Origin of the sequence: Segatella copri, assembly GCF_003465495.1 — a bacterium.
Classification (GTDB): Bacteria; Bacteroidota; Bacteroidia; order Bacteroidales; family Bacteroidaceae; genus Prevotella; species Prevotella copri_G.
In genome coordinates this window covers 1-53757 of the sequence record NZ_QSAV01000026.1, presented here as the reverse complement: position 1 = coordinate 53757, position 53757 = coordinate 1, and the positions used below count along the sequence as shown (strand labels likewise).

Annotated in this window: 44 protein-coding genes, 1 pseudogene and 1 CRISPR repeat array; of the genes and pseudogenes, 35 read left to right on the top strand and 10 right to left on the bottom strand. The window is 43.0% G+C overall.

Translation table 11 applies throughout. The features are described 5' to 3' along the window. The 9 genes and pseudogenes from DWV53_RS16155 to DWV53_RS09165 all read left to right on the top strand — a co-directional run. Positions 1 to 129: pseudogene (locus tag DWV53_RS16155) on the top strand (dTDP-glucose 4,6-dehydratase); the annotation flags it as partial. Between the two features lie 339 nt (positions 130 to 468). After that, a complete protein-coding gene (locus DWV53_RS09200; protein WP_118153081.1) occupies positions 469 to 1644 on the top strand; it encodes a DUF262 domain-containing protein in 1176 nt (391 codons plus the stop codon). Continuing rightward, the gene (locus tag DWV53_RS09195; RefSeq protein ID WP_118153079.1) at positions 1619 to 2251 is read left to right on the top strand and encodes a HEPN domain-containing protein; all 633 of its coding nucleotides are present in this window, start codon (positions 1619 to 1621) and stop codon (positions 2249 to 2251) included. Before DWV53_RS09200 ends, DWV53_RS09195 begins: the two co-directional genes overlap by 26 nt. Before the next feature lie 121 nt (positions 2252 to 2372). Next, positions 2373 to 3293, top strand: a complete 921-nt coding sequence (locus DWV53_RS09190) for a DUF488 domain-containing protein (RefSeq protein ID WP_118153085.1) — start codon at positions 2373 to 2375, stop codon at positions 3291 to 3293. Between the two features lie 143 nt (positions 3294 to 3436). Further along, the gene (locus tag DWV53_RS09185; RefSeq protein WP_259318954.1) at positions 3437 to 4150 is read left to right on the top strand and encodes a hypothetical protein; all 714 of its coding nucleotides are present in this window, start codon (positions 3437 to 3439) and stop codon (positions 4148 to 4150) included. A 427-nt stretch (positions 4151 to 4577) separates the two neighbouring features. Then, the gene (locus DWV53_RS09180) at positions 4578 to 5555 is read left to right on the top strand and encodes a hypothetical protein (RefSeq protein WP_118153076.1); all 978 of its coding nucleotides are present in this window, start codon (positions 4578 to 4580) and stop codon (positions 5553 to 5555) included. Between the two features lie 101 nt (positions 5556 to 5656). Then, the gene (locus tag DWV53_RS09175; RefSeq protein ID WP_118153074.1) at positions 5657 to 6406 is read left to right on the top strand and encodes an RES family NAD+ phosphorylase; all 750 of its coding nucleotides are present in this window, start codon (positions 5657 to 5659) and stop codon (positions 6404 to 6406) included. A 26-nt stretch (positions 6407 to 6432) separates the two neighbouring features. Continuing rightward, positions 6433 to 6738 (top strand): hypothetical protein, encoded by a 306-nt coding sequence (locus DWV53_RS09170; RefSeq protein WP_147468759.1) that lies wholly within the window; start codon positions 6433 to 6435, stop codon positions 6736 to 6738. A 94-nt stretch (positions 6739 to 6832) separates the two neighbouring features. Then, entirely contained in the window at positions 6833 to 8134 is a 1302-nt protein-coding gene (locus DWV53_RS09165; RefSeq protein ID WP_181992461.1) for a nucleotidyltransferase family protein, read from the top strand. On the opposite strand, the gene DWV53_RS15765 is transcribed toward DWV53_RS09165, so the two are convergent. Continuing rightward, positions 8091 to 8324 carry a hypothetical protein gene (locus DWV53_RS15765; protein WP_181992460.1) on the bottom strand — a complete coding sequence of 78 codons (234 nt, stop codon included), beginning with the start codon at positions 8322 to 8324 and terminating at the stop codon, positions 8091 to 8093. The genes DWV53_RS09165 and DWV53_RS15765 overlap by 44 nt on opposite strands. A gap of 183 nt (positions 8325 to 8507) precedes the next feature. On the opposite strand from DWV53_RS15765, the gene DWV53_RS15760 reads away from it, so the two are divergent. The 3 genes from DWV53_RS15760 (at position 8508) to DWV53_RS09150 (ending at position 12465) form a co-directional block, all read left to right on the top strand. Beyond that, positions 8508 to 8663 (top strand): hypothetical protein, encoded by a 156-nt coding sequence (locus DWV53_RS15760; RefSeq protein ID WP_006849444.1) that lies wholly within the window; start codon positions 8508 to 8510, stop codon positions 8661 to 8663. 32 nt (positions 8664 to 8695) lie between these two features. Next, complete coding sequence (locus DWV53_RS09155; RefSeq protein ID WP_259318953.1) at positions 8696 to 9265, top strand: GNAT family N-acetyltransferase; 570 nt, start codon at positions 8696 to 8698, stop codon at positions 9263 to 9265. A 203-nt stretch (positions 9266 to 9468) separates the two neighbouring features. Further along, complete coding sequence (locus DWV53_RS09150) at positions 9469 to 12465, top strand: DEAD/DEAH box helicase family protein (protein WP_118153066.1); 2997 nt, start codon at positions 9469 to 9471, stop codon at positions 12463 to 12465. A 251-nt stretch (positions 12466 to 12716) separates the two neighbouring features. Here the strand turns inward: DWV53_RS09150 and DWV53_RS09145 are convergent, their stop codons facing one another. The 3 genes from DWV53_RS09145 to dapF all read right to left on the bottom strand — a co-directional run bounded on the left by DWV53_RS09145 (position 12717) and on the right by dapF (position 17218). Next, a complete protein-coding gene (locus DWV53_RS09145) occupies positions 12717 to 14906 on the bottom strand; it encodes a glutamine synthetase III family protein (protein ID WP_006849499.1) in 2190 nt (729 codons plus the stop codon). 56 nt (positions 14907 to 14962) lie between these two features. Then, a complete protein-coding gene (locus DWV53_RS09140) occupies positions 14963 to 16195 on the bottom strand; it encodes an LL-diaminopimelate aminotransferase (protein ID WP_022120371.1) in 1233 nt (410 codons plus the stop codon). Positions 16196 to 16372: 177 nt separating this feature from the next. Next, on the bottom strand, positions 16373 to 17218 hold the full coding sequence (gene dapF, locus DWV53_RS09135) for a diaminopimelate epimerase (RefSeq protein ID WP_118153064.1): 846 nt from the start codon (positions 17216 to 17218) through the stop codon (positions 16373 to 16375). Between the two features lie 454 nt (positions 17219 to 17672). Between dapF and DWV53_RS09125 the strand changes: the two genes are divergently transcribed. The 13 genes from DWV53_RS09125 (at position 17673) to cas2 (ending at position 28837) form a co-directional block, all read left to right on the top strand. Beyond that, a complete protein-coding gene (locus DWV53_RS09125; RefSeq protein WP_006849503.1) occupies positions 17673 to 18029 on the top strand; it encodes a P-II family nitrogen regulator in 357 nt (118 codons plus the stop codon). A 101-nt stretch (positions 18030 to 18130) separates the two neighbouring features. Continuing rightward, positions 18131 to 19399 carry an ammonium transporter gene (locus DWV53_RS09120; RefSeq protein WP_117728404.1) on the top strand — a complete coding sequence of 423 codons (1269 nt, stop codon included), beginning with the start codon at positions 18131 to 18133 and terminating at the stop codon, positions 19397 to 19399. Positions 19400 to 19610: 211 nt separating this feature from the next. Next, complete coding sequence (locus DWV53_RS09115) at positions 19611 to 20603, top strand: helix-turn-helix domain-containing protein (RefSeq protein WP_118153060.1); 993 nt, start codon at positions 19611 to 19613, stop codon at positions 20601 to 20603. Between the two features lie 3 nt (positions 20604 to 20606). Beyond that, the gene (locus DWV53_RS09110; protein ID WP_118153058.1) at positions 20607 to 20855 is read left to right on the top strand and encodes a hypothetical protein; all 249 of its coding nucleotides are present in this window, start codon (positions 20607 to 20609) and stop codon (positions 20853 to 20855) included. Then, entirely contained in the window at positions 20822 to 21043 is a 222-nt protein-coding gene (locus DWV53_RS16390) for an HTH domain-containing protein (RefSeq protein WP_118153056.1), read from the top strand. Before DWV53_RS09110 ends, DWV53_RS16390 begins: the two co-directional genes overlap by 34 nt. An 11-nt stretch (positions 21044 to 21054) precedes the next feature. Next, positions 21055 to 21228 (top strand): hypothetical protein, encoded by a 174-nt coding sequence (locus DWV53_RS15755; RefSeq protein ID WP_181992458.1) that lies wholly within the window; start codon positions 21055 to 21057, stop codon positions 21226 to 21228. Between the two features lie 23 nt (positions 21229 to 21251). Continuing rightward, positions 21252 to 23453: a CRISPR-associated helicase Cas3' gene (cas3, locus tag DWV53_RS09100; RefSeq protein ID WP_259318952.1), complete on the top strand. Its 2202-nt coding sequence runs from the start codon at positions 21252 to 21254 to the stop codon at positions 23451 to 23453. Then, entirely contained in the window at positions 23450 to 24223 is a 774-nt protein-coding gene (cas5c, locus tag DWV53_RS09095; protein ID WP_118153054.1) for a type I-C CRISPR-associated protein Cas5c, read from the top strand. The genes cas3 and cas5c overlap by 4 nt, the downstream gene beginning before the upstream one ends. Then, positions 24208 to 25920: a type I-C CRISPR-associated protein Cas8c/Csd1 gene (gene cas8c, locus DWV53_RS09090; protein ID WP_118153052.1), complete on the top strand. Its 1713-nt coding sequence runs from the start codon at positions 24208 to 24210 to the stop codon at positions 25918 to 25920. Before cas5c ends, cas8c begins: the two co-directional genes overlap by 16 nt. A gap of 5 nt (positions 25921 to 25925) precedes the next feature. Further along, the gene (gene cas7c / locus DWV53_RS09085) at positions 25926 to 26858 is read left to right on the top strand and encodes a type I-C CRISPR-associated protein Cas7/Csd2 (protein WP_118153050.1); all 933 of its coding nucleotides are present in this window, start codon (positions 25926 to 25928) and stop codon (positions 26856 to 26858) included. Between the two features lie 7 nt (positions 26859 to 26865). After that, on the top strand, positions 26866 to 27537 hold the full coding sequence (cas4, locus tag DWV53_RS09080) for a CRISPR-associated protein Cas4 (RefSeq protein WP_118153048.1): 672 nt from the start codon (positions 26866 to 26868) through the stop codon (positions 27535 to 27537). Continuing rightward, a complete protein-coding gene (gene cas1c / locus DWV53_RS09075; RefSeq protein ID WP_118153046.1) occupies positions 27521 to 28543 on the top strand; it encodes a type I-C CRISPR-associated endonuclease Cas1c in 1023 nt (340 codons plus the stop codon). Before cas4 ends, cas1c begins: the two co-directional genes overlap by 17 nt. A gap of 3 nt (positions 28544 to 28546) precedes the next feature. Then, positions 28547 to 28837 (top strand): CRISPR-associated endonuclease Cas2, encoded by a 291-nt coding sequence (gene cas2 / locus DWV53_RS09070; protein ID WP_118153044.1) that lies wholly within the window; start codon positions 28547 to 28549, stop codon positions 28835 to 28837. A gap of 175 nt (positions 28838 to 29012) precedes the next feature. Continuing rightward, positions 29013 to 30694: a CRISPR direct-repeat array (repeat unit 32 nt; unit sequence GTCACATCCTTCGTGGGTGTGTGGATTGAAAC). A gap of 759 nt (positions 30695 to 31453) precedes the next feature. On the opposite strand, the gene DWV53_RS09065 is transcribed toward cas2, so the two are convergent. Next, positions 31454 to 33535 carry a VapE domain-containing protein gene (locus DWV53_RS09065; protein WP_118153042.1) on the bottom strand — a complete coding sequence of 694 codons (2082 nt, stop codon included), beginning with the start codon at positions 33533 to 33535 and terminating at the stop codon, positions 31454 to 31456. A 366-nt stretch (positions 33536 to 33901) separates the two neighbouring features. Continuing rightward, positions 33902 to 34081, bottom strand: a complete 180-nt coding sequence (locus tag DWV53_RS09060) for a hypothetical protein (RefSeq protein ID WP_147468758.1) — start codon at positions 34079 to 34081, stop codon at positions 33902 to 33904. Between the two features lie 140 nt (positions 34082 to 34221). Between DWV53_RS09060 and DWV53_RS09055 the strand changes: the two genes are divergently transcribed. After that, positions 34222 to 34833 (top strand): HAD family hydrolase, encoded by a 612-nt coding sequence (locus DWV53_RS09055; protein ID WP_259318951.1) that lies wholly within the window; start codon positions 34222 to 34224, stop codon positions 34831 to 34833. 108 nt (positions 34834 to 34941) lie between these two features. After that, positions 34942 to 36081, top strand: coding sequence for a DUF418 domain-containing protein (locus DWV53_RS09050; RefSeq protein ID WP_118153036.1), 1140 nt, complete (start codon positions 34942 to 34944; stop codon positions 36079 to 36081). Between the two features lie 36 nt (positions 36082 to 36117). Here DWV53_RS09050 and DWV53_RS09045 read toward each other — a convergent pair whose 3' ends face one another. Genes DWV53_RS09045 through DWV53_RS09030 form a run of 4 tightly spaced genes read right to left on the bottom strand, consistent with a single transcriptional unit; the run spans position 36118 to position 38294 of the window. Then, positions 36118 to 37044 carry a LysR substrate-binding domain-containing protein gene (locus tag DWV53_RS09045; protein WP_118153034.1) on the bottom strand — a complete coding sequence of 309 codons (927 nt, stop codon included), beginning with the start codon at positions 37042 to 37044 and terminating at the stop codon, positions 36118 to 36120. Positions 37045 to 37085: 41 nt separating this feature from the next. Beyond that, positions 37086 to 37664 (bottom strand): 4Fe-4S binding protein, encoded by a 579-nt coding sequence (locus DWV53_RS09040; RefSeq protein ID WP_118086052.1) that lies wholly within the window; start codon positions 37662 to 37664, stop codon positions 37086 to 37088. Between the two features lie 19 nt (positions 37665 to 37683). Beyond that, the gene (locus tag DWV53_RS09035) at positions 37684 to 37884 is read right to left on the bottom strand and encodes a 4Fe-4S binding protein (RefSeq protein ID WP_117587763.1); all 201 of its coding nucleotides are present in this window, start codon (positions 37882 to 37884) and stop codon (positions 37684 to 37686) included. An 8-nt stretch (positions 37885 to 37892) separates the two neighbouring features. Continuing rightward, entirely contained in the window at positions 37893 to 38294 is a 402-nt protein-coding gene (locus tag DWV53_RS09030) for a C-GCAxxG-C-C family protein (RefSeq protein WP_117587762.1), read from the bottom strand. A gap of 513 nt (positions 38295 to 38807) precedes the next feature. Here DWV53_RS09030 and DWV53_RS09020 point away from each other — a divergent pair. The 8 genes from DWV53_RS09020 to DWV53_RS08980 all read left to right on the top strand — a co-directional run bounded on the left by DWV53_RS09020 (position 38808) and on the right by DWV53_RS08980 (position 53435). Beyond that, positions 38808 to 40799, top strand: coding sequence for a glucosamine-6-phosphate deaminase (locus DWV53_RS09020; RefSeq protein ID WP_118153032.1), 1992 nt, complete (start codon positions 38808 to 38810; stop codon positions 40797 to 40799). Positions 40800 to 41140: 341 nt separating this feature from the next. After that, positions 41141 to 41497 carry a P-II family nitrogen regulator gene (locus DWV53_RS09015; RefSeq protein ID WP_006848366.1) on the top strand — a complete coding sequence of 119 codons (357 nt, stop codon included), beginning with the start codon at positions 41141 to 41143 and terminating at the stop codon, positions 41495 to 41497. Positions 41498 to 41662: 165 nt separating this feature from the next. Beyond that, complete coding sequence (locus DWV53_RS09010; protein ID WP_118153030.1) at positions 41663 to 42925, top strand: ammonium transporter; 1263 nt, start codon at positions 41663 to 41665, stop codon at positions 42923 to 42925. Positions 42926 to 43127: 202 nt separating this feature from the next. Continuing rightward, entirely contained in the window at positions 43128 to 43847 is a 720-nt protein-coding gene (locus DWV53_RS09005) for a hypothetical protein (RefSeq protein WP_118153028.1), read from the top strand. Between the two features lie 490 nt (positions 43848 to 44337). Continuing rightward, positions 44338 to 46125 (top strand): asparagine synthase B, encoded by a 1788-nt coding sequence (gene asnB / locus DWV53_RS09000; protein ID WP_118153027.1) that lies wholly within the window; start codon positions 44338 to 44340, stop codon positions 46123 to 46125. Positions 46126 to 46206: 81 nt separating this feature from the next. Further along, positions 46207 to 50730, top strand: a complete 4524-nt coding sequence (gltB, locus tag DWV53_RS08995) for a glutamate synthase large subunit (protein WP_118153025.1) — start codon at positions 46207 to 46209, stop codon at positions 50728 to 50730. A gap of 19 nt (positions 50731 to 50749) precedes the next feature. After that, the gene (locus DWV53_RS08990) at positions 50750 to 52093 is read left to right on the top strand and encodes a glutamate synthase subunit beta (RefSeq protein ID WP_006848361.1); all 1344 of its coding nucleotides are present in this window, start codon (positions 50750 to 50752) and stop codon (positions 52091 to 52093) included. A gap of 283 nt (positions 52094 to 52376) precedes the next feature. Then, positions 52377 to 53435 carry a glycoside hydrolase family 43 protein gene (locus tag DWV53_RS08980; protein ID WP_118153023.1) on the top strand — a complete coding sequence of 353 codons (1059 nt, stop codon included), beginning with the start codon at positions 52377 to 52379 and terminating at the stop codon, positions 53433 to 53435. The last annotated feature ends 322 nt before the right edge of the window (positions 53436 to 53757 follow it).

Sequence of the window (53757 nt, the reverse complement as noted above, 5' to 3'; positions counted from 1 at the left end):
GAGCCATCTCTCCAGTTTGAGGAGGGTATCGAGGAGACCGTGAAGTGGTATCTGGAGAACCAGGAATGGATGGATCATGTTACTTCTGGGGAATATCAGAAGTATTATGAGGGGATGTATTGTAAATAGACCCTCCTGTCCCTCCCTTGAGGGAGGGTCCTTATCCTATACCCAAGCCCTAAATCCCTATGGTAGGGATTAGGGATGTAACCGCCCTCCGGTGCTCAGAACCGCTTCGCTCTAAGGTTGGCGGACCATCAAAGGTCTTAGCCATGGTTGTACGGGATGGGACCGCATGAAATAGGTAGTTCACAAAGTGTAATAGGAATGTTGATAATTGTTGAAATAAGAAAAGCTAGAGGAAAGTAGAATGAGTATTCTGCTTTTGGATGTTGTATATAATAAAAAGAGTCTCTTAAAAAAATGAGAGATTTGTTTTTACAAAAGGTCTTTTAAAAAAATGTAATTATGATGAATGAAGAAAATGAAGAGGTATATCAGGAATTAGATGATATCGGTCAAACAAATGAAAAAGCAAATTTGATAGTTTTCTCTAGAGATTGGACCGTTGCAACTATTCTAAACCAAATAGAACAAGGTAATATAGATTTGAATCCTGGATTTCAAAGAAGAAATGCATGGAATGATAAGAAAAGAAGTAAGTTGATAGAGTCTATAATGATAGGGTACCCGATTCCAGAGATAGTCCTTGCAGAAGATAAAAACAAGCGTAATTCTTTTATTGTTATAGATGGTAAACAACGTCTTCTTACAATTGCAGGATTCAAGAATCCTGAGGCTTATCAATATTGGACAAAGAAAAATCCAAAAACAACAGGGTTGACTAGTTCCTATAACCTTAAGTCTTACGAGGATATAAGTGCTAATCAAAATTACTTGAGAATTTTTGAAAACTCAGCTCTTAGATGTACTGTTATATCAAATTATCCAAGCGATGAGTCTCTTTATGATATATTCTATAGATTGAATTCTGGTTCTACTCCTTTAAGTTCGCAAGAGTTGAGACAAGCATTAAATAAAGGACCTTTTTCGGAGTATCTTATAATGGTAACAGATGAAGATAATGTCTTGAGACGAGTGATGAATCTTAAGGAGCCAGATAAAAGACTGAGGGATGTTGAAGTACTGTTGCGTTGTATGTCTTTTCTGAGGTATTCAATGGATTATAAGGGTAACCTTCTTCAGTTTTTAGATAAAACGACTAGGTTGTTTAATGAAAAATGGGAGACTGAAGAAAGCGATATTAGAGAACTAGAAGATAGGGTTATGATAATCATAGATAAGTTGATTCGTGTTTTTGGTTCTTGTCAAGCTGTTGCTAGAAAATATAAAAATGGAGAACAGAACACTCAATTTAATCGTGTTATTTTAGAAGTACTTGTTTATTATTTTGATCAGATTGATGATGCATGTTTGACAGATGAAAATAACAGGAAATTCGTAACTGCATATATCAGCTTATTTTCTCAGGATCTTGATTTTCAGGCGACTATAGATGGGTCTACAAAGAATATGGAAAACTATAAGATAAGATATTCTCGTATTCAAGATATTGTTAACGAGAATTATGGTTTAAATCTTGTGTCTCCTTTTGAATATGTCGAGCGAAGAATTAGAAAATAAGTTCCGTGCATTGGAGAATCATGTGCTAGAACTGTTAATTCGTTATATAGAGCCTCATAAAGATCCCCTTCAATCTCCGAATGATTATGATTTGGATGTGCATTCTTTTTGTATTCTTAGTCATGCTGCTTTTGAGGAATTTGTAGAGGATGTTACTTTGTATTCCGTTGATAAAATTGAAACTGAGTTTAATTCGATAAATAGAAAATTTTCCTATGCAACACTGTGCTTGTTGCATTTTGACGAGCATCAGAAAAAAATAGCGGAAGAAAATAATTGGCCTTCAGCTTTTAATGACTATTTATCACAAAGAATTGCTGCACGTAAAAGTGAATTAAGTAAATATGCAACTCAAGAGAATCATGGAATCGATATTAAGTATTTGCGTAAGTTGTTGCAACCAATAGGTATAGAAGTACCAAGAAATCCTCACGAATTATCAGCTTTATCTCGATTGAAAACGATTCGTGGTGCATATGCTCATTCGTATGCTAGGAGGAGAGACTCTATTTCTCCTGAGGATGCCGATAATATTGTATGTGATGTTTTGGAAATGGTAAGACGAATTAAGAACAAGGCTCTAAATATGTCTTATTATTTGTTGTAAAATCTCTCCGTTGATGTTTGGTACTGGAAGTCTATGTTTAATTTAATATAAAAATATTCGTATATTTCTGTAAACTTTAAAAAAATACTTATCTTTGCAAAAAATTATTGATAAGATAATTATGGTAGCAGGAAAAAGGAAAAAGATAATATTGGCAATATTGGAGAAAATAGGAAGAGGTATTACTGCTAAATGTATGCAAAAATACCTTTTCCTATTTTCTCGTAGCCAAATGAATGAACGAATCTATGATTTCGTTCCATATCGTTATGGATGTTTTTCTTTTCAAGCTAACCAAGACTTGGTTTCTTTGGAGAAAAATGGCTATATTGCAATTAATGAAGTTGATAAATCTGATAAAGAATATACTCTGTTGCATCAGTATCATGCTTTTCAAGATTTAGATATGTTTGAGAGAAAAATAATTGAAGAAATTTGCCAGTTGTATGGAAAAATGTCACAAAACGAATTGATTGCTTATACATATCGAAAGTGGCCTTATACTGCTATTAATAGTGTTATAAAGCAACATATATTAAGCTTGGATGAATTAGATGTAGTAAATAAACAAAAAGCGAAACTGATTCAAACAGAGCCAATGCTATTTACGATTGGTTATGAAGGGTTTTCTTTGGAAAAATTTCTTAATAGGTTGATTCGTCTAAATGTTCACACGCTAGTTGATGTGCGTAAAAATGCGTTTAGTATGAAATATGGCTTTTCGAAAGGTATTCTTGAGAAGGCTTGTAATGGAGTAAATGTTAAGTATGTACATATTCCGGAACTTGGTATAGAGTCTTCAAAAAGACAAACATTGGTGAATCAAAATGATTATGATGAGTTGTTTGATGAGTATGAGTGTACAACATTGCGTAAATATTGGAATTATCTTTTGCAGTTACATGATATTGTTGAAACAGATAATCGTGTGTGTCTCATGTGTTTTGAAAAAGACCCGAGACAATGTCATCGTACAAGAGTTGCTAAAGCGCTCATGTCTTTGCCACAACATAAGTACAAATTAAATGAGATTTTTTTATGATTACGCGTGTCTTAGTTACTGTTATGACGTACCCAACTCTGTCTAAAAATCATTTTGAGACAGTGTGTACTGCAGGATTTCGAGAAGATGGGAGCTGGATAAGAATATATCCAGTTCCACATAGACTATTGTATCTTCAAGATATGCCTAAATATAAGAAGTGGCAATGGATAGAAGTAGATTTAAAAAAGAATCCTAATGATAATAGGCCGGAGAGTTATCATATAGAAAATATCGACACTCTTAGAATTCTAGAAAAACTTGATGGCGTTAAAATAGATTGGGATAACCGTTATCGTTGGATTACAAAAAACAAGATAGTCTATGATGATATGACAGCCTTATTGAAAGAAACAAAGAATAATTTGGTATCATTAGCAGTTTTGAGACCTACTGAATTCGTTGATTTTACTTGGGAAGAAGTTGATATGACTGGATATAATGAGATGTTGGCTAAATATCAAAAGAGATATGATGCTGAACGAAGACAATTATCGTTGTTTGACGATAAGAAGTCTATTAACGATTCTTTTGTTTTTGCGAAGAAAATACCATTTCGTTTTAAGTATGTGTTTAAGACAAGAGATGGTAAGGAAAGGCGTTTGATGATTGAAGATTGGGAAATAGGTATGTTATTTTTGAATAGTTATAAGAACTCTAAGGGCAATACGCAGGAGGAAAAATACAAAGAGGCTATAAGTAAGGTTAGGGATAAATATTGGGGATTTGTACAGAAAGAAGAAGTTCTTCTTTTGATAGGAACTCAGTATAAGTGGCATAATTTAAATGCACCTAACCCTTATGTTATTATTGGGGTTTTTCATTGCCCCAAGAATCGGCAATTGAGTTTGTTTTAGATTATATTATTGCTTGTTTTACTATTAATTGATCATAGCGCTCCAATGATACCACCTTGTTTGCGTGGTTACTGGTATCGCTTTTCACTTGGTTGGCGATACCTGTTAAAGGAGTGATAGGCACGTGGTCATAAAATGACATAAGCCGTGACGACGACATCGGATTTTACGTTGTCAAGCCATATCCAAATGTATCCGACTATCGCTTTCTTCTCTGACGTATAGACGGTCCGTAAGTATCGGTGAAAGCCGTATCGTGCGCCTAGATAAAGTTTTGTACCTTTGTACCGTTATTTTAAATTTTAAAATTATGGTACAAGGCAAGAAACATTTAAACTGCAAGCCAATGTTCGCAGAGGTTGCAATTGGCGACAATGAGGCGAAGGACATGCACAAGTCTTAATTCTATGATTACTGTTTAATTATTATGGTTATGGATATTTCGGAATTTTCATATAAGGACTTTGCTTCAACGTTGAACAAGGCTCGTTTTGTTTCACAAAAGTACAAGTATACATGTTGTATTCCTGGTTGTAATGAGATTACTTTGAAACATTCTCATATTGTGCCACAATGTGTATTGAAAAAGTACATTTGTAATGATAAGCATGAATTGATACAATGTCAGATAGATGAGGTGCATCCTATGAGTTTTATAGATTCTGGTGAACTTCCATTAGAAAAATTTCAAACGTTTGGTATAGAGAAAGCTATGTCTATGCCAATCTTTTGCAAGAAACACGATAATGGGTTATTTGATGAGTATGAGAAAAATGCAGATGGGATAATACCAACAGATATTAGATTTCAAGTGCTTCAATCTCTACGCGCTGTAGGTGCTTTACGATATCATAATTTGAGGTTATTGGTAGAAAATGAAGCTAAGAGGGAGAAAAATCCCTTTTATCAGGGTGGAATATATGATGAAGAAAAGAAAGCGTGGGAGTTCATGCAAAGACGATATGATTCAAGCATCGTTTTGCTTTATGATGCAATTGAAAATAATGAGTTTAACTCTTATGTATTTTGCTGTATAGAACTGGCTCCTTTAAAACTAGCAATTTGTGATGCTATAGTTGATGATAGTGATTTTGAAGAGTTATGCTTTGATGAAACTTGCTCTGCTCCCCTAGATATGTTGTTTGTTCACCTGCTACCGAAAGGAGAGCATTCGTACTTAATGCTAGGATACGATAAACGACATGTTTCTCGTAGGCTAATGATGTTGCTTAAAAAATGGAAGAAAGTTTTAGTACATGATACAGACTTTAGAACACTATATGACATTTTATGTCATTGTAGCAATAATTGGTGTATCTCTCCAGATTGTGATGAGAGACTTTTATCTGCGCTCATAAGTAGATATAGTGAGGATAGAATGACCGTTGTGTTTAATGAAAAATGACCTAAAGAAAGATTATATGAAGAAACCTTTTAAAATGACAGCTAGGGTCTTGGCGCATTTGGGGGAAGATCTTATAAAAAATCCTAATATTAAAAAGTGATATGACGAAAGATGAACTCTATTCTAAGATAGCTGAAATGCTCCCTGTAGAGAATACGGATAGTAAGCCATTTCGTATACTTTTATCTGATAGTCTGAAGACTTATCTATCTTATATAAACAAGACGGAAGGCATCGGAGATGAGGACAAAAAGGAAGTTGCTTATATCTGTGAGGCGATAAAAGCTATCGTTAAAGCGCAATATAAAGGTTTGCATGCACAAGCTTTTAGAAAACTGTCTAATTTGTTTTCTGGTAAAACTGGACATAAAGGTTTTGGTAATATCTTGTTTGTTTCGCAATTAGAAGCAAATAATAGTTTCTATAGGGCTAGGGTACATAGTGGTACTAAGAAGTTTACCTATAAGGATATGTTTCATATACCTTTCTCAAAACGAGGAATAGTTCAAACTCAACGCTATAGTTTTCCGGGCTATCCTTGTTTGTATGTTGGAGAAAGCGTCTATGCCTGTTGGGAAGAAATGCATCGTGTAGATTTCGATTTATGTATGATATCACGTGTAGTGAATCAGAAAGATATTTTTCTACTTGATATGCGAATACCCAATAAAAATGATTTTGATAAGAATATAATAAGGACCTTATATTTCTTCCCATTGTTACTTTCATGTATGGTAGTAGTAATCAATAGGGATGACGTCTTTAAGCCCGAGTATATCATTCCGCAGTTAGTGACAGAGTGGGTAATTACTCATAATGATAAGCCGGAAACTAAGAAAAAAATGTTTTGATTTATGGTATACGATATACATCGTCATTGAAGACCGATGAATTTGAATTTCCAAAGTCAAAACTCGATAATATCGCATTGTTCCCAATAGATGCTTTGGGGGCTAATGGTAATAATTATTGTCCTAAGTTAGTCGATAATTTCTCGATAACGAATCCTACCTGCAATGAATTTGAGAAGTTGAAATGTGGCTATGACATAGATTTAGGTAAAGCTGGGTATGATGATAAAGAATTTGAATTATTTGCTAACTATGAACTTTCAGATTTTGGGCAATTAGAAAAAAGATTACGTGACACTGATAAGTTCCCGCTTTATAAAATGAGTAACTAAAGATTCTGAGGTAAAGTTGAAGGTGAAAACATATATGAATAGTACATCTCCATATTTTGCTTTTTTACGATATTGTCTGGGGAAAAAGAGGAATATGAGTAGAGTGATTGCTGGTATGAACTGGCATGAGCTGTATTCTTTTGCTTCTAAGCAGGCGTTGCTGGGGCTATGTTTTGAGGGTATTGAGAGACTGGGAAAGGAGTATCCTGAGGAGTTGAAGCAGAACCCGATAGGGAGGGAACTGCTGATGACTTGGATGGGTAAGGCGCAACAGATTCGCAGACAGAACATGAAGGTGAATGCTGTGGCTGGTAAGCTCTTCTCGATGCTGAGAGAGGATGGATTGAGGTGCTGCATTCTGAAAGGGCAGGGGAATGCCTTGATGTATCCGAATCCATATTCTCGTACTTCTGGGGATATTGATGTTTGGATTGATGCTAGTAGGGAGAGGATTATGGAGTATGCTCAAAAGAAGTTTGAACTGGGGGATGATATCAGACTGCAGCATCTGGAGACTTCCTTGGATGGTGTGCCTGTAGAGTTGCATTTCTTTCCTTGCTCAATGAATAATCCTATCTATCATGCCAGGTTGCAGAAATGGTTTCGAAGGAATGTGGATCTGCAATGCTCGCATATTGTGGGGTTGCCCGATGGGGCAGGGGATATTGCTATACCAACGACGGCATTCAATGTAATTTATCAGCTGACGCATCTTTATCATCATTTCTTCGATGAAGGGATTGGAATGAGGCAAATCATTGACTATTTTCTTGTAGTCAATGATTTCTCAAAAAATGTATTTTTGAATAATAAATCTTCGAAAATCACCCCGTCCCTCTTTACCCTTAAAGAGGGCTCCACCTCTCACCCCGACCCTCTCACCCTCAGGGGAGAGGGAGGAAACCGCCCTACTCGGTGCTCGGAACCGCTACGCTCTAAGGATGGCGGACCATCAAAGGTCTCGCCAGATTGTGCGGGATGGGACCGCCTTACTATAGAGGGGGATAATTCTGCTGGTTCTACTACTGCTGTTACTTCTTATGCCTCTACAGCTTTAGATGTGGTGCAGAGAGAATTGAAGTATTTGGGATTGTGGAAGTTTGCAGGGGCGGTGATGTATGTGCTGCATGAGGCATTGGGATTACCTGAGGAGAAGATGATAGCTCCGATGGATGAAAAGCGAGGAAAGTTGTTGCTGGCAGAGATTCTTGAGGGCGGCAACTTTGGACGTCACTTCACCAAATATGGCGGGTTTACGCATCAGAGTATGGGGAAGAAGTATTTCCTGAAGATATGGAGAAATATGCATTTCGTAAGATATTATCCTGTTGAGGCTCTAAGTGAGCCAATCTTTAGAACTTGGCATTTCTTTTGGAGAATGAAGAATAAGAAATAACTACTTCTATCACCCAGAGGTTGATGGGGGTATCTTTTCGAAAACCTACCCGTCCTTCCTTACCCTTAAGGAAGGCTCCACCTCTCACCCCGACCCTCTCACCCTCAGGGGAGAGGAAGGAAACCGCTCCTCCTCGTCGCTCAGAACCGCTACGCTCTAAGGTTGGCGGACCATCAAAGGTCTTCGCCATATTTTGCGGGATGGGACCGCCTGGGGAAAAGAGAGTTTATAGTTAACAGTTTATAGTTGGTAGTTTACGGTTGATTTCGTGGTTATTTGCTGATAACATGCAGATTTCTTGTGATTCTCTTGGTGGTTTCGAGAAAAAAGCGTAACTTTGGCGGCAGAATTAAATGTTTAAAAGGAGAAGATTATGGCAATAGATATTAAAGTGATACCGACTCTACGAGGTGAAGAAGCAGCTCGCTTTGTGAAGAGAGCGGAAGAAGTTATGAATAATAATAATCGTGTGGACTTCTCTGCAAAAGTTGCTGAAGCTCGTGCCATTTTGGAAAAAGCGGGTTTTTGATTATGGGGTTCTTATTGGAAAAATGCAAACTTGTGAAATTGGATGATAAGATATTGTCATCTTGTCACCCTTTTACCTGTGGAGATGCTGACCTTGACGACTTCTTTCAGAATGACGCTATGCGTTACAAGAAAGAGTTGTTAGGAAAGACTTATTGTTTTATTTTGGATGAGGATCCTAAGACAATCGTTAGTATGTTTACACTATCAAATGATAGTATTCGAGTGGATGTCATTCCCAATAATCGGGGACGTAAGTTGTCGCAAGACATTCCAAGAGAGAAACGTATGCGTAGATACCCAGGTGTATTGATTGGACGTTTGGGAATTAATGCAGGGTTTCGCAATCATGGTATCGGTACGGAACTTCTTGATTTTATAAAATCATGGTTTATAGATGAGGAAAACAAAACAGGTTGCCGCTTTTTGATTGTTGATGCTTACAATAATGAAGCACCTCTTGGCTTTTACCAAAAGAATGAGTTCCTGTTTTTGTTTTCTACGGAACAGCAAGAAGCGGAAAATCTTGGCTATGACGTAGCAAAGACTTTGCACACTCGTTTGATGTACTATGATTTGAAGAAATTGACTTCAATTGCCTAATATCTGGAAAACACAAAAGGATAAGAATTTAGATTTTTAATTATATACTTTAAGATTGGCAGGGCTTTTGATGAAGCTCTGCCCGTCTTTTTGACTTTTCTTTTTTTGATTTTAAAAAAAGATACCATCTTACTTTTTAACATACTGATAGGTGTCACTGCTTGGAATATAGCAGGGACGCTATATTCATTATATGCTTTTATATGAAGAATATTAAGCTTTTTGATTACCAAGAGGATATGAAGGAACGGATTGAGAAGGCGATGCGCCTTCATCGGTCCGTGATGGCACAAATGCCAACGGGTACGGGAAAAACGGTTCTACTCGCTTCGGTCGTAGAATCGTTTTTGAGGGAACATTCCAATTGCAATGTTTGGATTGTTGCCCATAGAAGGGAGTTGGTTTCTCAGATTCGAGAAACTATTCAAAGAGTTTTTTCGAAACCCCACCCGTCCTCCCTTACCATAAAAGAGGATTTTTCGAACCACCCTGTCAATTCTTCGAAAATCACCCCGTCCCTCTTTACCCTTAAAGAGGGCTCCACCTCTCACCCCGACCCTCTCACCCTCAGGGGAGAGGGAGGAAACCGCCCTACTCGGTGCTCGGAACCGCTTCGCTCTAAGGATGGCGGACCATCAAAGGTCTCGCCAGATTGTGCGGGATGGGACCGCCTGGGTGCTGCTTGCTTGCGGCCTGCTGATGGGCTTGCTGCTACTTGCTTGCGGCCTACTGAGGGACTTGGGGACCGCCTGGGTGAGAGGGGTGGTGATGGGCTTGGTGCCACTTCTGCCTCTTCTGTTAATCCTACTTCTGACATGATGCCGATCAAGGCTGTGTCGTTACAATGGTTGTCGAAACACTATGACGAGATAGAGGAAGAACCGGGGATGATAGTGATTGACGAGGCGCACCATGCCCTTGCCAAGACCTATAAGGAGATGTGGGAGAGATTCCCAAATGCTAAGTTCCTGGGACTGACGGCTACTCCTTGCCGATTGAATGGTAAGGGATTCACGGATTTGTTTGATATCTTGGTGCAGTCGTGGAGTGTTCCTGAGTTTATCAGCAAGGGAAGATTGGCAACATACGATTTCGTGAGCATCAAGTCGGATGGTGTAACGCAACGGCTCATCGACTCCTTGCAGAAGCGAGGGGCAGACGGTGACTACCAAAACAAGGAAATGGATATGTTGCTGAATAAGAAACCGAGCATCGAAAGGCTCTATCGGAGTTTGGAAGAATATGGTAAAGATAGAAAGGGCATCGTGTATGCTATCAATATTAGTCATGCTAATGCTATTGCCGAGTTCTACAGAGAACACGGCATTGCGGCTGTTGCTATTGATAGTAAAACGCCAAGTTCTTTACGAAAAGAACTTATAGAAAGATTCAAAGCTTCTAATAATACTTCTTTTTCGAAAACCCACCCGTCCTCCCTTACCCTTAAGGGAGGCTCCACCGCTTTCCCCAAGCCCCTTTCCCCTCAGGGGACAGGGGATGTAACCGCTCCTCCTCGTCGCTCGGAACCGCTACGCTCTAAGGTTGGCGGACCATCAAAGGTCTCGCCAGATTGTGCGGGATGGGACCGCCTGGGTGCTGCTTGCTTGCGGCCTACAGAGGGACTTGGGGACCGCCTGGGTGCTGCTTGCTTGCGGCCTACAGAGGGACTTGGGGACCGCCTGGGGATGAGTGGAGCATCAAAGGTCTCGCCAGATTGTGCGGGATGGGACCGCCTTACTGATACTTGCTTGCGAGCTGGTGATGGACTGGGGGCTACTTGCTTGCGGGCTGCTGATGGACTTGCTCCTATACAGGTATTGGTGAATGTGGACATCTTCTCGGAGGGATTTGACTGCCCGGATGTGGAGTTTGTACAGTTGGCACGACCAACGTTGTCGCTTGCTAAGTATCTGCAGATGGTGGGACGTGGATTGCGAGTGGCTAAGGGAAAGAAGAACTGCGTAATTATAGATAATGTGGGACTATATCGGGTGTTCGGGTTGCCTTCGCAAGTATGGAACTGGAATGCTATGTTCGAGGGAAAGCTGAAAGTTGGCAAGAGAAAGGAGACTCCGAAGGATAGAGAGTTTTTCCTGATGAACGAGAAGCAAGACGATATTCAGATTCATCCAGACTCAGAAATGATGATGGTGATGAGCCATGAAGAATTGCTCCAAACACTACAGTATCGTGAGTTTGTAGATAGCAAAGGGGTGTTTGCCATCATCAAGCTGCCTGATGGAAAGATGACGGTAGTGAACCGACAAGGAGAACAGGTCTTGGAGCCAGGCGATTACTATGACATGAAGCTGTTGGATGGCAACATCCTGTTCTACCGACCTCGCAGAAAGGCGAAATGCTATTATGACCTGTTGGCAAAAGCTGTCATCGACGATGGCACTAACGTAGCAGAAGCTCCCCATGTTGTCAACATAAAAGGATGGGAGTTTATAGAATATAACGACATCTTCATGTCTCGAACCCAAGAAGATTTTTCTCTGCCCTATCATCCTTCACAATATGATTTTCTGAATTATGGGTACTATATGATATTCAGATTCAGACCTTCTGCTCCCGGTTGTCAGGTATGGTACTATTGTGAGGGTGATGAAGGGAAAATGCGCATGAGCAATGAAGAGAGCAGGAATGTATGTTTCCTACGTAATGATTACGAACATGTGTATTGGTTATGTGCAGTCCTGTATGGTGAACGTATCGTTGTCATGGACAGCAAAGAGGACTACTACCTGGTGGATTCAAATATGAAGAAGACTTATATAGGATGCAATCATCCAAAGAATGAGAAGGAAGATTTGAATTTTGTGATGCCTCGCCTTGGCAAGAAATACTATCATGAGGCGATGTTGCAAAAAAAGGAAATGGAAGCAAACGAGATGCTTCTTTTGCATGAGAAGTCAGAAGCAGGACATGTGGAATTGTATCAGGCAGGAAAGAAATGGGGTGTGAAGGTAGATGGTAAAGTTATCGTGCCACCCCTCTACTGCAGTATAGCGCAACCTGTTGGTGCCTATTGCGCCTTTGAAGAGATTCCCAAACATTGGGGCGTTATGACATTGAAAGGAAAAGTGATTGTTGATGCCAAATATGAGAAGGTGGAGATTCGTGACAATGGAATCGCCGTGGTAACAGGTATCACGGGAAAAACACAGACAATCAAACTTTTAAAGGTAAAAGAGTAAAAAGGTAAAAAAGTAAAAGGGTAAACAGACCGATGTGAACAAGCGTTCATGTCGGTCTGTTTTTTATTTATGTAAATCAGGAAATAAAAAAGCGGAGCGTGATTTCACAACCACACTCCGCGCAAACTTAAACAACCAATAAAAGAAATAGATTGATCGTTCAATTGTTATATCTGATGAAGAGTAGCTCTTGTTAGAGCTTTGTTTTTTTATTTGTCAGAAATATGTCTTATGTTGGAAGACATTGCTGATTAGCGGATGAACAGGAGTTCACGATACTTAGGCAAGGTCCAGAGCTCATCGGCTACAGTCAACTCCAACTTGTCAATCTGATAACGGATTTCCTCCATCTTTGGAGCTACCGTGTCATGATAAGCTATCGCCTTATCGTGTTCATTCTCAATCTTGTTGGCAACCTTGCGGGCATTTACCAACTCCTCAACACCTGTCTCGATGATCTGAGTGCGCTCGGCAATTTTCTTGATGATATTGATGTTACGGGCTGTCAATTTCTTGCCTTCCTCGTCGCCGAAGATATCAATCATGTTCTCCACATTCTTAGCCAACTGGCTCTGATAGTGAGTAGCCACAGGGATGATGTGGTTCATGCTCAAGTCGCCCATTACACGAGCCTCAATCTGAATCTTCTTGGTGTAGGTCTCCCATTTCACCTCGTTACGAGCTTCCAACTCGTTCTTCTTCATGACACCCATATCCTCGAACATCTTGATAGAGGCAGGGTCGAGATAACGCTCGAAAATCTTTGGACAGCTCTTCTCGCAGTCCAGACCACGCTTAGCTGCTTCCTCTACCCACTCATCTGAGTAACCATTGCCGTCGAAACGGATTGGCTTGCAGGTCTTCAAATCCTGACGAACGATATCGATGATGGCAGAAGTCTTGTCCTCACCCTTGGCAATCAACTCATCCACACGCTTCTTGAAGTCGGTCAAAGCCTCGGCTACAGCTGTGTTCAATACAATCATTGCAGATGCACAGTTAGCCTCAGAACCTACGGCACGGAACTCGAAACGATTACCGGTGAAGGCGAATGGAGAAGTACGGTTACGGTCGGTGTTATCAATCATCAACTCTGGTATCTCAGGGATATCCAACTTCATGCCCTGCTTGCCAGCTACGGTGAAGAGATCCTTCTTGTCGGCTTTCTCAATGTGCTCGAGAAGGTCGGTCAACTGCTTGCCGAGGAATGAAGAGATGATTGCTGGAGGTGCCTCGTTGGCGCCCAGACGATGCGCATTGGTTGCACTCATGATAGATGCCTTGAGCAAACCATTGTGCTTGTATACACCCATCAAAGTCTCTGTGATGAAGACTACGAAACGGAGGTTATCCTCTGGTGTCTTGCCAGGACCATGAAGCAGAATGCCTGTATCTGTAGCGAGACTCCAGTTGTTGTGCTTACCGGAACCGTTGATGCCAGCGAATGGCTTCTCATGGAGAAGTACGCGGAAACCGTGATGGCGAGCTACCTTCTTCATCAAGCTCATCAGGAGCATGTTGTGGTCAACGGCAAGGTTGGTCTCCTCGAAGATAGGTGCCAACTCAAACTGGTTTGGTGCTACCTCGTTGTGACGGGTCTTGCAAGGAATACCGAGTTCGAGAGCCTGGATTTCCAAATCCTTCATGAATGCCTGAACACGCTCTGGGATGGCTCCGAAGTAGTGGTCGTCCATCTGCTGGTTCTTGGCAGAATCGTGACCCATCAGGGTGCGACCTGTCAGCATCAGGTCAGGACGTGCTGCATACAAGCTTTCATCTACCAGGAAGTACTCCTGCTCCCAACCGAGATTGGAAATAACTTTCTTGACATCTGGGTTGAAGTAGTGGCAAACCTCTGTTGCTGCTACGTTTACAGCGTGCAATGAACGGAGCAATGGAGCTTTATAGTCGAGAGCCTCACCTGTGTAAGAGATGAAGACGGTAGGGATACAGAGTGTATCGTCGATGATAAATACAGGAGATGTTGGATCCCATGCAGAATAACCGCGAGCCTCGAAGGTAGAGCGGATACCGCCAGATGGGAAAGATGATGCATCAGGCTCCTGCTGAACGAGCAACTTACCTGAAAATTCCTCGATCATACCACCCTTGCCATCATGCTCGATGAAGGCATCGTGCTTCTCGGCAGTACCTTCTGTCAGTGGCTGGAACCAGTGAGTGTAGTGGGTTACGCCATTCTCGTCAGCCCACTGCTTGATGCCTTTGGCTACGGCGTTGGCGATGTTACGGTCGAGACGTGCTCCGTTGTCGATGACGTCTACCAGTTTCTCATAGACATCTGCAGGGAGATACTTGTACATCTTCTGTCGGTTGAATACCTTCTTTCCGAAGAATTCACTTGGTCGCTCGCTAGGAGCGGTTACCTCAACAGGCTTTCTCTTGGAAGCCTCTGAAACAGCTTCAAATCTTAAGTTGCTCATACCTTATATAATTTAAAATTTCTGATTTTCAATGTTTTTATATTCTGTTGGAATGTTTATTTTCCCAGCCACTTGGCAATTCTCTCCATGGCTTCCTTGCAGTCCTCATGCTCGCCGAAGGCGGTGAGTCGGATGTAGCCTTCGCCCGATGGACCGAAGCCGACACCTGGAGTGCAGACTACGCTGGCACCATAAAGCATCTCTTCGAAGAATTTCCAGCTTGGCGTGTTGTTTGGTGTCTTCACCCAGAGATAAGGTGCATTCTCGCCGCCATATACTCTCAAGCCGAGTTTCTGGAGTTCGGCTCTCATGAAGTGGGCATTCTCCATATAGTAATTGATGGTTGCCTTCACCTGTTCCTTACCCTCAGGGGTGTAGATGGCTTCGGCAGCACGCTGGCTGATATAGCTTGTACCATTAAACTTGGTGCACTGGCGGCGGTCCCAGATAGGATTCAATGCCACTTCCTCACCTGCCAATGTCTTTGCCTTCAACTCTTTAGGAACGATGGTGTAACCACAACGCACACCGGTGAATCCGGCAGTCTTCGAATAACTGTGGAATTCTATCGCTACCTTTCTGGCTCCACGAATCTCGTAGATGGAATGAGGAATTGATGGGTCGGTGATATATGCCTCGTAGGCTGCATCATAGAGGATGATGCTCTCGTTCTTGATAGCATAGTTTACCCATTTTCTGAGTTCTTCTTTCGAGATGACCGTACCCGTAGGGTTGTTTGGATAACAGAGATAAATCATGTCCACACGGTGGTCTGGAATCTGAGGGATGAAGTCATCGCTCTCATCGCAAGGCATGTAGGTTACATTGCTCCACTTGCCGTTCTCGAAGATTCCCGCTCTACCTATCATCACGTTAGAGTCTATATAAACCGGATAAATCGGGTCGGTAACGCCGATGTTGTTATCCCATCTCAAAATCTCCTGGATATTTCCCGTATCACTCTTGGCTCCGTCGTTTACGAATACCTCGTTGGCGTCGAGATGAATGCCACGTGGCAGAAAGTCGTTCTTGATGATAGCCTCTCGGAGGAAGTCGTAGCCTCGCTCCGGACCGTAGCCTCTGAAAGAAGCCTGCTCAGCCATCTCATCTACAGCCTTGTGCATCGCCTTGATGACGGCAGGGCAGAGAGGCTGGGTTACATCACCGATGCCCAGACTGATTACACGCTGCTTTGGATGTGCAATCTTGTAGGCGTTCACCTTCTTTGCGATGTCGGCAAACAAGTAGTTGTTGGCCAACTTCAGGAAATGTTCATTAACTAATGCCATATTTTGTTTCTCCTTTTATTTGTGGTCATTATCGACCATTTGTTATTTAAGTTTGCGTTCTCTTTTTAAAATGTTGAGTGTCATGTTGTTTTAATGTTGAGTGTTGAATGTTGAGTGTTGACTTGGTGGGTGCAGTTAAATTCAACATTCAACATTCCACATTCAACACTCCCTATATTAACACTCCAACTGGATTTCTCCTTCGAATGAGAAGGCTGCAGGTCCCGTCATGTAAACATGATCATCAGCCTCGCTATATTCTATTTCCAGCGTTCCGCCATCCATCACGATACTGCTTTTTCTGCCAGCACGCTTGGTAAGGGCTGCGGCTACGGCTGTGGCACAGGCTCCTGTTCCGCAAGCCATTGTTATTCCGCTTCCCCTTTCCCAAACTCGTGTCCTTATGGCGTCTGTGTCAGTTACTTGTGCAAATTCTATGTTGCATCTCTGGGGAAATGCCTTGTCTCTTTCCAGGATTTTACCATAGTGGGCGATGTCGATGGTGTCGATGTCATCCACGAAGGTAACGAAATGCGGATTACCCATGCAAACATAGGTGCCTTCAAATTTTCTGCCGTCAGCTTCGAGCACCGAAGGGCCTATGAATTGCTCGGGATTTTCAAGTTTGGGTTCCAGCATGTCTACTGTTACCGATTCCACAACTTCTTTATTATCCTGAAGATGAAGTTTCAATATCTTGATACCCGAAAGTGTTTCCAGTCGGATGGTGTCCTTTCGGGTCAATCCTTTTTCGTAAAGATACTTACCGATGCATCGGCTTGCATTGCCGCACATCATCGCTTCTGAACCATCGGCGTTGAAGATACGCATCGAATAATCTGCTCTTCTGCTGTCTTGCGGCTTTCCGATGAGAACCAGTCCGTCGCTTCCTATGCCCGTGTGATAAGCACTCCAGGCAATGGCCGCCTTCTCTGGGTCAGGGATGTCGTATTGTTGGGTATCTACATATATATAATCGTTACCCGCTCCCTGCATCTTTGTAAAATGAACTGTTTCTTTCATCTGCGTTGTTCTTTATGTTTGAATACTCTTCTTTTATCTCTCATGTCTTATCTCTTTTGAGATTTGACTTTTTGCTAGTCTTTCGAATATTTCGATGACTATTTGTTTGATTTCGGTTGCAAAGGTACGACGATTTGTTGAAATATGCAAGAAAATAAATGCAGAAATCTTGATTATTTTTCGCTATCTTACAATTTGTATCATAAAATTGCTTTCTGCCTTACAAATTGTAAGGAGAATAGGATAAGCCTCGATAAATTTAAAATATTCGACAAAAAGCAGAAACGAAATGTTTTTATTTTCTTCAAAATACTGACAAAATGTATTAATTTTGCAGCCGAAAATGAACATAGTGTAAAAGAAAGGCTTGATTTGAATAACAACCAATGAAGGTCCGTTTTCGAAAAGAGACAATCAATAGAAGTATTAACACATTATTAATTATTAAAGGATTATGAAGAAGATTGAGGCAATTATCCGCAAGTCTAGATTCGAGGATGTCAAGAAGGCGCTTTTAGCAGCAGACATCGAGTGGTTCTCTTATTATAATGTAAGAGGTGAGGGTAAAATGCGCCAGGCTCGCATTTACCGTGGTGTGATGTATGATACCAGCAGCATCGAACGTGTGCTTCTGAATATTGTGGTTCGTGATAAGAATGTGGAGCCTACCATCGCCGCCATCCAGGGCGCTGCACAGACCGGTGAAGTAGGAGACGGCAGAATCTTCGTGATTCCTGTACTCGATACGGTAAGAATCAGAACCGGCGAACGTGGCGACATCGCATTGTATAACGCTGAGAAAGAGGAATAATTTAAAATGTTGAATGTTAAGTGTTGAATGTTGAATTAGGCATTCTTACTTATCTTTAATAAATATTATTTAGTATTCTAATTTAACTATAAGATATTTTTATGAGCAGTTTATTATTAACTACACTTGATACGGGTAACACAGCGTGGATGATCATGGCAACCATCTTGGTGCTTTTGATGTCAATCCCGGGTATAGCACTTTTTTATGGTGGTTTGGTGCGCCAGAAGAATATTCTCAGCATCCTGATGCAGACGGTTTTCATCGTGGCAGTAGTCAGTCTGATATGGGTAGCCTTCGGTTATTCCTGGGCATTCTCTACAGAATATGCCGATTCGGGCAATCCTCTGGCTTGCGTCATCGGTGGTTTCGATAAATGTTTCCTCCACGGCATCGGCTTGGATGCCATCATGCCAACAGGCATTCCGGAACTCACCTTTGCAATGTTCCAGTGCATGTTCGCCCTCATTACTCCAGCCTTGATTCTCGGTGCTTTTGCCGAGCGCGTGAAGTTCAGCGGATATGTACTTTTCACCATCCTCTGGGTTATCATCGCTTATCTTCCTATGGCTCACTGGGTATGGGGCGGCGGTTTTCTGCAGGAGATGGGAGCCATCGACTTTGCGGGTGGTACCGTAGTTCATATCAATGCCGGTGTAGCCGCTCTGGTCATGGCACTCTGTGTAGGCAAGCGTGATGATTACCGTGCGGGTCATCCTATCACACCTCACAACATCACCTTCGTGTTCATGGGTATGTCATTCCTCTGGTTGGGATGGTTCGGTTTCAATGCCGGTAGCGGATTGGCAGCTGATGGTCTGGCAGCCAACGCCTTCCTCGTAACTCATATCGCAACAGCAGCGGCAGCCACTACCTGGATGCTCATCGACTGGATTGTGAACAAGAAGCCAACTACAGTAGGTGCTTGTACCGGTGCTGTTGCCGGACTGGTAGCCATCACTCCTGCAGCCGGCAGTACCGATATTTTCGGAGCTTTCTGCATCGGTATCATTTCCACCATCGTCTGCTTCTTCATGGTAGCGGTAGTAAAGGAGAAGTTCAAGTATGATGATGCTCTCGATGCCTTTGGTGTGCATGGTATGGGTGGTATTCTGGGATCTATCCTCACCGGTGTCTTCGCCACTCAGTATGTAACAGGAGCCGAAGGTGTACAGGGTGCCCTCTATGGCGACTGGCATCAGCTTTGGGTTCAGGTTGTAGCCACCGTGGTAAGCATCATCTACAGCGTAGTAGTTACCTACATTATCTTCAAGGTTGTAGATAAGAGTGTAGGTGTACGTGTAGACAAGCGAGTAGAAGAGGAAGGTCTCGACATCTACGAGCATGGTGAGAGTGCTTATAGCAACTAAGATAGAGAATGAATATATATATAACACCTTGACTGTATGTTTTGTATGGTCAAGGTGTTTTCTATTATAATAATGTGTAAACCTGATTTTGCCTAAATTCTTCTTGTTATTTTATCATTTGCCTGCTTTTTTATGTTAAATCTTATAAATACTTAGTTACAAAATCAACTCTTTTTCTTATATTTGTCAATAAATTAAAAAGCTGACAATTATGATTAATGAATCATTTTCTATAAGATTGCGGGAAGCGCGACAGATGATGGGGCTCAGCATGGATAAACTCGTAGAGCGAACCAACGGAGCCATCACCAAGCAGAGCATCTCCCGATATGAGAAAGGCATCATGCGCCCTAAGCGTGATGCCCTGCAAGCCATAGCCAAAGCCCTCAATATCAGCGAGGAATATTTCGAAGGAACCAATCTCAAGATAAACATGCCGATGCTCCGCACCACCTCCAGTGGCAAGTTATCCGAAGACGAGTTGCAAGCCCTGGAAGCGAAACTCTCTTTTTGGGCAGAGCAGTATCTAGCCAAGGAGAAAGAAGCGGGTTTCCCTACCCGGTTCAAAAATCCGATAAAAGGTACCGGGATATCAACGCAGGAAGATGCCATCCATGCTGCCGACCTTCTTCGTGAAAAGTGGCATTGCGGTGATGGACCTATCGCCAGTATCCTGAGACTCTTGGAAAGAAAAGGTATCATGATACTTGCTGCTAATCTTCCAGAGTATGTCTTCGGAATGAGCACCTGGGCTGATAAGAAGCATCCGCTGATGATTCTCGATTTCAATCCGGAAAAGAGTAGCGTAGAGAAACTTCGCTTCACGGCAGTTCATGAACTGGCCCATTTGCTTCTCCTCTTCCCGGAAGATAGTCCGCTGAGGCTGGAGAAGCGTTGTGATCTCTTTGCCAGTTTCTTTCTTCTTCCCAAATTGGCGCTTATCGAAGAGTTGGGTTCCAAGAAACGTGAGAAGATAACGCTGGAGGAGATGATCGACATCAAGGAACTGTATGGCGCATCTCTCGCCGCTTCCATTATTACCGCCAGAGATTACGGCATCATCACCACCGAGTATAAACGTGCATGGTATGCCGAGCATATAGAGCCTAATCCTCGTGAAATCAATAATGGACACTATGCATTTCCTGAGACATTGGGAAGGGAGAAGAGAGTCAATTCAATCATCAAAAGTATGGAGGAATAGAATATGCAGAATGAAAGTCAAAATATAGAATATAAGGAATCATGGCGACGTGGTTTCAAGAAGATTGCCGAGGAGTTTGAACGTGCTAGCTTGCCATTGCCAACGATAGAAGAAAATGGAGGTGGCGTGATGGCGATTGTTCAGCGCAAGACGATAGACGAAGTTATCGCAGAGCGTGGCGGGGATGTCGGTGTAAATGTCGGAAACGTGTCGGAAACATGTCGGAAAGCGAACTATCTGAGCGCCAGTTAAATATCATTTCTATGATTAAGGGAAATCCCTTTGTTACGGGTAAGGAAATGTCGGTAACAATGTCGGTAACGCAACGTACCATAGAACGTGACTTGTCTGTATTACAAAAAGCGGGAATAATTAGACATGAAGGAAGAGTGAATGCTGGTGTTTGGGTGATACTCGAACAAGGCAATACGAATTCTTAATAGTGTTAGATATGAAGCAGAATAATAATGAACAAATCGTCTTCGATATGTTCGAAGAGGTTGCAACCGAAAGCATCGCTGAGGCTCGGAATGTGTTCACCTATGAAGAAATTGATGGGTGCTATCAGGAGGCGAAAGAGATTGCCAAGGCTACAAAAGAAGTTTTAAAGACTTTTATTGGTTGATTTTTTTTATATTAATAGTAGTAATGAAGACAAATGCTGATATGGAAAATGTTGATTGTAAATCTACGCTAAAACAAGATACGGAGGGGGCTTTATACATAGCCCATTCCGAAAACTGTTATGGCGAACTGCAAACGATGAAACAGCATAGCGAAGGTGTTGCTCGAATGATGAAGTCGTTCGCTTTATCTGGTGAATATGTTGACGTGTATACATATTGTGGTTTGTTACATGATGTCGGAAAATATAGTAAAGGATTTCAGAAATATATTAGAGCAGAAGGAGAAAAAGAACCTCATGCAAAATGGGGAGCTTATATGGCAAGAATGGATAAGTTAGTCAATGTCGCTTTTCCTGTCTTTGGGCATCATGCAGGATTGCCCAATAGAGATGCTATGTTCGAAACTTTGAACCAATGTGGAAAAGAAGAGAGCAAATGGCTTGATGTACTGTGTTCGTTAAAAGAAGATGGTCTATGTATTCCTCCTTGTGATAATTCTTCTTTTAATAGGATAAAGGAAAATACAACCAAAGAACTGTTTGTACGAATGCTATATAGTTCTCTTGTTGATGCAGATAGTCTTGATACTGAGCGACATTTTGAAAAAGAACAATATGATGCACGCCCGCAGTTATCCCTTGACGTAGATGTGCTTTTAGATGCTTTAGATCATAAGTTGAGTTCTTTTTCTCTTGAATCTTCACTAAACAAGCTCAGAACAGAGGTGAGATTGTATGCACAGAGTCTTGCAGCGCAACCTCAAGGATGCTTCTCTATGACGTTGCCTACTGGTATGGGAAAGACATTGTGTAGTTTGAATTGGGCTCTACATCATGCAAAAGTTCATTCAAATATTAAGCGCATTGTCATAGTCCTGCCTTTTCTTAGCATCATTGATCAAACTGCAAAGGAATTGAAATCAATTTTCAAGGACCATGATGTTATATTAGAGCATCACTCAAATGTTATCTATGAAGGAAAAGAAAGTGAAGAAGAAGAGTTTTATTGCAAAGACCCAAAACAATTAGCGACAGAAAACTGGGATTATCCCATTGTCGTTACAACGACAGTGCAGTTTTTTGAGTCTCTCTTTTCGAACCAGCGATCGAAATGTAGGAAAATGCATAATCTGCAGGATTCAATTGTCATATTTGACGAGATACAAACATTACCAGTTCATCTGGCAGAATGTACAATGAAGATACTGAACGATATGTTGCATCTGTGCCGTTGTAGTATTTTGTTTTGCACTGCTACGCAACCGAACTTTCAAACCCGTGCTGACTTTAAAGGTATTGACCGTATAGTGCCATTGGTTGAGAATCCTACGGCCATATTTGCTGCCACGAAAAGAGTTGAATATTATCCGATTGCTGACTACGAAGTCCAATCAATGGATAGTATAGCACAAAAAGTTTGTGAAGAAAAAGAGCCTGTTCTCATTGTATGCAATACCAAGAAGAAAGCTAAGGCTCTGTTTGATATTATAAAAGAAAAAGGCAATATGCAGGTTCTTCACCTATCAACAAACATGTGCCAGAAGCATAGAATGGCTGTTATTGATAAGGTCAAAAGTAAACTTAAAAATGGAGAGAAATTGATACTGTGTTCTACCCAACTAATAGAGGCAGGCGTAGATATAGATTTCCCTATAGTATTTCGTGAACTTGCACCATTGGAATCTATTATCCAATCGGCAGGAAGGTGCAATAGAGAGGGTAAGCTTGAAAAAGGCAAAGTGTTTTTGTTTCAGTTAGAGGAAAAAGGACAACCTTCTGCTGAGTATAAAACTTTCACTCAATTTGCTCAGTTATGTTATCACAATAATGAAAATCGATTAACTGATGCAGATTTCTATGCAGAATACTATACGGATATAGTTAAGCTATATGCACCTGAGGACATCATAACTCCTAAACGTGAAAAATTGATGTTTCAGGATGTAGCAGATAAATATCATATTATTGATAGTAGTGCGACCTCATTGTTCGTGTATAGATATAACGAGGAAAGCTTGCAACTGTATAAAGAGATTACTAGTAAAGAATATCTTTCTCGAAAAGATTATCAGCAAATAGCACAATACTGTGTGCAAGTGTATAGCAAGTTTGAACGTGACAATTCCGATAAGATAGCAGAAACTACAAATGGAGTAAAAGTTTGGAGTGGTGCTTATTCGGAAGAATTTGGATTAAGTAACGAAGAAGAAATATTTTGCATATGATAGATAGTAATATTGTAAAAGTAAGGGTAAAAGGAGATTATGCCTGTTTTACTCAACCTGCGCTTAAAGTGGAGCGCATGACATATCCATGTATGACTCCGTCTGCAGCAAGAGGCATATTGGAATGCATCCTTTGGAAACCAGAGTTTCAATGGGTTGTTAAAAGTATCAAGATATTGAAGCCGATATCATTCTCTTCAATTAAGAGAAATGAAATCAGCTCCATACAAAGTGGTACGCCTATTGACATACTTGATATGAACAAACGTTGCCAGAGAAATAGCATCGTTTTGCGAGATGTTGAGTACATTATAGAGGCCGTTATTTATATGTCAGAAGATAATATTCAAAAGGTCAAAAACAGAGATAAAAAAGAAGGAAGAACAGCTTGTGAACCAATAGTCAAATATCGTGAGATGTTTAACCGACGTTTGAAAAAGGGTCAATGTTGGCATCAGCCTTATTTGGGTACTCGTGAGTTTTCCTGTGATTTCTTCCCTGTTACACAAGAGGATTTGGATAAAGCGACAGAGCTTAACCTGACCTATCCTATAGGTAGTCTTTTGTTTGATATTTGGTACGATAAGGATCATAATGCGACTCCAATCTATATGACAAATGCTGTTATAAAGAATAGCACGCTTGTGTGTCCTGATGAACTGAATGAAAAGATGCTTTCGACATCTCATGTACGTGCAAAGCAAGAAGACTCAGTTAATCGCATATTGTTCGACTTTAATAGAAAGGAGGAATTATGTTCGCAGAATTAGTAGAATTAGGCAAAAGAGTTTACAATGGTCACGATGCTTTAGGTACAGAAAAATGTAGTTGGGATATTGTCATTGATAGTGAGGGCAATTTCAAACAGTTGATTTCTTGTGATATAATGATTGAGGCAGAAAAACTATCAGCTAAAAAGGGGAAAGCTAGGTTGTTGCTTGATAAGCCTGAAGAAACTTTGTTGGGATACCATACACCTATAAGTGGTTCTACTACTTTAACAGAAGTAGAGAAGAAATTTGAGCGATATTTCAACAAGCTTGAGGAATATAAATCTATTCAAGAGTTAGCTCCTGTTTTTTTATTTTATAGTAAACCACAGGAGGTAAGGAAAGCTATTGATGCATTCAAAGATAAAAAAAGCGGAAATATGACCTTTATGCTTGAAGAAACCCATATCCGCTTTGTTTCTTTACAATGCGTTTATGATGCTATAAAAAAGAAATATGAGAAGGGGTTGAGTGAACGGAACAATGGCAATCGTTTATGTGCAATTTGTGGTTCTAACAAATATCCAATATTAGATGAGTCGCATGGTTCTGTAAAATTACCAAAAGGTCAGAAGGCAGGAAGTATGTTGGTTTCATATAATACCAATGCTTTTGAATCTTACAGCTTGAAAGGTAATCTCAATTCTGGCATTTGTACAAACTGTGCAAGAAACTATATAGAAGCTCTTAAGTTCCTTACTACAAATGGAATCGAAACACTCAATTCTAAGGAGGAAAAAGAGTTCAAATATACTAATCGGCAAAAGATTAGTGACGATACTATTGCCTTGTTTTGGACAAAGGTGCCTGATGATAATATCGACCCATGGTCTGATATTTGCCAACCTACAGTTGAAAGAATAAAAAAAATGTTTTCTTCTGTAGCTACTGGTGATTCTCTTCGAGCAGGAATGGAAATTGACAACTATTTCTACTGTTGTACCTTGTCCTCTGCTGCAGCTCGAATAGCTGTAAGGGATTGGCTGGCTATTAGTGTTTCTCAATATCAGAATAACTTAAAGCAATGGTTTGAAGATATTGCAACTATAAAAAATGGTGAAGTGTACTATCCTGGCATAAACTCCATTCTTTATAATTGCATAAAGAAGAAAGCTAAGCCTACACAGAGTGATTTCAAGGCTAAAGCTCGTATTGGAACCATATTATGGTATGCAGCTCTAACAAATACACCGTTGCCGTTGATGATACTTCAAAGTGTATTAAGTCAAATAGAGCATGACAAGGCTAAATATGGTTGCTTTAGTGAGGAGAAATCAACTGTTATTCGATTAGTTTTAAATAGAAACAATAAAAACAAATATAATATGAAGAATGAATTAGATGAACAAAATGCCAGTAAGGCATATCTGTGTGGACGTTTGTTTGCCTTAATCTGCAAATTGCAGTTTAAGGCGCAAGGTGAAGTGAATAGTTCTATTAAGGATAGATTTTTTGCATCTGCATCAAATACACCTGCGCGAATTATGGGCATTCTCTTGACAAAATATGTACCAGTTTATGAGAAGAAAACCAAAGGAGCATACAGTAAATCCATTACTGAGATTGCTGCTCGAATTGGTCACTTCCCAAATAAGTTTTCTATAGTGGAACGTGGAGAGTTTGCTTTGGGATATTATTACCAATATAACACAAATTCAAACAAAATGAACAATGATAATAATAATTTTAACAATTAATTAATATGGAAGCAATAAAGAATCGTTATGAGTTCGTTTTCCTCTTTGACGTTAAAGATGGAAATCCAAATGGTGACCCAGATTTCGACAACATGCCTCGTACAGACGAAGAGACTGATCAGGGGTTGGTGTCAGATGTGTGTATCAAGCGCAAAGTACGTAATTATATTCACTTGCTCAAGGGGCTTAAGACTCCGTATGATATTTTCATCAGAGAGGGCAATATTTTGAATTCTCTGATTCAAGAGAAGAGAGATGAGGCAGACAAGACTAATGATGAAGAAAAGAAAGCTGTCAAATCTGGTAGACAGGCAATGTGTGCACAATACTTTGATATTCGTACTTTTGGTGCAGTTATGAGTACTGGTGAAGAGAAAGCCGAAGAGGAAGATATTGAAGAGAAGGGAAAAAAGAAAAAAGCAAATAGTAAGAAGAAGATAAAGGGACTTGGTGTTGTGCGCGGTCCTGTTCAGTTTACTTTTGCTCGTTCTATTAATCCTATTTTCTCAAAATCAAATTCACTTACTCGTTGTTGTATTACAAAGGAGAGTGATGAGAGTAAGAATAATACTTTTGGTAATAAATATACTGTAAGTTATGGACTTTATCGTATGCATGGTTTTATCTCTGCTACAGATGCAGCAAAGACAGGCTTCTCTGAAGAAGATAAAGAACTTTTGTTTCAGGCTCTTATCAATGCATTTGAGAATGATCATTCTGCAGCAAGAGGAGAGATGAATCCAAGAGCTTTGATTGTTTTCAAGCACGATTCTCCTTTAGGTAACGCTAGAGCTGGTCAATTATTTGATCTTGTTCAAGTAAAACTCATCGGGGAAGTAGATTTCCCACGTTCATTTGGCGATTATGAAGTTACGGTACCTTCCCAAGAGGAGTTGGATGAGAAATATCCTGGTGTAACAGTTGAAGAATTGATTTAGTATCATCATGTATACTGAAGACGAAATGCTCATGCTGTCGGGGATACAGCACTTTATGTTCTGCCCCCGACAATGGGCTTTGATTCATATCGAGCAACAATGGGAAGAAAATAAACTGACGACAGAAGGGCAGATTCTACACAAGAATGTAGATAATCCCTTCTATCGTCAGAAAAATGGTGATGTTATCACGCTTCGTTCCCTTCATATAGCCTCTAAAGAATTAGGACTATATGGTGTAACTGATGCTGTAGAACTTATTCCTGCTGATTCATCAGAAGATGCTATAACTCATAATCGTTACAAAGGATATTGGAAACCATACCCTGTGGAGTATAAAAGAGGTCATCATAAGCCTGATGAAAGAGATGAAGTACAATTGGCTGCCCAGGCAATGTGTCTTGAAGAAATGTATGGTATACATATTCCATACGGTGCATTGTATTATGATGAAGTAAAACATAGAGAAGCAGTCTCTATTTCTGAATCATTAAGAAGTACGACTGTTCAATGTGCCCGTCAGATGCATGAGGTATTTAAAAGCGGTATCTTGCCAAAAGCTAACAAACAGCACCATTGCAAGAATTGTTCTCTGGTAAATCTCTGTATGCCAGAAATGAGTGATTGTACTCTTGTATCAACCTATTTAAACAAAAATCTATATGAGGATATTACTTAATACATTATACGTGACCACACCTGAAGCCTATCTAAGTAAAGATGGGTTGAATGTTGTGATATCTGTGAAGCAAAACGAGATATTCCGTATTCCTATCCATAATATAGAGCAAATTATTACTTTTGGTTATATGGGGGCAAGTCCAGGATTGATGAAACTGTGTGCAGATAATAATGTTTCTCTAACCTTCCTTTCACCACAAGGAAGATATATCAGCCGTTCGCAAGGCCCGACTAGGGGAAACGTTTTGCTGAGAAAAGCACAATATAAGAATTCTGATGAACCTAACTATGCTCTTCATCTCAGTAAACTTTTCATAGGAGGAAAAATCCAAAACTATCGTAATATCTTGCGTCGTTTTATTAGAGACAATGGAGATGATGAGGCTATAGAACGTGTTTGCGAGGAACTGCTTCGGTGCAAAAGAAGAGTTTTGAATGCTGAATCTATAGATAGTGTGAGAGGAATAGAAGGAGAAGCTGCCACTGCTTATTTTGGTGTATTCTCACATCTTCTTCTAAATCAGAAAGAAGATTTTGTATTTGAAGGTCGCAATCGTCGACCACCAAAAGATGCGATTAATGCGATGTTATCTTTCGTATATACTCTTATATGTAATGATATGGCATCGGCTTTGGAGACTGTTGGCTTAGACCCATACGTAGGGTTTATGCATACTTTAAGACCAGGGCGTGCATCTTTATCTTTGGATATGATGGAGGAGCTGCGAGCATATTTGGGTGATAGATTGGTTCTATCTTTAATCAACAGAAAACAGATTACCATCAAAGATTTCATCAAGCAGGGTGACGAAGGTATCGTCATGACAGACTCGGGGCGTAAGATTATATTGTCTGCTTGGCAAAACAGAAAGAAGGAGCAGATTATTCATCCTTATTTAAATGAAAAGGTAAGTATAGGTCTTCTTCCTTATGTTCAAGCAATGTTGTTGGCGAGATTCATTCGTAAGGATATTGGTGATTATCCAGTATTTTTAATCAAGTAGTGTATGTTTGTATTGATTACTTATGATGTAAACATTACCTCGGCTCATGGTGCGAAACGTTTACGCAATGTAGCAAGGGCGTGTTTGAATTACGGAAAGAGAGTTCAAAACTCTGTTTTTGAGTGTATTTTGACGGAATCTCAGTTTTTCGTATTGAGGGACCAGTTAAAAGGGATTATTGATACTGAACAAGATAGTATTAGGTTCTATATTCTTGGGAAAAATTGGAAACGTAAAGTTGAGACTTTGGGTAAGGATATGGGGCTTGACTTTACTGGTGAGCTTATCATTTAATGTATGAGGGTGCGAACCTATAGTATTGCAAAATAACCTATAGTTTCGCACCTTCTTAAAATCAGTGACTTACAAATATTATGCCTTTTATAATATTTTACGTATAATTATTTTGCCATCTTTCGCAAAATAATTATCTTTGCATCATGATATTCAGCTATTTGCTGAATATGCAGTCACATCCTTCGTGGGTGTGTGGATTGAAACTTCGAACTGCGCACGGAAATTAGACGTATCAATCGTCACATCCTTCGTGGGTGTGTGGATTGAAACTTCTGTATCTCAAATGTATAAACATGTTTATCAGGTCACATCCTTCGTGGGTGTGTGGATTGAAACGTCCATTCTCTATGTATGGCTTACCTTATTCTAAAGTCACATCCTTCGTGGGTGTGTGGATTGAAACATGTTGTATCTCCTCATAAACGGGAGGTACATAGTCACATCCTTCGTGGGTGTGTGGATTGAAACCGGTATTGACCGTAATTTGTTTAAGACTGACGCGTCACATCCTTCGTGGGTGTGTGGATTGAAACAACTTACAAATTTTTCTACTATTGATACTGCTAGGTCACATCCTTCGTGGGTGTGTGGATTGAAACTCTACACTCGATGGTAAGCAAATTACTAAAGACCGTCACATCCTTCGTGGGGGTGTGGATTGAAACACCGATAATGTAGTAACGTATCTTTTCATGAAAAGTCACATCCTTCGTGGGTGTGTGGATTGAAACCACATGTGATTTTGCATTTGTAGTATCAGGTAGAAGTCACATCCTTCGTGGGTGTGTGGATTGAAACGTCTCAGAGGGTCGAGAACCATCTGCACACCATAGTCACATCCTTCGTGGGTGTGTGGATTGAAACTCCTTTCGCCAGGGTTTAGTACATGCACCCACCTGTCACATCCTTCGTGGGTGTGTGGATTGAAACGCAAGGCAGCGCAAAGGCTACTCAGTTGTACGAGTCACATCCTTCGTGGGTGTGTGGATTGAAACAGCATTTTGTATGCTGCGCCCACGGTGGTCATGAGTCACATCCTTCGTGGGTGTGTGGATTGAAACAAGTTAATTTGAGTAAACTCAATGATGATTTTATTGTCACATCCTTCGTGGGTGTGTGGATTGAAACGGAATATTGTCAAGCTACGAAAGATTAAGTAATGTCACATCCTTCGTGGGTGTGTGGATTGAAACAGCTTATCACCTTTTAAACCGGTAAGAGACGGACGTCACATCCTTCGTGGGTGTGTGGATTGAAACTCCTTATATCGCATCTGGTCGTAGTACTGGTTGATGTCACATCCTTCGTGGGTGTGTGGATTGAAACGTTAATTTTGAAAGAGCCCAAAGCTGGGTTTTTACGTCACATCCTTCGTGGGTGTGTGGATTGAAACTGATAAACAGTCCGGTTATGAGGATATTGCACTGTCACATCCTTCGTGGGTGTGTGGATTGAAACATCATAAGGCTTTAAATTTTTAGAGCGGACAAAACGTCACATCCTTCGTGGGTGTGTGGATTGAAACTGTGATGACGAACGAATTGCCGGAGATATGCCAAGTCACATCCTTCGTGGGTGTGTGGATTGAAACCAAATTTTGGAAATACTGAATCATATTTTGATAAGTCACATCCTTCGTGGGTGTGTGGATTGAAACGTCACAGAAAGCACCTCTTGAGAACGATAATACGTCACACCCTTCGTGGGTGTGTGGATTGAAACTGTCCGAAACGCCCCTTACCATAACGGCGCAAACGTCACACCCTTCGTGGGTGTGTGGATTGAAACCTTTTATCTATTGCAAAGGTACGAATTTTCTCGCGTCACACCCTTCGTGGGTGTGTGGATTGAAACAGAAAACAGATTTTATTTTCTGAGCCCACTTGAAAAAGTCATTTTTACGAAAACGTGCCATTGATTGTCAATAAGTTACAATGACAAAAAATATGATTCGGGACTTTTTTAAGTGGACTCAGTTTAGTATTATACCGCAATCTCTAGTTATAAGTGTTCAGAATGTGTCTCCTCCTGCCACAGCATTCGTCTCCTCCGGTCACTGCATTCGACTCCTTCAGCTATCGCACTCGTCTCCTCCGGTCACTGCATTCGACTCCTTCAGCTATTGCATTCGTCTCCTTCAGCTATCGCATTCGACTCCTTCAGTTATCGCATTCGACTCCATCAGCCACTGCATTCGTCTCCTTCAGCCACTGCATTCGACTCCTTCAGCTAATGCAGCCGTCTCATTCTGTTAACTCAGTCGTCTCCTTCAGCCACCGCAGCCGTATGTGTCAACTCAATGAAGTAGATGAACTCGTGAAATGAAGTAGATGAAGTCGTGAAATGAAGTGGATGAGTTCGCATAATGAAGTTCATGATTTCGGCACAATTGCCAATACATGCGAATGGTAAAGCAAAAAGTGGTTTGCTCCTACCTTTATGATTCTTATACGAAAATGTTTTTCTATTCTTATTGCCACATCTATCACCAATGCATTTAACTCTCTGATTATAAATGAATAATGCGTGGCAGTAAGCGGTATTTCTGTTGCCACCTAATGCCACGCATTGCCACACTCTTTTTATGAGGGAATGAGATGGAAAGTGAGTAGGTTATTTCCTAACTACCAGATACTCAGTGCCAAACCTTGTTCTTCGGTTCTTTAAACCTTCTATATTCTGAAGCTCTCTGCCCAATTTCTGTATACTCGAAACCTGGAGAGAAGAGCCGAATTTCTGCTTCAAAATGTCGAAAATGGCGGCTGCCATCAGATATTCGCCATTTTCCGGGGTACTTGCAGGCTCGAAAACCTGCAGAAAACATTGCTTGATAGGGGAAAACTGCTCAAATTGTCTGTTATGTTGCATGATGATTGCGGTTTCCTTGGCGTCGAAATAGGATTTTTCGCCACGCTCCAAAGCTTGCATCGCTTGCGCATAAAGTTGCTCATAGTTCAGTCTGCCACTCACATCGATAGGTCCCGTCAGTTCTACTCCCAAGAAACGGCGGTTGCCGGATGGGTCGGAAAGAATATCTGTCATGTTGCTCGTGGCGATGAAGGAGGCCAGACGAGGGAATTCCTGTACATGACTTCCGTATGGCGGCTTGATTTTCACCGTAGGCAACTGCAGCAGATTCTTCAGAAATCCCTGCTGCACCTGTGGTGAAATCTGATTGAACTCATCGAGATTGATGAGCAGAAATTGTGACATTGCCTGCAATACCTGACGCTTTTCTGAGAGAATCATATTGTCGGTAAAGCCCCACGACAGTTCGGTAGGGATGAGACGGCGGCAGAAGGTGCTCTTGTTGTAACCTTGCTTGGAAATGAGCAGCGGCATGGTACTGTTGCCATATTGACGGCGATACATGCCGCGCCACTGGTCAACCATTCCCAGAAACCAGGTGTAAAACCAGTCTTCCCAATGAGGATTGTTGGTGGGTACGGTTCGTGCCAGGGCACGGATGCGGTCCTTGCCGTCCCATTTTCCCAGACAGTCATAGAGATAGGACTCTATTGGGCTGTAGTTTCTGATGCGGTCTGACTCTAGAAAATTCCTTACATCCTTGATGCTTACGTGGATGTCGGCTATCTGAACATCCAGCGTCATGCTTTTCTGCACACGGGCATCCACCGGTCTGAAATCGCCAACCCATGAATTGTTCGGGCGGTATTCGGTATATTTCATCACGGTATTGTAACGGAACTGGTACCGGCTCTCCAGGTATCTGATCATCTGCAGAATTTCGGCACGGCCCTTTCTGCCTGAGGCTGATTTCTCCGTCTTCCTGTCTTTGGAATGGGTATCGTAAGCGGTGCCCACTATCTGGCGGAGTTTCTCTTCTGTCACATGTCCCCAGTTGTTGCGGCGGATATGAATGAAAGCTTCTTCTTCGCTGAGGCCCATGTTGCAGAGCTTGATGGCGATGGCTGAGAAACCGGCAAGGAACCGGTCTTCATCGTTCTGCCATGAGATGTTGGCTTTTTTCATCTCTTCCTTCGTCTCTTCTGCTGCCTTGCGGTAAAGAAACTCATAGTCATCGTATGTTTTCAAATCGTCTACATTCTTAGGGGCTGAGGCTACCTTCTTCATGTTTTGGGAGATGCGCATCGCCACAGCCTTGCTGTTATAATAAGGAGAGGCATCCAGTGTAAGCATGAAGTTGGATGCCAATGATGGTTTTTCGGGTTTGATGGCTGCCTGTACCTGCGACTGGTAGAGTGTCTTTGCCTGTTCGTAGGCAGACTGGTAGAGTAAGTCTGCGTCGGCTTCTTTTGTCGGGATTTTTCCTTCTTCGTTGCAGACGCTTACGAGCACGATGAGGCTTCTGCCATCGGCTCCTTCGAAGGCAGCGAAGGTCATCGGCAGCAGACTGACCGTCTTCTTGACGGCATCTTTTTCCTGGTCCGACATGAGGTTGATGAAGTGGAGCATCACCAGTCCGTTTGATTTCTGGAAGACGAGATTGCCGCTTTCATCCTTGTTGAATTCTGCGGCTGGATAAACGTGCTGCCATTCCTTGATGCCTTTGTAGTACTGGTAGTCGGCCTCCATGAGTGGCACACTCATTCTGAAATTGGTGACACTCAGCTTGGCATCATCTTTAGCGATGCGCTCCAGAAACCGTTCTACGGTTTTCGAACTGACCATCAACTTGTTCTGCTTGTTGATTCTTGTAATAGTAAACTTCATATTTCTGCTAATTTGTTGATAGGGTGATACTTATGATTGCCGATGGTTTTGCCCAGCTTTGCCCGAAGCGTTGGGTAAATGTGCCCGGCTAAGCCGGTCATTCGTGAACATCGTGTTGGTCATCCGTGCTCAATTGAAGCAATAGCTCCATGAGTTGTAAACATCTCCTTTAGCGAAGTAGAGTCTGACTAAATCTGCTCGTGTCATTGGTTTTTGGGTTAAATGTGTATAAAGTGGTTTCACAGGAGTCGTAAGCTTCTAGGTGGAATCGGCAGGAATTTTTCCTGTTGGTTGCAAAAATACAAAAAAATGTTCGAAACCGCAAGCCTTTTTCTCCACTTTTTTAATGTTTTTCTGCGAAAACAATCAGTATTCCTCTGCTTTTTCGCTGAGAATTCCACGCTTTTCGCCCGAGTGTGGCAATAGGTGGCAATAGGTGATAATAGAAAATGCCCTTATTGCAACGCTTAAATAACTAAAAACCAATTGGTTAACTTGGAGCGTGGCAATAGTGGCATTAGTTTGAGGAAAATCTTTCTCATACATAGGCTTTCCTCTTTTACTAATAAATGTTATATTCCCGCCATTCCTTTTCCAAATCATTTGTTTTCTCCTGAATTTACAGTACTTTTGCAGTAAGTATTTGGTTAAAGATTAAAAGTGCGATTTAAAATAAGGTGTAGATTATGCAATACAAGAATATCATATTCGATTTAGGTAATGTCCTGGTGAAACTCAATCTGGAAGGATGCATCGGGGCTTTCAAGGCGATAGGAATGGGGGAACTGGCGAATCCGAATCCCCAGAGTGAGGGGATGAAGCTGATGAGCAAACTGGGTGTGGGAATGATTAACACCGAAGCATTCTGCGATGCAGCCCGTGAGTTGACTGGAGCTGATGTGACAAATGAAGAGATCATCGATGCTGCCAACAAGATGCTGGTGGAGATTCCTGATGAGAAAAAGGTGCGACTCCTGCAGTTGAAGAAGGCTGGTTACCGCCTCTTTCTCTTGAGCAATACCATTGATATACATTGGGATTATTGCGTGGAGCATCTCTTCCCTTATCAGAACCATGGGGTAGAGGATTATTTCGAGCACTGTTTCCTCTCCCAGCGAATGCATCTGGCAAAACCTGATGCCCACATCTATGAGGAGGTAATCAGACAGGCGAACATCCATCCCGATGAAACTCTCTTCATCGATGATCTGAAGGAAAACTGTGAGGCTGCCGAGAAGCTGGGCATCCATACCTTCCAGAACGTGAAGTTCGATGATTGGCTTTCACTTCGATTCTGACGGATATGTCAGAATCGAAGTGATTCGAAAAAAATATGAATTTCTTCGCTTTTTCCAATAAAATGTTATACCTTTGCCAACTCATAATAACTAACATACAATATTAAAATGAATTTTTACAAGACATTAGGATTGAAAAACAGCCGTATTGATGTGGCTGATGCCTTGCGAGGATTGGCCGTAGCAGGTATTATTCTCTATCACTCTGTGGAGCATTTCAATATGTACGATGGAAGCATAGCGCATGCTTATACGCTGGGGTGTGATGATTGGATGGCAGATGTGCTGGCATTGCTGCTGTCGGGAAAGATGTATGGCATCTTTGCCTTGCTCTTCGGATTGAGCTTCTTTATTATGAATGATAACCAGCAGCAGCGGGGAAATTGCTTTTCTGGAAGATTCGCCTGGCGAATGTTCCTCCTGGCAATGCTCGGTATCGTGAACACCGCCTTTTTTGATGGCGATATCCTCTTCTCCTATGCCATCTATGGACTGGTTCTCATCCCATTGAGTTATCTTCCTACCAAATGGCTCTGGTGGGTGGTTGCCTTCCTCTTTATCCAACCGGTAGAAATCTACTCCCTCATTTCGGGATGGCAGGTTGATACATCGGCATTGAGTGAGGTGTATGGAAATATGTATAATGGTCATCAGCACGGCACCTTCCTGGAGAATGCCTACAGTAACCTGCGATACGGACAGGTGGCTACCTATTACTGGTGCCTGATGAAGGGAAGACATACGCAGACTATCTGCCTCTTCATACTCGGAATGCTGGTGGGTAGAAAGCGTTGGTTCTACAATGAGAACAACAACCTGGCTTTGTGGAAGAAGGTGCTGGCGGTTTCCATCCTGGTATTGATTGTGGGAGGCATAGCTGATGTGCGCCACATGGAAACATGGAACAATTGGCTTTATCCTATCTACAACTTCTTCATCCTCTCGTTTGTAGTATCAGGATTCGTATTGTTGTGGTACGGAAAGGAATGGTTCAGAAAGGGATTGTCGTTCCTGCGCCAGTTTGGCAAGATGAGTTTGACCAACTACTTTCTCCAGTCTATCATCGGTTGTGGACTGTTTGCTTATTATGGCTTCAATCTCCAGACTAAACTCGGCATCACCTATGCCTTCTTTGTGGGTATTGCCATGGTGGTAGTGCAATGCCTCTTCTCCAACCTCTGGCTCAAGTATCACTCCCATGGTCCTTTCGAGGGAATTTGGAAGAAGCTGACCTGGATTAAGTTCTAAATTTTCAAGTTTACTGTAAAACCGGAGACTCCAGTTTTACAGTCTTATCCCATATTTCCAGTTGCCTTCATTCATCATCTGCGCTGGTATAAATTCTTTCATGCTGTTGATGATGGTGTTAAGCATCCGTTCTTTGATATAGTCTTCCCTAATGTATAGGGAGATGCGTCTCTGGGAAAGATAATCTCCTTCTATCTTTCTTACATTCTTGCGTTGTGCCTCATTTAGAAATTCGAGGTGCATCTCAGGAATGATGGTGAACCCGCTGTTCTCATCCACGATGCGAATTAAAGTTTCTATGCTGCCTGACTCATAGATGTGGTGCCCTTTGCTCCTTGCTTTACAGAAGGAGAAGGCACTATCGCGAAGGCATTGTGCTTCTTTCATAATCCACATGTTCTCATGTTCCAGATTCTCTGGCTTGAACACGGGCAGCTTGCGCCAGCAGTCTTCCGATAAATATACATAAAAGCGTTCTGTGTAAAGCGGAATCTCAAGTATTCCTTTACGAGGCAGGTCTGAAATGGCAATGCCAGCATCTATTTCTCCATCTTGCAAAACATGAAACATTTCTTCTGATTTCATCTCTTGAATAGAGAGGTTTACTTCAGGATAATCTTTTCTGTAATGCTTGATGAATTTGGGAAGAATGTAAGGAGCAATGGAGGGACCTACGGAGAGAGACAGAGATTTGCCAATCTGGTTCTTTTCTTCAGCCACGAGTTCTGTGATTTTCTCTAGCTCCAAAAGTGTCTTTTTAACTTGAAGGATGATTTTCTCTCCTGCACTCGTTGGTGTTACCTGTTTGTTGGTGCGGTCGAAGATGCGCACATCGAGTTCTTCTTCTAACTTCAGCAGCATGGCGCTGAGTGTGGGTTGGGAAATATTGCACGAGTCTGCCGCCTTCGCAAAGTTGCGAAAGCGGTTGATTGCTACGATATATTTGAGTTGTTGCAGATTCATTTTGCTTTGAGTTATCTTGCTTTAATTTATCTTGCTTGAAATTATCTTGCTTTGAGTTTACATATCAGCTGTGTCATGTTGCCCATAGGACAGAACACGCACCAGGTTCTTGGACGATAGATAATGGTGAGCAGAACGCCCACAATCAGCGAGGTGAGCATGATGCCGTAGAGACCGAAGGCAAACTGCGCCTTCCATGGCTCAATCTCTACCGGGTAAGCCCAATGCCATGGCACGTTGAAGGTCCATAGCAGGTGGATGGTCTGATGGAGATCTTCTGTGCCCTTTGCCACCATTGTGGTGAGGATGATCATCTGTATGAAGAAGAACATGAAGAACAGGAGGAAGCCATGGCGGAACCATTTAGACGAGAACCATCTTGGTGCCGCCTTCTTGCGCGACCATCCCAGGGTGTTTCCTATTTGCAGGAAGAGTTGTCCTCGTCCACAATAGTTGTTGCAATATCCCTTTCCACCTCCGAATATGGCCATGAGCAGCGGAATCAGAAAACAGATGACTCCGAGCCATGCGAACACGATATTGAAGAATCCAAGGATGAAATAGGTGGCAGATACGAGCCACAGGTAATCACTCCATTTCTTATTTTTCTGTTTTGCCATGCGAATCAATTTGATGAAATTAAACGGGTTGTCTTAAAACTTTATGGATTACTCCTGCCGGACAGTTTTTCTCGCAGATGCCGCAGCCTATGCACTTCTCCTCATCTATCTGGGCATAGCATCCCTTGTAGATGCTGATGGCATCCTTAGGACATACTTTCACGCAAACACCACATGCCACGCAGCGGTTTTGCTCGTTAATTGCTTTATACTTAGCCATATTGTTACTTACTTCTGAATACCTTCTTTTTCCAGTATCTCTTCCAGAAATTCAGATGCATCAGCCACGCAGAGCGGACACTCGCGAAGCACCTTGCCTGTGCCCACACCTTTCAGTAGTTTGCATTGTGTGGCACCATTGCGTTGCTTAAACTTATCCATTATCATTCTCATGCCCTTGATAGACTTCGCCTTGTCTTGTGTTGCGAGTCCAAGTACGATGCCAGCGCCAACGAGGGCTCCGCAGGTTCCCTCCATGTTACCCATACCTGCAGCAAAGGCATTGCCAGCGTTCTTGATGGTTTCCTCGTCCATACCGGTGAAGTCGTGGTAGGTGCAGAGCACAGCCTGTGTGCAATTATGTGAGCCACAACGTTTCTTTTCTGCTGCTATTTCTTTTCTTGTTTCCATTGTCATTTTTCTCTTTGTTTTTTTATTTTCTTATTTGTAATTTTGATTTCGGCTGCAAAGATAATACTTTTATTATAGATAAACGAAAGATTCTGGCTATAAGTTGATAGATGATATCTATTGTGGCTTTTTGAAATAAAAAGGTGTGTCATGGACTTATGTCTAAAATGTTTATATTTCACGAAAATAATCTCTGATTTATGCCGTAATCTGGAATATTTTTCGTATCTTTACACCATCAAACAGAATGACTATGTTTAAAAAGAAAGATCCGAATCCTCAGTTAGATATATTCACGGCTCCCTCAATGCAGTTAGGAAGTCGTGCTTCAAAGATCGATATTTGCCCTTTTCGGGTCTGTCAGAGAAGCTTTCGGCTCTTTCAAAGCGATTTCTCGAAAGATATTCACCTGCGGAGCCAATTGCTATGTTTCACTCAGAATGACCACACTGGTCATGCTGGATTCAAAATATGCCCCTTTTTAAAGTGGGCTCAGTAAATATAGATAAAGATATGAGACTCAATCTTAGTTCACAAATCGTACTCAATAAAGTACCTGTAGAGTTCTACAAGCCAAAGACGACTGTAGAATACTCTGAAATCTCCAGAATGGAGAAGATTCATACAGATATCTTTGCCTCTATGACAGAAGGTGCCAGTCATGTAGCTGATAAAATAGAAGCTGGCATCAAGGCTGCACAGCAGGAAGGCAAATTCTATGTGATGGCGCTGGGTGCCGGTTCTTCTCTCTATTCTGTATACGATGAACTCGTTCGCCGTTACAACGAGAAGACCCTGAGCTTCCGCAATGTTGTTGTATTCAATGCATACGAATATTATCCGCTCCAGAAGGACAGCTCTCTCCGTACCATCAACCAGTTGAAGGATCGTTTCCTCAATCATGTGGATGTGGCTGAGCAGAACATCTTTACACTGGATGGTTTTGTGGCACAGGATGCCGTACAGGACAGTTGCCGTCTTTATGAGCAGCGTATCAAGACCTTTGGCGGTCTCGATGTAGCCCTCATAGGTATAGGCCGTTCGGGTAATATTGCAGCCAACGAGCCAGGTTCGGGCATCCAGTCGATGACCCGTATCATCCTCATCGGCAATACCTCTCGCGGAGAGATGGAGAACAGTGAGCAGACCAAGGAAACCATTCCTCCATGTTCGCTCACCATGGGTATCGCTACCTTACTCTCAGCCAAGAGCATCTATCTGACAGCCTGGGGCGAAGAGAAGGCAGAGATTATGCAGAAGGTGGTGGAGAACTCTATCACAGATACCCTGCCGGCATCATTCCTTCAGACTCATCCGAATGCTCATGTTGTCATCGACCTGGGTGCAGCTCACCATCTGACGCGTATCGAGCATCCATGGCTCGTAACTTCATGCCAGTGGAGTGATAAACTGGTGCGTTCTGCACTGGTATGGCTCTGCCAGAAACTCGGCAAGCCTATCCTGAAGTTGACCAATAAGGATTATAATGAGAACGGACTGAGCGAACTTCTGGCTCTCTATGGCTCAGCCTATAATGCCAATATCAAGATTTTCAATGATTTGCAGCATACCATTACCGGATGGCCAGGTGGTAAGCCAAATGCCGATGATACCTATCGTCCGGAGCGTGCAACACCATTCCCTAAGAAGGTTATCGTGTTCTCTCCACACCCAGACGATGATGTTATCTCAATGGGAGGAACCATCCGTCGACTGGTACAACAGAACCACGATGTGCATGTAGCTTACGAAATATCAGGAAACATTGCTGTGGGTGATGAGGAAGTAACAAGATTCATGCACTTTATCAATGGTTTCAACCAACTCTTTGCTGACTCAAAGGATAGTATCATCTCTAATAAATATAAGGAAATCAAGACCTTCTTTGCCAAGAAGAAGGAGAGTGACTTCGATACGAGAGATATTCTGACCATCAAGGGACTGATTCGCCGTGGTGAGGCTCGTATCGCTTGTACCTATAATGATATTCCGCTTGACCATGTACACTTCCTCGACCTGCCATTCTATGAGAGCGGCAAGATAGAGAAGTTGCCTATGACCGAGAAGGATGTAGAGATAGTGAGAGCTCTGTTGCAGAAGGTGCAGCCGCATCAGATTTATGTAGCCGGCGACCTTGCTGACCCTCACGGAACCCACAAGAAGTGTACTGATGCCGTTCTGGCAGCTATCGACGAAGAGAAGAAAGCGGGTGCAGAATGGTTGAAGGACTGTCGCATCTGGATGTATCGCGGTGCCTGGGCAGAATGGGAGATTGAGAATATCGAAATGTGTGTTCCATTGAGCCCTGAGGAGTTGCGGGCAAAGCGTAACTCTATTCTCAAACATCAGTCGCAGATGGAGAGTGCTCCTTTCTTGGGCAACGACGAGCGCCTGTTCTGGCAGAGAGCCGAGGACCGTAACCGTGCTACTGCATCGCTCTACGACCAGTTGGGGCTGGCATGCTATGAGGCCATGGAGGCTTTCGTGGAGTACAAACCATTGTAATACCTTATTAATATATTTAACTGAACTTCCTGATATGCGAAAGTTCAGTAAATAATAAAGTGCCCCTAGTTTTAGGGTTGAGAGTTTGTCTTTAGGTTTGTCGCTTGAGGGGGCATTTAGGCCTTTCAAGCGGCTTTTTTATTGCTTGTTTCAAAATGAAACGAATAATGTGTAATTTGCTTTCATTTTGTTCTGTATTTTAAAAAGAACTATGCAAAATAATAACTAAATAAAAATATTAATACCAAAAAGTAAGTAATATTATGAAATATTAAACAAAATGTCGTACCTTTGCGCCAGAAAATAAACAAAATGTAAATTAATTAATAGGAGAGATTAACATGAAAAAGATTGAAGCAATCATCCGTAAGACTAAGTTTGAGGATGTAAAAGAAGCTTTGCTTGCCGCCGACATCGAGTGGTTCTCTTACTACGATGTAAGAGGAGAGGGCAAGATGAGACAGGCTCGAATCTACCGTGGTGTCATGTATGATACCAGCAGTATCGAGCGAGTGTTGCTGAATGTTGTCGTGCGCGACAAGAATGTAGAGAAAACGATTAATGCCATCCAGGAGGCTGCCCGTACAGGCGAGATAGGTGATGGTCGAATCTTTGTAATTCCTGTCGAAGATACCGTAAGAATCCGTACAGGTGAAAGAGGCGACATCGCTCTCTATAATGCTGAGCAGGAGAAATAGTGATTAGTGTTTTATGTTTAGTGCTTAATGTTTACTTAGAGGGGTAGCATAAGCACGGCTTTGATGGCTAACATTAAACGTTTTCTTAAAATTTTATGAATCTTGTGTAGTGAGGGCGCATGCCAATTAAACATTAAACACTACACACTAAACAGTAAAAAGATTATGAGTGTACAGGATTTAGGAATTTCAGTAGATACCGTATGGATGCTCTTGGCAGCCATGTTGGTCTTTTTCATGCAGCCGGGATTTGCCCTCTGCGAGGCGGGCTTTACCCGTAGTAAAAATACAGCGAACATCTTGTTTAAGAACTTTGTCGATTTTATGATCGGTTCCGTTCTCTTCTGGTTCGTAGGTTTCGGATTTATGTTTGGTAGCGATGGCGCCGGTTTCATCGGTATGCCTAACTTCGGGGATTTGTCTTTCTATACAAATGCAGCCGGTCTTCCTACTGAAGGCTTCCTAATGTTTGAAACCGTATTCTGCGCTACTAGTGCTACCATCGTTTCAGGTGCTATGGCAGAACGTACCAAGTTCTCCATGTACTGCGTTTACTCATTCTTCATTTCATTGATTATCTATCCTGTAGAGGGTCACTGGACATGGGGTGGCGGTTGGCTTTGCAACAGCGAGGCAGGTTCGTTCATGATGAACACCTTCGGTGCAGCCTTCCATGATTTCGCAGGTTCTGCCATCGTACATAGTGTTGGTGGTGTACTTGCCTTGGTTGGTGCTATCTGCTTAGGTCCTCGTCTGGGTAAGTATCGCAACGGCAAGAGTACGGCTATCCCTGGTCACAACCTCATGGCTGCTGCCCTGGGCGTATTCATCCTCTGGTTCGGCTGGTTCGGTTTCAACCCTGGTTCTCAGCTTGCTGCTTCTGGTGAGGTTAACCGTGTTGCTATCAGTCACGTATTCCTGACAACCAACTTGGCTGCCGTTTGTGGTGGTCTCGGTACTATGTTCACCTCTTGGATTAAGTATGGCAAACCTTCGTTCTCATTGACATTGAACGGTATTCTGGCTGGTTTGGTAGCTATCACCGCTGGTTGCGACTTGGTTAGTCCATTGGGTTCTGCCATCATCGGTCTCTTGGCAGGTATCATCTTGGTATTCTCTATCGAGTTCATTGATACCAAGCTTCATATTGATGATCCTGTTGGTGCAAGTTCAGTTCATGGTGTATGCGGTATCTTCGGTACCTTGATGACTGGTCTTTTCGCCCTTGATGGTGGCGCCTTCTATGGTGGTGGCTTCGGATTCTTCGGTGCTCAGTGCTTCGGTATCCTCTGCATCGACCTTTGGGCAGCCGTAACAGGTATCATCCTCTTCTGGGGTATCAAGAAGATTGCTGGTCTCCGTGTTGATAAGCGAATCGAGGAAGAAGGTCTCGATATCTACGAGCATGGTGAGAGTTGCTACAACTAAAGATGCTTTCATATAACGAGCGAGAGAGATTTTTCAGCAGAAGTTTTGGCGAGCAGAGTTATAATTAGTACCTTTGAACAAGGTACGCTGCATCTCAACAATATAAATAAATCGCGATTTATTTTGTATTGTCTTCGATTTGCAGTACCTTTGCTGCCGAAACTTTTAAAAACAAAAATGTATCACATAAAAATAAGAGAATATGAAGAAGATTTTTGATATAAAGAAAATGGGTGCCCTTGCACTTGGTTTGGTTGCTTTTGCTCCTGCTGCTTCTGCTCAGGATGAGGTTGAAACTACAATCGCTGCAGATGTTGTAAACCAGTATTACTGGCGTGGTCAGTCACTGGGAGAAGTCTCTCTGCAGCCAACACTCGGTATTGGTTACAAGGGCTTGTCTCTGACAGCTTGGGGAAGTGTAGGTATCTCTCAGCCAGAGGATACTAAGGAGTTTGACCTTACCTTGGCTTATGAAACCGGTGGTTTCCATATCGGCGTGACCGATTACTGGTTCAACTCTCCTAACGAGAAGTATTTCGCCTATAAGGCACATGAAACTTCTCATGTTTTTGAGGCAAATGTAGGTTATGACTTTGGTCCAGTTGCCTTGAACTGGTACACCAACTTTGCAGGCAATGATGGATTAAATAAGGATGGTGACCGTGCTTATTCTTCATATGTTGAGGCTACAGCCCCATTCAAGTTGGGCGGTTGTGATTGGGCAGCAAGTATAGGCGCAGTTCCATTTGCAACATCTTTCTATGGTGATGCCAATGGTTTTGCAGTTGCCAATGTTTCACTGAAAGCTACCAAGGATTTGAAGATTACAGATTCTTTCTCTGTTCCAGTCTTCGCTCAGGTAGCTGCTAACCCTAGCACCGAAAAAGCTTACCTGGTAGTAGGTTTTACCTTGCAGCCATAATAGGCTCTTAGGTTTTTCGATATAATCTTACGTTGGTAGGTTTAAGTTTTTATTTTAAATGCCGATAGTTCCGTCAAAGAGCTATCGGCATTTCTTTGTATGATATGGGGGTAAGAAACTGTGTATAATTCCCTGGATGTTTTACTGCATATCTATGAGCGTATAATATGCCCTGGATACGCTTTGTTTATCTTAAAAATGATTGTATTTTACAGATTGTAATTAAATAGTATATTTTTCTTTTCAGTTTATTATATGTTTTAATCTAATATGCGTTAATATGTTATTGTTGTGATAAAGTAAAGACAAAATGCTACTAATCTTTTCTTTATTCTAACAAAAAGTTGTAATTTTGCACCCGAAACATAGCAAAAAGTAATTTTAAACTTTGCTTTTGCTTGGTTTGCTCCTAAAAGAATGGATTGGACATGCCAAGGTGAATAAGAGAGAACAAGAGTTAAAAATAACCGTAAAAGAAAGGAAAAGATTTATGTGTGGAATCGTATCTATCTTCAATATTCAGGAGCAGACTCCTGAATTGCGACAGCAAGCGCTTCGTATGAGCCAGAAGATTCGCCATCGCGGACCAGACTGGAGTGGAATCTACTGTGGTGGTTCAGCTATCCTGGCACATGAGCGTCTGAGTATTGTAGACCCTGAAAGTGGTCGCCAACCTTTGTTTGCACCAGACAAAAAACAGGTGCTTGCCGTAAACGGTGAGATTTATAATCATCAGGACATCCGTGCTCGTTTTGCCGGCAAATACCAGTATCAGACCGGTTCCGACTGTGAGGTGATTCTTTCTCTCTATCGTGAGATGCGAGCAGATTCCGACTTTGATTCCTTAATATATAAAGGTGAGGATGCGCTCCACGCCCGTATCTCCAAGATGCTTGAAGAGCTGAACGGTATCTTTGCCTTCGCCCTTTACGATGCCGAACGTGATGAGTTTCTCATCGCCCGCGACCCTATCGGAGTCATTCCTCTTTATATCGGTTATGATAAAGATGGAAAGGTGCTGGTGGCAAGCGAGTTGAAGGCTCTGGAAGGTCAGTGCGACCACTACGAGCCATTCCTCCCAGGTCATTATTATTATAGCAAGAACCCTGGCATGAAGCGATACTATACACGCGATTGGTTTGAGTATGCTGCCATGCAGAAAAAATATCAGATTGATGATGACAAGAAGGCTGAAGAACAGCTGAAGGATGCTGAACCTCAGGAGAAAGTGGCAGTGAAAGAGATTCATGATGCTTTGGAGGCTTCTGTCAAACGTCAGTTGATGAGTGATGTTCCTTATGGTATTCTTCTCAGTGGTGGTCTTGATTCTTCTGTCATTTCAGCCGTAGCCGAGAAATATTCTTCTACCCGTGTGGAAAATGGGGGAGAGACCAAGGCTTATTGGCCACGTCTGCACTCCTTCGCTGTTGGTTTGAAGGGTGCGCCTGATCTGGCAAAGGCACGTTTGGTTGCCGAACACATCGGAACTGTGCATCACGAAATCAACTATACCATTCAGGAAGGTCTGGATGCTATCCGTGATGTCATTTATTTTATCGAGACCTACGATGTGACCACCGTCCGTGCATCTACCCCGATGTATCTTTTAGCGAGAGTCATCCGAAGCATGGGTATTAAGATGGTGCTTTCCGGTGAGGGAGCCGACGAGGTATTCGGAGGTTATCTCTACTTCCACAAGGCACCGGATGCCAAGGCATTCCATGAGGAAACCGTACGAAAGTTGGGTAAACTCTATCTCTACGATTGTTTGAGAGCCAACAAGAGTTTGGCTGCATGGGGCATCGAGGGCCGTGTGCCTTTCCTCGACAAGGAGTTCCTGGATGTAGCGATGGGTATGAACCCGGTTTTGAAGATGTGTCCGGATAAGACCATCGAGAAGAAGGTGGTTCGTGAGGCATTTGCCGATTTGCTTCCAGAAGAAGTGGCATGGCGACAGAAGGAGCAGTTCTCCGATGGTGTGGGCTATTCATGGATTGATACCCTGAAGCAGATTACCGCATCTGCCGTCAGCGATGAGCAGATGGCGCATGCTGCTGAGCGATTCCCTATCAACCCTCCACAGAATAAGGAGGAGTATTATTATCGTTCTATCTTCGCCGAGCATTTCCCAAGCGACAGCGCTGCCAAGAGCGTACCTAGCGTTCCTAGCGTAGCATGTTCTACAGCCGAAGCCCTTGCCTGGGATGCCTCTTTCAAGAACCAGAACGACCCTAGCGGCAGAGCCGTGGCGGGAGTTCACGAACAGGCGTATAAATAAGTGAAGAGTGAAGAATCACTTTGCACTTCATATTTAAGTAATAAAAATAGTTAGAAATAACCGATATAAAACGAACAAGAAATGGAAAAAGGATTGTACAGTTCAGCCTATGAGCACGATGCGTGTGGCGTAGGTATGGTGGTGAATATCCACGGTAACAAGAGTCATGAGCTGGTTGATAACGCCTTGAAGGTACTCGAGAACATGCGTCATCGTGGTGCAGAGGGTGCCGATAACAAGACGGGTGATGGTGCCGGTATCATGCTCCAGATTCCACATGAGTTTATTCTTCTTCAGGGTATCCCAGTGCCAGAAAAAGGTAAATATGGTACGGGTCTCGTCTTCTTGCCTAAGGATGAGAAGAAACAGCAGGATATTCTCTCCATCATGATTGAGGAAATTGAACGCGAGGGATTGCAGCTGATGCATCTTCGCAATGTGCCTACTAACCCTGATTGTTTGGGTGAGGCTGCTTTGAGCAACGAACCAGCTATCAAACAGGTGTTTATCACAGGTGTTACAGATGATAAGGTGCCTGTCTTTGAGCGCACCCTCTATCTTATCCGTAAACGTATTGAGAAACGTGTCAGCGATCCTGATTTCTATATTTGTTCGTTGTCTAATTCGAACATCGTATATAAGGGTATGTTGAGCAGCCTCCAGTTGCGCCAATATTATCCTGACTTGACCAATAATTATTTCACAAGCGGTCTGGCTCTGGTTCACTCCCGCTTCTCTACCAACACCTTCCCAACATGGAGTCTGGCTCAGCCATTCCGTCTCCTTGCCCACAATGGTGAGATTAACACCATCCGTGGTAACCGTGCCTGGATGAAGGCTCGTGAGAGTGTGTTGAGCAGCGAGGCTTTGGGCGATATCCGTGAGATTTCTCCTATCGTCCAGCCTGATATGAGTGACTCTGCCAGCCTCGACAATGTATTTGAGTTCTTCGTGATGAGCGGTCTGTCATTGCCTCATGCCATGGCTGTGATGGTGCCTGAGAGCTTCAACGACAAGAATCCTATCTCTGAGGATCTGAAGGCATTCTATGAGTACCACTCTATCCTGATGGAGCCATGGGATGGTCCTGCCGCCCTGCTCTTCAGCGATGGCCGTTATGCCGGTGGTATGCTCGATAGAAATGGCCTGCGTCCTGCCCGCTACACCATCACCAAGAACGATATGATGGTAGTCGCATCTGAGGTAGGTGTGATGGATTTCGATCCTACTGAGATTGCCGAGAAGGGTCGTCTGCAGCCTGGTAAGATTCTCCTCATCGATACACAGGAGGGTAAGATCTACTACGATGGTGAAATCAAGGAGCGTCTGGCTGCCCAGCATCCATATCGCCAGTGGTTGAACACCAATCGTATTGAACTGGAGAAACTTCGCAGTGGCCGTAAGGTGGAAAATGGTGTGGACAACCTCACTCGCAAGGAATTGGAATTCGGTTTTGGCGAGGAAGATATCGACGGTACTATCATCCCAATGGCTACCAAGGGTCAGGAACCTACTGCTTCTATGGGTAATGATACTCCGCTTGCTGTGCTTTCCGACCAGCCACAGATTTTCTTCAACTACTTCCGTCAGCAGTTTGCTCAGGTTACCAACCCTGCCATCGACTCTATCCGTGAGAACCTCGTGATGAGTCTTACCGAGTATATCGGTAGAGTAGGTTCCGGCATTCTGAACCCAGACGAGAGCAACTGCAAGATGGTTCGCTTGCCACATCCTATCCTGACCAATACTCAGCTGGATATCCTTCAAAATATCCGCTACAAGGGATTTAATACAGTAAAACTCCACATGCTCTTCGAAACCGCCAAGGGCGAAGAAGGACTGCATGAGGCTCTGGATGAGCTCTGCAAGCAGGCAGCACAGAGCGTGGATGATGGTTACAACTACATCATCTTGAGCGACCGTGGCGTGGATGAGACCCATGCCGCCATTCCATCTCTGCTCGCCGTGAGTGCCGTACATCATTATCTGATTGATGCCGGCAAGCGTGTGCAGACTGCCCTCATCGTAGAGAGCGGTGAGATTCGTGAGGTAATGCATGCAGCCCTCCTGTTGGGTTACGGTGCATCAGCCCTCTGTCCATACTTGACATACGCCATCCTCGACGACCTTGTAAAGAAGGGAAAGATTCAGGAGGATTACCATACAGCCGAGCAGAACTACATCAAGGCTGTGAAGAAGGGCTTGTTCAAGATTATGGCTAAGATGGGTATTTCTACCATCCGAAGCTATCGTGGAGCCAAGATCTTCGAGAGCATCGGTTTGAGCGAGAGCCTCCTGAAGAGCTACTTCGGAACAGAGGTGAGCACCATCGGCGGTATCGGACTCGAGACCATCGCCCGTGATGCCATCCGCCTGCACGACAAGGCATTCGAGACCAAGAAGCTCGAGTTCCTGCCAAGTATGGGACAGTTCCACTACCGCAAGGACGGTATCAAGCACGCTTGGAACCCAGAGACCATCGCCACCCTGCAGCTCGCAACCCGCAAGGGCGATTATGATCTCTTCAAGAAATATACACATCTCGTTGACGATAAGCAGGAGCCTATCTTCATCCGCGACTTCTTCACCTTCCGCAAGAATCCTATCTCTATAGATAAGGTGGAGCCGGTAGAGGAAATCGTGAAGCACTTCGTTACCGGTGCGATGAGTTTCGGTGCCCTCTCCAAAGAGGCTCACGAGGCAATGGCACTCGCCATGAACGCCCTCGGTGCCCGAAGCAATACCGGTGAAGGTGGTGAGGATAACGAGCGATTCCATTCTACACAGGATGGCATCAGCCTCTCAAGCAAAACTAAGCAGGTGGCTTCCGGTCGATTCGGTGTGACTACAGAATATTTGGTAAATGCAGAGGAAATCCAGATCAAGGTGGCACAGGGTGCTAAACCGGGTGAGGGTGGTCAGTTGCCTGGCTTCAAGGTTAACGAGGTCATCGCCAAGACCCGTCACTCTATCCCTGGCATCAGCTTGATTTCTCCTCCACCTCATCACGATATCTACAGTATCGAGGATTTGGCTCAGCTCATCTTCGACCTCAAGAATGTAAACCCTAAGGCGGCTATCTCTGTGAAGTTGGTTGCTGAGAGTGGTGTGGGTACCATCGCTGCCGGTGTGGCTAAGGCAAAGGCCGACCTCATCGTTATCTCTGGTGCTGAGGGTGGTACAGGTGCCAGCCCTGCATCAAGTATGCGTTTCGCTGGTATCTCTCCTGAAATTGGACTTTCTGAAACCCAGCAGACTCTGGTGAAGAACGGTCTTCGTGGACAGGTTCGTCTCCAGGTGGATGGTCAGTTGAAGAGCGGTCGTGACATCATCCTCATGGCTTTGCTCGGTGCTGAGGAATTCAGTTTCGGTACTGCCGCCCTCATCGTATTGGGTTGTGTCATGATGCGTAAGTGTAACCTGAATACCTGTCCTATGGGTGTTGCCACACAGGATCCTAAGCTCCGTGCGCACTTCCGTGGCAGCTACAAGTATCTTATCAACTACTTCCGCTTCCTCGCTGAGGAGGTTCGTGAGTATCTGGCAGAGATGGGTTACACCTCATTGAACGATATCATCGGTCATACCGAGCTCATCATCCGCAAGAAGGATGAGGAGATTGTTCCTACCGAGGGTTCGGATGCCGTAGAGCCAGAGGTGGCCAAGAGCATCAAGGAGAAGGCCGACTTGCTCGATTTCTCTCGTCTCTTGCATCGTGAGACAGGTCATTGCTCGCTCTATCATACTACCGAGCAGATTCATGACCTCGACAATGTACTCGACCAGCAGTTGATTCGTGGTGCACAGCGTGCCATCGAGAACCAGGAAGAGGTGAACCTCGATTTTGCCATCAAGAATACCGATCGTGCTGCCGGTGTGATGCTGAGCGGTATGATTGCCGAGAAATATGGTGAGGCGGGTCTTCCAGACAAGACCGTGAACGTGAAGTTCAAGGGTTCTGCAGGTCAGAGCTTCGGTGCCTTCTTGGTTAAGGGAGTGGATTTCAAGCTCGAAGGTGAGACCAATGACTATTTCGCCAAGGGACTTTCAGGAGGTCGTGTTTCCATCCTTCCTCCTATCCGCAGCAACTTCTCTGCTGAGGATAACATCATCGCCGGTAACACTGGTTTGTATGGTGCCACAAGCGGTGAGTTGTATATCAATGGTAAGGTAGGCGAGCGCTTCGGTGTTCGTAACTCCGGTGCCATCGCCGTGATTGAGGGTGCTGGCGACCACTGCTGCGAGTACATGACGGGCGGTAGAGTAGTAGTGCTCGGTGAAACTGGCCGTAACTTCGCCGCTGGTATGAGTGGTGGTGTTGCCTACGTATGGGATAAGAACCACAACTTCGATTACTTCTGTAACATGGATATGGTGGAGATCAACCTCGTGGAGGACAGTACCTATCGCAAGGAGTTGCATGAGCTGATCCGTCAGCATTATCTCTACACTGGCAGTAAGCTTGCCCGTACCATGCTCGACGACTGGAACCACTACGTAGAGGATTTCATCCAGGTAGTGCCAATCGAGTACAAGCGAGTTCTCCAGGAGGAGCAGGTAAAGAAGTTGCAGCAGAAGATTGCGGATATGCAGCGAGATTACTAATTTTAAAATTAGAAAAAAGATGGGAAATCCAAAAGCATTTTTGACTATACCTCGCAAGGAAGCAGGTTATAGACCAATTCACGATAGAATCCTCGACTTCAGCGAGGTAGAACAGACATTGAATAGCAACGATCGCCGACAGCAGGCTTCACGTTGCATGGATTGTGGTGTGCCTTTCTGCCACTGGGCTTGTCCGCTGGGCAACAAGGCACCGGAGTGGAATGATGCCCTCTACAAGGGCGACTGGGAGCAGGCTTACCGCCTCCTCAATTCCACCAACGACTTCCCTGAGTTCACAGGACGCATCTGTCCTGCACTCTGCGAGAAGGCGTGTGTATTGAATCTCATGGATCATGAGCCAACCACCAACCGTGAGGATGAGTGCGCCATCGTGGAGCACGCCTTCTCAGAGGATTATGTACATGTTGAGATTCCTGAGCGTAATGGCAAGACCGTGGCTGTCATCGGTGCCGGTCCTGCAGGATTGGTTGCTGCCAATCAGTTGAACCACAAGGGATATAAGGTAACAGTCTTTGAGGCACGTGAGAATGCCGGTGGTCTGTTGCGTTATGGTATTCCAAACTTCAAGCTCAACAAGAGCATCATCGACCGCCGTCTTCGTCTTCTCGAAGAAGAGGGCATCGAGTTCAGATACAATCAGCAGATTGATGTTACCAAGTTGCCAGAAGGCTTCGATGCCTATGTGGTATCTACGGGTACTCCTACTGCCCGCGACCTGAAAATTCCTGGAAGAGAATTGAAGGGTGTTTATTTCGCCCTCGAGCTGCTTTCTCAGCAGAACCGTATCCTCGCAGGTATGGAGTTCTCTAAGGACGAACTGGTTAACTGCAAGGGCAAGGATGTATTGGTAATCGGTGGTGGTGATACAGGTTCCGACTGTATCGGTACGGCTCATCGTCAGGGTTGCAAGAGTGTAACTCAGATTGAAATCATGCCTAAGCCAGTGGAAGGCCCAGAGGATCCTAAGAATCCTTGGCCAAACTGGCCTCGCACCCTGAAGACAACTTCCAGTCATGAGGAAGGATGCACCCGTCGCTGGAACATCAACTCTCTGGAGTTCCTGGGAAAAAACGGCAAACTGACAGGTGTGAAGGTTCAGCCTATCGACTGGAAACCAAACCCAGAGGGTGGTCGCCCGTTGATGGTAGAGGCTGGCGAACCGGAGATTATCAAGGCAGAGGCCGTATTTCTGGCCATGGGCTTCCTGAAGCCACAGCAGCCTGAATTTGCTGAGAATGTATTCGTGGCTGGCGATGCAGCAAGCGGTGCCTCTCTGGTAGTACGCGCCATGGCAAGCGGCAGAAAGATTGCTGCCCAGGTAGATAAGTTCCTGAACAAATAAATCGGTTATTTTTAACTATAAGTGTAGGGAGGTTGACCTCAGTGATGAGGTTTTCCTCCCTTTTTTCTTTCTTCTTCTCCCTCGTTCCGCCCTCATCACTCTCGTTCCGCACCCGTTCCAGGCAGTTCCATCGCCTGTCCTATGAATAATAATCAACAAAAAAGGGTTTTATTCGTGATTTCTCTCCATATTTTCATTAATAATTTGGCATTCCCAAATATAAAGTGTAAATTTGCACTCAATATTTCGACTAATAATAATTAAACTAAGGAAATAACAGAAAATGAAAAAGAAATTATCAACCGTTCTTTTGGCATTGGCTGCCTTTATGCCAATGACAGCACAGAATCTTGTAAAGGGAGATTATGGTTATCTCTATTGTCACATGAGCGATAAGGGGGAGTGGACAGCCTATGCCATTTCCCGTGATGGCTACAACTATCAGGACATCAATGATGGCAACCCTATCTTCAATCCAGAAGAGCATGCCCGCATTGAAGGCGGAACCCGTGATGCCTACATCACCCGTATGTACAATGGAAAAGGATACATCATGGTTACCACCGATATGTGCGTGCGCAAGAGCCACAAATGGGACAACTATGGCATCGATCTCCTGAAGAGTAAGGATTTGAAGAACTGGACCAGCGTTACCTTCGATTTCCGCAAGGGCATGCAGAACTTCTGCGATGCTGCCACAGCTACATCTCCTTATAAGGACTGGAGCACCATCAACCGTGTATGGGCACCTCAGATTTTCTGGGATCCTGACTATTGTTGGGAAAACGGTGAGAAGGGCGGATACATGATTTACTATTCCATGCTTAACCGTGCTGAGGAGAAGTACGACCGCATGTATTACAGCTATGCTGACAAGACCTTTACCAAACTCACCACTCCTAAGCTACTCTTCGACTGGGGGTATGCTACCATCGATGCCGATATCAATTTCCTGAAGAGCGATGGTCTCTATCACATGCTCATTAAGAAAGAGGGTGGAAAGAGAGGTATCTTCACTGCTACCAGCAAATATCTCAATCATGGTTGGAGCGCTCCTGTCGATGATGACTTCGTAAGTTTCGAGGGAAGTAAACTGACAGAGGGAAGTTCTGCCTTCCAGCTTATTGGTGATGATACTTGGCGTGTGGCTTACATCCAATATAGTGATCATCCTAAGCATTACCGTATCTGCAAGGCAGATAAGTATCTTCGTAATTTCTCTGATCCTGTGGACATTAAGGGAGTTACGGCTCCTCAGCATGGCAGTTTCATGAGAATTACCAAGAAAGAGTACAAAATGCTCCTGAAATGGAACCAAGAATTAAAAAATATAGAAAAATAAGTGGATTTATTGTTAAGTGCATAGCCGTATAGAATATTTAAGGGATTTATGCTTGTTTGGTTTAGATAAGATAGAAAAAATATGATTGTGCGCGCGTACATTATAATATGTAAAGCAAAATTTATATGCATATCTCTCTATTCAACATGATCCTAGTAAAATCTTTCACAGGTGTATTTGCTAAGTTGAAATGTTGTTTTATGTAATCCTCGGTAATGGGGAAAAATAGTCTTTAAAGTGAGTTTAATTGTTTATATGTGTTAAATTTTGGCTAAAATCTGAACTTTTTTGCGAAAAGATTTGGTGGAATGGAAAATAGTTA

What these genes read in the sequence shown, in the direction of transcription:
- DWV53_RS09200 (WP_118153081.1), top strand. Translation starts at nt 469, where the DNA reads ATGATGAATGAAGAAAATGAAGAGGTATATCAGGAATTAGATGATATC.
- DWV53_RS09195 (WP_118153079.1), top strand. Translation starts at nt 1,619, where the DNA reads ATGTCGAGCGAAGAATTAGAAAATAAGTTCCGTGCATTGGAGAATCAT.
- DWV53_RS09190 (WP_118153085.1), top strand. Translation starts at nt 2,373, where the DNA reads ATGGTAGCAGGAAAAAGGAAAAAGATAATATTGGCAATATTGGAGAAA.
- DWV53_RS09185 (WP_259318954.1), top strand. Translation starts at nt 3,437, where the DNA reads ATGCCTAAATATAAGAAGTGGCAATGGATAGAAGTAGATTTAAAAAAG.
- DWV53_RS09180 (WP_118153076.1), top strand. Translation starts at nt 4,578, where the DNA reads ATGGTTATGGATATTTCGGAATTTTCATATAAGGACTTTGCTTCAACG.
- DWV53_RS09175 (WP_118153074.1), top strand. Translation starts at nt 5,657, where the DNA reads ATGACGAAAGATGAACTCTATTCTAAGATAGCTGAAATGCTCCCTGTA.
- DWV53_RS09165 (WP_181992461.1), top strand. Translation starts at nt 6,833, where the DNA reads ATGAGTAGAGTGATTGCTGGTATGAACTGGCATGAGCTGTATTCTTTT.
- DWV53_RS15765 (WP_181992460.1), bottom strand. Translation starts at nt 8,324, where the DNA reads ATGGCGAAGACCTTTGATGGTCCGCCAACCTTAGAGCGTAGCGGTTCT.
- DWV53_RS15760 (WP_006849444.1), top strand. Translation starts at nt 8,508, where the DNA reads ATGGCAATAGATATTAAAGTGATACCGACTCTACGAGGTGAAGAAGCA.
- DWV53_RS09150 (WP_118153066.1), top strand. Translation starts at nt 9,469, where the DNA reads ATGAAGAATATTAAGCTTTTTGATTACCAAGAGGATATGAAGGAACGG.
- DWV53_RS09145 (WP_006849499.1), bottom strand. Translation starts at nt 14,906, where the DNA reads ATGAGCAACTTAAGATTTGAAGCTGTTTCAGAGGCTTCCAAGAGAAAG.
- DWV53_RS09140 (WP_022120371.1), bottom strand. Translation starts at nt 16,195, where the DNA reads ATGGCATTAGTTAATGAACATTTCCTGAAGTTGGCCAACAACTACTTG.
- dapF (WP_118153064.1), bottom strand. Translation starts at nt 17,218, where the DNA reads ATGAAAGAAACAGTTCATTTTACAAAGATGCAGGGAGCGGGTAACGAT.
- DWV53_RS09125 (WP_006849503.1), top strand. Translation starts at nt 17,673, where the DNA reads ATGAAGAAGATTGAGGCAATTATCCGCAAGTCTAGATTCGAGGATGTC.
- DWV53_RS09120 (WP_117728404.1), top strand. Translation starts at nt 18,131, where the DNA reads ATGAGCAGTTTATTATTAACTACACTTGATACGGGTAACACAGCGTGG.
- DWV53_RS09115 (WP_118153060.1), top strand. Translation starts at nt 19,611, where the DNA reads ATGATTAATGAATCATTTTCTATAAGATTGCGGGAAGCGCGACAGATG.
- DWV53_RS09110 (WP_118153058.1), top strand. Translation starts at nt 20,607, where the DNA reads ATGCAGAATGAAAGTCAAAATATAGAATATAAGGAATCATGGCGACGT.
- DWV53_RS16390 (WP_118153056.1), top strand. Translation starts at nt 20,822, where the DNA reads ATGTCGGAAAGCGAACTATCTGAGCGCCAGTTAAATATCATTTCTATG.
- DWV53_RS15755 (WP_181992458.1), top strand. Translation starts at nt 21,055, where the DNA reads ATGAAGCAGAATAATAATGAACAAATCGTCTTCGATATGTTCGAAGAG.
- cas3 (WP_259318952.1), top strand. Translation starts at nt 21,252, where the DNA reads ATGAAGACAAATGCTGATATGGAAAATGTTGATTGTAAATCTACGCTA.
- cas5c (WP_118153054.1), top strand. Translation starts at nt 23,450, where the DNA reads ATGATAGATAGTAATATTGTAAAAGTAAGGGTAAAAGGAGATTATGCC.
- cas8c (WP_118153052.1), top strand. Translation starts at nt 24,208, where the DNA reads ATGTTCGCAGAATTAGTAGAATTAGGCAAAAGAGTTTACAATGGTCAC.
- cas7c (WP_118153050.1), top strand. Translation starts at nt 25,926, where the DNA reads ATGGAAGCAATAAAGAATCGTTATGAGTTCGTTTTCCTCTTTGACGTT.
- cas4 (WP_118153048.1), top strand. Translation starts at nt 26,866, where the DNA reads ATGTATACTGAAGACGAAATGCTCATGCTGTCGGGGATACAGCACTTT.
- cas1c (WP_118153046.1), top strand. Translation starts at nt 27,521, where the DNA reads ATGAGGATATTACTTAATACATTATACGTGACCACACCTGAAGCCTAT.
- cas2 (WP_118153044.1), top strand. Translation starts at nt 28,547, where the DNA reads ATGTTTGTATTGATTACTTATGATGTAAACATTACCTCGGCTCATGGT.
- DWV53_RS09065 (WP_118153042.1), bottom strand. Translation starts at nt 33,535, where the DNA reads ATGAAGTTTACTATTACAAGAATCAACAAGCAGAACAAGTTGATGGTC.
- DWV53_RS09060 (WP_147468758.1), bottom strand. Translation starts at nt 34,081, where the DNA reads ATGTATGAGAAAGATTTTCCTCAAACTAATGCCACTATTGCCACGCTC.
- DWV53_RS09055 (WP_259318951.1), top strand. Translation starts at nt 34,222, where the DNA reads ATGCAATACAAGAATATCATATTCGATTTAGGTAATGTCCTGGTGAAA.
- DWV53_RS09050 (WP_118153036.1), top strand. Translation starts at nt 34,942, where the DNA reads ATGAATTTTTACAAGACATTAGGATTGAAAAACAGCCGTATTGATGTG.
- DWV53_RS09045 (WP_118153034.1), bottom strand. Translation starts at nt 37,044, where the DNA reads ATGAATCTGCAACAACTCAAATATATCGTAGCAATCAACCGCTTTCGC.
- DWV53_RS09040 (WP_118086052.1), bottom strand. Translation starts at nt 37,664, where the DNA reads ATGGCAAAACAGAAAAATAAGAAATGGAGTGATTACCTGTGGCTCGTA.
- DWV53_RS09035 (WP_117587763.1), bottom strand. Translation starts at nt 37,884, where the DNA reads ATGGCTAAGTATAAAGCAATTAACGAGCAAAACCGCTGCGTGGCATGT.
- DWV53_RS09030 (WP_117587762.1), bottom strand. Translation starts at nt 38,294, where the DNA reads ATGGAAACAAGAAAAGAAATAGCAGCAGAAAAGAAACGTTGTGGCTCA.
- DWV53_RS09020 (WP_118153032.1), top strand. Translation starts at nt 38,808, where the DNA reads ATGAGACTCAATCTTAGTTCACAAATCGTACTCAATAAAGTACCTGTA.
- DWV53_RS09015 (WP_006848366.1), top strand. Translation starts at nt 41,141, where the DNA reads ATGAAAAAGATTGAAGCAATCATCCGTAAGACTAAGTTTGAGGATGTA.
- DWV53_RS09010 (WP_118153030.1), top strand. Translation starts at nt 41,663, where the DNA reads ATGAGTGTACAGGATTTAGGAATTTCAGTAGATACCGTATGGATGCTC.
- DWV53_RS09005 (WP_118153028.1), top strand. Translation starts at nt 43,128, where the DNA reads ATGAAGAAGATTTTTGATATAAAGAAAATGGGTGCCCTTGCACTTGGT.
- asnB (WP_118153027.1), top strand. Translation starts at nt 44,338, where the DNA reads ATGTGTGGAATCGTATCTATCTTCAATATTCAGGAGCAGACTCCTGAA.
- gltB (WP_118153025.1), top strand. Translation starts at nt 46,207, where the DNA reads ATGGAAAAAGGATTGTACAGTTCAGCCTATGAGCACGATGCGTGTGGC.
- DWV53_RS08990 (WP_006848361.1), top strand. Translation starts at nt 50,750, where the DNA reads ATGGGAAATCCAAAAGCATTTTTGACTATACCTCGCAAGGAAGCAGGT.
- DWV53_RS08980 (WP_118153023.1), top strand. Translation starts at nt 52,377, where the DNA reads ATGAAAAAGAAATTATCAACCGTTCTTTTGGCATTGGCTGCCTTTATG.